Source organism: Cryobacterium breve (genome assembly GCF_004402375.1).
Taxonomy (GTDB): Bacteria; Actinomycetota; Actinomycetes; order Actinomycetales; family Microbacteriaceae; genus Cryobacterium; species Cryobacterium breve.
In genome coordinates this window covers 1-57,671 of record NZ_SOGJ01000034.1, presented here as the reverse complement: position 1 = coordinate 57,671, position 57,671 = coordinate 1, and the positions used below count along the sequence as shown (strand labels likewise).

The window sequence follows — 57,671 nt, the reverse complement described above, 5'->3', positions numbered from 1 at the left end:
GTGCGCCTGGGCGACAAGACGCACCGCGGATGCCGTGGGCTCGGTGTGGGAGAGCACGGCACGCAGCTGGTTGCCCACGTCGGGCGCCGTGCGGGCCCACCCGACCCAGGCCGCCACGATCTCGTCAAGCACGGCCTCGTCGCGGAGGTCCTGGCCGGCAGCGATCGCGTTCACGATCGGCACGGCCATCGAAGTGTCGTCGGTCCACTCACCGGGAGCCCAGTCGAACCCGCCGCCGCCCTTCATCGTCACGACGGCATCCGTGGCCAGCGGCGGGCCGAACTCATAGCCGGCGCCGAGCGCGTCGCCACAGGCCATGCCGAGCAGCACGCCGGCGGCGCGATCCAATTGTGCGGACGTAAGTTTCAAGCGTTTCCCCCGTGCGAGCGTGCAGTCGAACTGTCATGAAGTCAAGCCAGGCACGCCCGTTTCGGACTCCGCCGAGGCTCAGGCCCCCGCATCGAGCCTACGGGCGAAACGGTGTCGACGGCTCCGCCACATTCGAGGGACAGCGGGCACGGATCGGCAGGGGCCGTCACCCCTGCCCGACGGCGACCCGCCGCGCTCAGCCCTGAACGAATTCGACGGAGTTTGTGCCCAAAACGAGCCGAAACAGGCTGGGAAAGCGCTCTCCCTCCAAAATCTTCCTCGAATTGGTGCGATACTCCGCACGGATGGCTAGGGGTTTTCCACCCCGCCCAGGAACACATTCATCAGGGCGGCGACCAGCGGGGGCACCGTCAGCACGGCGGCGGCGGTCGACGCCCCGAGCCCCAGCAGCTTCCACAGGGTGCTGCGCAGGTGCGCCTGGCGCACCTGCGCATCGAGGGCCGCGAAGTCGACCATTGGCTGTTCGGTCGGCGGGAAGACCGCCGTCGGCCAGGTTGCGGGATCATCGATGACGGCGGCGAGATCGGTTAGTTCGGCGGAGCCGAACACCGGGGGCCGTGCGAGCAACCAGCGCCGCAGGCCGGTGTCCCGCACCACCGCCACCCGTTCGGGCGACTTTTTGATCGTGAGAGACTTCGGGTCGACGAGAGCGATGACAGGCTGCGCGGCGGCGAGGCGGGGCATCCGTTCGCGCAGGAGTCGGGTGACGCGGTCGGCCTCGTGCTCTGAATCGCGAATGTGGGAAACCCGGCGGCCGGAGACCATCAGTGTGCGGCCGGCGACCCAGACGCCCTGGCCGCGGTGGTTTTTCGTGTTGAGGGTGAAGAGCCCTCCGGGGCCGATCACGATGTGGTCGATGTCGGCGCCCTTCTTGCCGATCGGAAGGGCGTGGAAGATCCGCCACTCGGGCGGCAGTGTGGCGAGGATCTCGCCCACGGCAATCTCGCCCTTCGCTCCGCGATACCAACTGACGCTGCCGTCACCAAGCGGCGAGACGCCGAAGATCCGGCCAAAACGGGTGCGCTCGGGTGTGCCGTTCTGCTGGCGAAGCAGCTCCTCGATCACCGATTGGGCGGCCTGATGCGCGCCCATGGAAGGTGCCTGATTGGTCATGTTTCCCCTGTTCCCCGTGCAAATCCCCAGCCTGCGAATCTACCGCATGCAGGTGGAGAGCTACCGACCACCCGGCTGGGAACTACGCGACTGCTGCCGTGGCGAGCTGGTCGCGGCCGGCGTCCTTGGCCGCGTAGAGGGCGGCATCGGCGCGGGCAAGCCAACCGACAACGGTCTCGCCGGGCATCAGCTCGGCCACGCCCACGCTGACCGTACAGGCCAGGCGCGGTGCCAGCGCGCCCCAATGGTAGTCGCGCACGGACGCGAGCAGACGGCCGCAGACGAGCTCGGCCTGTTCCAGGGTGGTGTCGGCAAAGACCAGCAGGAACTCCTCCCCGCCCACCCGCACGGCCATGTCGCGCTCCCGGGTGACGGCCCGCAACAGGCTGGCCATGGCATTCAGCACCTGGTCGCCTGTGGCGTGTCCGTGATCATCGTTGACGCGCTTGAAATGGTCCATGTCGATCATTGCCACGCAGAGCGGCTGTCGGCGGTCGCGAGAGAGGCCCATCAACGGCGGCAACTCGCGGTCGAGGGCCCGGCGGTTCGGCAGCCGGGTCAGCGGGTCGGTATTGGCCTGGAGATCCAGTTCGGCGGCACGGCTGCGCAGCCGCTCCGCATCCCGTTGCGACCGCTCCGCCTCGTGACGTGCCTGCTCGATCCCCAGGGTGTTGATCAACATCTGGGACTGGATGCCGGCGGTATCGGTTGTTCGCTTCAGCATCAGGGCGTGCAACTTCTCATGGTGCAGGAGCGCCTGCTCGAACCGGCCGGCCTCCTTATTCATCTCGTACAGCGAGCGGTGCAACAGGATGTGCAGGGCCGGGTCGTCCCCCAGCGCGGCGACCAGCAACTGCGCGTTCATCATCTCGGTCGCGTCATCGAGGCGCCCCTCGGCGCGGGCGACCTCGGCCAGCTGCGCGTCGTTGTTCTCCTCGAGGGAGCGAAAACCGTGCGCCTTCGCCAGGCGCCGGGCTCGACTGGCCTGCTCACGGGCCTCGGCATGCTCGCCGAGCTCGATCAGGATGCTGACCAGGTTGGTGCGGGCGATGCTCTCGTAGAAGCTGTGCCCCTGGGCATGGGCCACGGACACAGCCTCGCGCACGAGCAGCAGTGCCTGCTTGAGGAGAGGCCCGGCGTCAACGCCCCGGGCACGCAGAGTCTGAGCCTGTGTCAGAGAGGTGTCGCCGAGGTTGTTGAGCCCAACGAACCGGGCCGCCGGGTCGTCGATGGTGCGGGACATCGCCAACGCCTGCTGCCCCAGTTCCAGCGCCCGCTCCGACTCGCCCATTCCCTCGTGCACCATCGAGGAGCGGCTCAACGCCCAGAACTCGGCCAATGCGCTGCCGCTCACCCGAGCCGTTTCCAACGCGACCAGAACGTGGCGCAGCGCCTGCTCGTACAGCCCGGTGTCGGAGTACGCCAGCACCAGGGTGCAGTTCACCGTGGACTGCCGGATCAGGTCTCCGCTGCCGTCGAGGTACTCCAACGCCAGCAAGCCCTGTTGAACGGATGCCTCGTAGTCGCCGAGGCGCAGCCGATGCAGTGCCAGCAGTTCCCGCGCATGCGCCTGCTGCCGCTTCGTAGCACCCGGGCGCGCCAAAACCGCCTCGGCCTGCCCGACACCGTCGAGATGGCGCCCGTTCGCGCTCGACTGCTCGCACTCCGCGAGGAGCACGTCAATCGCTGGTTCCAGTATTGATTCCATAGTCGGCACTGTCTTTGGTTCAGGTGCGATGTCCTGGTCTGAGTTCACGATCAGTCCCCCAACTGTTTCTACTCAGCAATGAACCTAGCAGTCGGCCCGCCGCCGGAAGCCGGTTTCGGAGGCTGCCGACGAGGGACCTCCGCCCCAGAACTAGGCGCACGCGCGGGTGCTCACCTTCGAGGCCGGGCACGTACGGAGGGAGCACCTCGTGCCGAGGATCTGGTCATGCAGATCGGTCAGCGCAGGCATCCGTCGGGGCGCAGGTTATGGAAGCCGGCGCAGGTTGGGCAATTGCTTCCATCGGATGTGCCGCAAGGATGTGCCGGGCGGGGCACCCAGTTTGCCGTCCTAGGATGAGCGAATGACCGACCTCACCACATCCCCGCCCACCGAAACCGACACCCAGCGCATCACCATGTTCGGCGCGGAGTGGTGCGGCGACTGCCGCCGCTCGAAGAAGCTGCTCGACACCCTCAAAGTCGACTACGACTACGTCGACCTCCTCCTGGTCGAGGACGGCGCCGACCGGGCGCATGCCATCAGTGGCCGCACCCAGATCCCTGTGATCCTGTTCCCCGACGGCTCTCATGTGGTGGAGCCCAGCGACTCGACCCTGCATTCCAAGCTGACGCAGCTCGGCAGCATCCTCTAAGTTCGCACCGGTCCCCGGCCGCCCGGCGCGGTATCCGCAACCGCCCCGGTCAGGGGAAGTACGACCCGAGCACGCGGGCCGTCGTGAGCGTGAGCCTGTGGCCGGTCTCCTCATACACGGGCATCAGACTCGTGGCGCCGAGGGCGGTGTGCACCACGCCGGCCGAATCGAAGATGGCGACCGGTTCGAGGTCGCGCAGCAGCGCCCAGAACGGCTGGAAGAAGTAAACGCTCCGGTCGCCGGAATCGAACTGTTCGAGGGTCATCGCGACATACTCTTCCCGCGGCTGGACTGTGGAGGGGAAGTCGCCGAAGAACTCGCATCCGGGATTCTCGGGGTCTTCGTCGTGCAACATGGGCGCCGGAACGGCATACCACTCGTACCGGTCGTTGGTCGCGGTGGCCAGTGCGCTGGCGATCACCCGGTAGGCCAGTGCCCGCGGCGAGGTGGCCGGCTTGACTTTCGGAACGCCCAGCCCGGAAGCGACCTCGATGCGTTCGACCACCTCATGCGGGTTGAGCGCAGCCAGCATCTCAATCCAGCTGATGTGCTGCACGACCCCGTTCACGAGGAATTTGCAGCCGCCGACCAGGTCCCACTGCACGCTCATCCCATCCTGCTCGTCGTGCACGATGAGGAGACGCTCGGCCTCGTCGACCTCCACCCCCGAGATGCGCAGATGCGGATGCCGCCGCACCAGTTCACCCGCGATCCACCACATCTGGGCGGTGAGGAAACGGTCCGCCGGCGGGTTGTAGGCCTCGAAGCCGTCATCATCACCGCCGGAATCGGCGGGTATATAGCGCTCGCCGGAATCGTTGGCCTCTGCATCACCTGCGTCACACATAGTGCCGTCCTCCGCTCACGTCGGCTCGTGCGCTCATCATCCCCGGTCTGGGCTTCGCGCGAAACTCCCCATTCGAGGTCGCGCGGGTCAACGGCGCCGCATCGGCTCCTGGGGGCGGCTCCTGCACAGGCGCGGGGTTGCCGGGTACTGCACACTCGGCATCGCCCACCAGACCGTGGCCCAGGCTCACGCCTAGGGTTCCGGCATGTCCATCGTCGAGAGCCGTCCCCCGCGTCCCGCCGACTCCGTGGGCGCGTACCTGCAGGAGATCGGCCGGGTGCCGCTTTTGACCGCACACGAGGAGACCAACCTGGCCACGCGCATCGAGGTCGGGCTGCTCGCGGCGGAGCGCCACGCGCACCTGGCGCGGCGGGCTGATCCCGAGACGACGGATGCGACCCTCGAGGAAGAACTTCACTGGCTCGCGGCCGACGGCATGCGAGCCATGAACCATCTGATCTGCGCCAATCTCCGGCTGGTGGTCTCCGTGGCCCGGCATTTCACCGAACGAGGGCTGGACTTCCTCGACCTCATCCAGGAAGGCAACCTCGGCCTCATCAAAGCGGTGGAGCGCTTCGACCAGACCAGGGGGTTCAAGTTCTCGACCTATGCCACCTGGTGGATCCGCCAGGCGATCCAGCGCGCCGTGGTCGACCAGTCCCGCACCATTCGGTTGCCGACCCACCAGGTCGAGGCGGTCGCCGTGCTCCTCCGGGTGCAGCAGGGAGTGCGGCTGCGGCTCGGCCGCGACGGCACCGCCATGGAGCTCAGTGCCGCCAGCGGATTCACCACCCGGCACGTATTGTGGCTGCTGAACCAGGCCCGACAACCTCGATCGCTCGACGCCCCCGTCTGGGTCAATCTCGGCAACGGCTTGGAGAATGTGCCCTTCGGCGACACCATCCTCGACGGCCAGGCGCTCGATCCGTTCGACGCCGTCAGCCGGATCCTTCTGCGGGACAGTCTCGCGGGCGACCTCGCCAGCCTCTCCGACCGTGAGGCGAACGTGCTGCGAATGCGGTTCGGGCTGGGCGGCGAAGCCCCGAAACCCCGGCGCGAGATCGGCGCCCACTTCGGGGTGTCCGGCGACCGCGTCCGCCAGATCGAGCTGAAGGCGCTGGCGCGGCTGCGGCATCCGTTGGCCGCGGGCTTGCCACCCGGGAGGGAACATCAGCATCCGTCCGGCGAAATACTTGACGGCGAATCTATCGCACGCGTAGCTTCACAGTGTTGTCCCGGACCCGGCAGCCGCGCGGATCGTGCCGACTGAGGAGGTTTGATGTTTGGGAACACGGGTGCAGAACCGCTAGGGGATGCCGGCGACCCCTCAGCCGTTTCGGCCGACACGGCCGCGGAGGGCGGCATCTCCTCGGCGAACAGTGAGACGGTCGGGCACTGGCTTGATCAGCTGCCAGAGCGCTCCTGGGACGAGAGTCCCGACGAGTAGCCACCTTCTTCCTGCGCCCTCCCGCATCCTCTCCTCACGCTCCACGCAGGGCCGGGCTGCGGGCAGGGCTGCGGGCAGGGCTGCGGCTGCAGGCTGGGGGCAAGGCTGCAGGCAGGGCTGCGGGCTGGGCTGGGCCAGGCAGTCCCGCGCGGCCCCACGCGGCCCCGCGCGGCCCGGCGCCCACGCGGGGAATGAATTCCACTAAACATGTGTTTGCATAGAAGTTGGATTAGTCTCCCGTCGGACCAGAGCCGCTCCTGCCACGTATCCGCCCCACGCCCCGCCAGAAAGGGACCCATGACTCCGCAAACCCTAGGTCTGCACCACGTCACCGCGATTGCCGGTGCACCGCAGCGCAACATCGACTTCTACGTGACCGGTCTCGGGCTGCGGCTCGTGAAGAAGACGGTCAACTTCGATGACCCCGGCACCTACCACCTCTATTACGGGGATGACGCGGGTCGACCTGGCTCGCTGCTCACCTTCTTCCCCTGGACGGGCATCTCCAGCGGGCGCCCCGGCTCGGGCCAGTCCACGTCCACCGCGTTCTCGGTACCGGCCGACAGCCTCGGCTGGTGGGCAACCCACTTCAAGAACCTCGGCGTCGAATCCGAGTTCGTACGCCGCTCCGCCGACGAGGAACGTCTCTCCCTGCGCGACCCCGACGGCCTGCAACTCGATCTGGTGGCCTCGTCGAGGGTCGATCCCCGCAATCCGTGGGACTCGGCATCCGTGCCCGCCGAATACGCAGTGCGCGGCCAGCACTCCTCGGTGCTCACGGTCGCCGACCCGACCGGTACCGTCGAGGTACTCACCCGCGACCTCGGTATGCACGTGATTGAGGAGACGACCGACCGCATCCGGGTCGGCGCCGGAGACGGCGCCGCCGGCAACATCGTGGACATCATCGCGGACCCGCACGGGCAGGTCGGACGCACCGCCGGGGGCAGTGTGCACCACATCGCGTTCCGGGTACCGGACAAGACCACGCAGGAGCAGTGGCGCCAGGAACTCCTCGCGCGCGGCTACGGCGTCACGGCGATCCTCGACCGCCAGTACTTCACGTCGATCTACTTTCGCGAGCCGGGCGGCGTTCTGTTCGAAGTCGCGACGGATACCCCCGGCTTCGACATCGACGAGCCGCTGCTGGAGCTGGGCCGCTCGCTCAAGCTGCCGCCGTGGCTCGAGCCGAGCCGCGACCAGATCGAGCACGCGGTCGCGCCCATCACTCTGCCGCCCGAAAATAACCCCGCGCTCGTCATCGGGCTGTAGGCGACCATGCTGGATGAGATGCCCGACCTCGACCTGCCCGACATCGACCGTGCGGACTCCGACCATGCTGCTGCGTCTCTGGCCGATGGCCGGGAACGGTCCGCCCTCGACTGGCCGCACGTTTTCCGGACGGGCGCGCCAGGCGCCTCCGTTGGTTCGGGCGAAGCCGGGTCCGAGGCCGACTCTCCCGTGCTGCTGATGCTGCACGGCACCGGCGGAGACGAACGTGAGATCCTCAACCTCGCCGACGCGCTCGACCCGACCGCCACCGTTCTCGCCCCGCGGGGGCGCGTCACCGAGGGCGGCATGCTGCGCTGGTTCCGCCGCCTCTCCGAGGGCGTGTTCGATGTGGACGACGTGGTGATTCGGGCCGGCGAGCTGGCCGGTTTCATCGCCGCCGCCCGGCAGAGCTATGGCCTGGGCGAGCGCAGCATCATCGCGGTCGGGTTCTCCAACGGGGCCAATATCGCCCTGGCCACTGCACTGCTGCACCCTGGGGTGCTCGACCGGGTCGTCGCTTTTTCAGGCATGTTCCCGCTCGACGGTCGCGCGCTCACGACCGACCTCACCGGCACCGCGGTGCTCCTGCTCAACGGTCGCTCCGACCAGATGGCCCCCCTGGACAGCGCCGACCGCGCCACTCGAACCCTCACCGAGCTCGGCGCCCGAGTCGACCGCGAGCTGCGCGAGGGCGGTCACGGCATCACCGAAACGGATGCCGCCACAGCCCGGTCCTGGTTGGCCCGCCTCGATGAGACCCACGGTTAGGCACCCCCTGATGAAGCAGCTCCCCAATTCCGGCGGCGGCTCCGACCACCACGGCGTCATGCCCGACTTCGAGTACCGAACCCAGCCGCAACGCGTGCTGTTCGGCACCGGTCGGGCCGGTGAGCTGCTCACCACGGTGCTCGCCGAGCTCGGCGACCGCGCCGCAATCCCGCACGCGTCCGCCCCCGGCGCCCCGCGGGTGATGGTGATCGCCACCCGGCGGGAACTGGAGCGGTCGGCGGCGGCCCTTGCCGGCATCCGTGCGGTGTTGATGTTCGACGAGGTCGTGCAGCACGTTTCGGCGGAGTCGGCCGAGCGCGCACAGCGCGCTGCCGAGACGGCCGGCATCGACGTGATCGTCGCCGTGGGCGGCGGGTCCGCGATCGGGCTGGCCAAGATTCTCGCCCGCCGGAGCCAACGACCTCGCGGCCTGCCGATCGTGGCGGTGCCCACCACCTACTCCGGTTCGGAGGCCACCGCCGTGTGGGGGCTTCTCGAGAACGGGGTGAAGACCACCGGATTCGACCCACGGGTGCTCCCTGGCACGGTCATCTACGACGCCGCACTGACGCTGTCCCTGCCTCGCGAGTTGAGCGTGTCCAGCGCCCTGAACGCGCTCGCCCACGGAGTAGACGCGCTCTGGGCTCCGGGGGCGAATCCGGTCAGCGCACTGATTGCCGCCGAAGGCATCCGGCTGGTGGCGCGCGCCCTCCCGCGTATCGCCGCAAGCGACGGAGACATCAGCGAAAGCGATCTGGTGCGTCGGGGCATCCAGGGCGCCCTGTCTGGACGAGTGGATGCCCTCTATGGCGCGTATCTGTCGGCGAGTGCATTCTCCAGCGCCGGGTCAGGACTGCATCACAAGGTGTGTCACGTGCTCGGTGGCGCGTTCGGGCTGCCGCACGCGCAGACGCACGCGATCGTGCTGCCGCATGTGCTGGCCCTCAACGTGCCCGCCGCACCCGTGGCTGAGGCACAGATCGCCCGTGCCCTGGGCACCCGAAGTGCCGTTGCGGGGCTGCTCGCCCTGCGTGACAGCGTGCAGGGGCCGACCGCGCTGCGGGATGTCGGGTTCCGAGAGTCAGACATCCCCCGGGCCGCGGCGCTGATCCTGCCGGCGGTTCCCGCCTCGAATCCACGCACGGTCACCCCCGACGACCTGACCCTGCTGCTGCGGAACGCCTGGGCCGGAACCGCTCCGCTCCAGCCGTAGGCAGCCGGTCCCTCTCAGCCCGCGCCGCCGCGTCCATTTGCCGCGGACACCTGCCGCGCTAGGCTGCCAGCGGAAAAAGGGAGGCACAATGAGCGACACGGAGCGCGGCGACGATGCTGAGCAGCACCCCACCAATCAGGAGAGATCCACGTCGACCAACACCAACACCGACCAACCCCAGGCAGACCGGCCCGGAACAGAGCCGACACCCGAGGATGCCGCCGAACGGCTCTCGGCGGAGTCCGCTCACGAGTCGCGGCTGCGCGTCCTCCGGAGCAAGGCCGCCGTCGCCCGGTCCGAGGTCGATGCCCTGACCGCGTTGCACCTCGACCCTGACACTCTCGAGGATCTACTCGACACCGCCAGCCCGCAGGAGGCGGCTCGCCTCCTCAAATCCGAACACTCGATCAGCGTGCGCGTCGTCGATGCCCGCGCCAGGGCCGAGATCACCGAGGCCGAATACGAGCAGGCCGTGCTCGACAACTTCAACGAGGCCGAACGCTGACGCCACGATCACGACGCACGGGGACTGATGCCGCGCGCCGGCACCCGTCTTCCGGTTTCACCGCTCCCCGCTACGCCGTGTCGTGGTTTCGTTCCGCCTGCGCGATGCGGCCCACCGTCTTGAGGAAGCTGTCCGGGTTGAGCGAGATCGAATCGATCCCCTCGTCCACCAGAAAGGCCGCGAAGTCGGGATAGTTGCTCGGCGCCTGCCCGCAGATGCCGATCTTGATTCCGGCGGCGTGGGCCTTGTGGATGGCCTCGCTGATCATCCGTTTCACGGCGTCGTCGCGTTCGTCGAATAGGGCGGCCAGGTGTTCAGCGTCGCGGTCGATGCCCAACACAAGCTGGGTGAGGTCGTTGGAGCCGATCGAGAAGCCGTCGAACCGGGTGGCGAACCGCTCGGCGAGGATCACATTGGCCGGAATCTCGCACATCATGTAGACCTGCAGCCCGGCCTCGGCGCGCACCAGTCCGTTCTCCGCCATCACGGCGAGCACCTTGTCGGCCTCGGTCACGGTGCGGCAGAACGGCACCATCACGATGACATTGCTGAAGCCGATCTTCTCCCGCACCTGCTTGATCGCCCGGCATTCCAGTGCGAAACCCTCCCGGTAGCGATCGTCATAGTAGCGGGAGGCGCCGCGGAAGCCGAGCATCGGGTTCTCCTCGGAGTGCTCGAAGACCGACCCGCCGATCAGGTGCGCATATTCATTGGTCTTGAAATCGCTCATTCGCACGATCACGGGGTGCGGGTGGTACGGCGCGGTCAGCTTCGCAATGCCTAGAGCGAGCGTCTGCACGAAATATTCCTTGGGGTCCATATATCCGCGGGTGAGCTCTTCGATGCGACGGATGGCGGCCCGGTCGGTGACGCGATCCGGGTGCACGAGCGCCATCGGGTGGATCTTGATCAGGTTGTTGATGATGAATTCCATCCGGGCGAGCCCAACGCCGTCAGCCGGCAACCGCCACCACTCGAAGGCGGCGGCCGGGCTGGCGATGTTGACCATGACTTTGGTGCGGGTTTTCGGCACGGTGCCGAGGTCGATCTCCTCGGTCTCGAAGGCCAGCTCGCCGTCGAAGACGTAGCCCTCGTCGCCCTCGGCACAGGAGATCGTGATCATTTGGCCGTCCGTGAGTGTGTCGGTGGCGGTGCCCGTGCCCACGACGGCCGGCACACCCAGCTCACGGCTGACGATCGCGGCGTGGCTGGTGGGACCGCCGTGGTCGGTGACGATGCCGGCCGCACGGGTCATGATCGGCACCCAGTCGGGGTCGGTCATCTCGGTGACCAGGATGGCGCCGTCGACGAATTTCTCGATGTCGGCCGGGTCCTTGATCACACAGGCCACGCCGCTCGCGATGCTGTCGCCGATCGCGACCCCGGTCACCAGCAGCGGCCCGGTTTCGGTGCGGGTGCTCACCGTGAACCGGGTGCCACTCGCCTGCGAGTGCACGGTCTCCGGGCGCGCCTGCACCAGGAACAGTTCGCGGGTCACGCCGTCTTTGGCCCATTCCATGTCCATCGGCCGGCCGTAGTGGTTCTCCACGATCACGGCCCAGCGGCCCAGCTGGGCGATCTCCGCGTCGGTCAGCACGAACGACTGCCGCTCCCGGTCGGGGGTGTCGATGATGCGGGTGCGGGCGCTGCCGCCCTTGGCGTAGACCATCTTGCTGGCCTTCTCACCGAGGGTCTTCTCGATGATCGGCATGCAGTCTGGCAGGTCGAGCAAGGCCTTGAACACCAGGTACTTGTCGGGATTGACGGTGCCCTGCACCACCGTCTCGCCGAGCCCCCAGGCGGCGCTGATCACGGCCACGCCCGGAAAGCCAGTGTCGGTGTCGATGGAGAACATCACCCCCGAGCCGCCGACGTCGGCTCGGATCATCCGTTGCACGCCGATCGAGAGCGCCACCTCAAGGTGGTCGAAGTGCTTGACCTCGCGGTAGCTGATTGCCCGATCCGTGAACAGCGAGGCGTAGCAGCGGCGGCAGGCATCGAGCAGATCGCGCTCACCTGTCACGTTCAGGAACGTCTCCTGCTGGCCCGCGAAACTGGCGTCGGGCAGGTCTTCGGCGGTGGCGCTGCTGCGCACGGCCACGGGCAGGTTCGGGTGCCCGGCCTTCTCCGACAGTTCCCGATACGAGGCACGGATGCCGTCGGCGATGTCCGCGGGAAACTCGCCACCAAGAAACAGCTCGCGCAGGGCCTCGCCCGTGGCGCGCAGAGACTCACGGCCGGAATGGAACAGTTCCAGTCGGCTCCGGAGGTCGGGTTCGATCTGGTTTGCGGCGATGAACGCGCGGTAGGCGTCGGCTGTTGTCGCGAACCCGTCGGGCACCTGCACGCCATCGCCGCCGAGCGAGCGCACCATCTCACCCAACGACGCATTCTTGCCTCCGACCAGCGGAATGTCTTCCAAACCGATCTCGTTGAACCACACGACGCTGCCTTCGCGCATTGATCTTCCACCCCTTGTCAGTTCTGTAGCCCTGGCTGCTCACCGCAGGCTCTCGCCCTGCCCGAGAAGGCTGCTTCCGGTGGTGGCACCGTACTGCGCGGCGGATGTCCCGGCTAGTCGGGCCGTTCCCAGAACGAATTCGACGGAGATTTTGTCGGAAACGGCCTCGCACAGCCCTGGAAACCGCATTTCCGCGAGAATCTCCGTCGAATCGGTTCCGCGCCTGGCGAGGTCGCCATGATGAGCGCGAACGTCGGCCGCTACGCGGCGGATGTCCGCCAGGAACACAAACGTGGCTTCACCACAGAGGAACGCAGAGGTTCAAGCAGTGCCGGAGCCTGGCCCGAGGTAGGTACCGAAGGAGGTGCCTGAACCGGCGGTGAGGCAAGCATGCGATCGGAGATCGAACCCGAATCAATCCCCGATCGCAATGCCATATCAGGACGAAATCCCTAATCTCGCCCGGCTTCCACCGTTTCAGTCGCGTGCCTACCCAAGGGGACGACGAGACGGAGGCTTGTACACCACGCCTAGAGGCGACGAAGACAGGCCTGGACGGCCGAATCTGCGGTCGGCCTCGGGGGAGGTGAAGTTCATGTGGGACGGTTCCTTTTCATTCGGTAAGCCGGCTAACCCGATGGGTTCCGTGCCTTTGCGACCCCGCCTTACAACGGGTGTGCCTTTTCGACTGACGTGAATTCCGTCACTCTGGCGACCCGTAGGTCACCTAGAAGGAACCTATCAGCCCTGGTCGGCGAGAAACCAGTGAGAAAGTCCCAACTTCCGCAATCCCTGCCCCCAAATCGAGGGGCAGAGCAGGCACACCGAGGACCAGGGCCGAGCGGCACGAACTGGGTTGGCCGCTCGTCGCCCCCAGCCTTCGGCGCGGGCCGGCATCAGCGTTGGGGCGTGGGCGTTGTCCCAGTCGGGGTGCATTCTCTTCCCGGCGGCACCGACCTCTGGTCGTCATCTACGCGCTTGGTCAACAGAGGGTCGCCATGCCGGGCACCCAGGTTCGATCTGTGAAGTTCGTGCACCAGCTGACGGCGGCGATCAGGCTTCCATGTCGTCGTGGGTCACGATGCGGCCGAGCTCGATGCCGCCGTCCGGCAGCTGCCAGAAATGCATGCGTCGGGCCGCCGGGGTGTTCTGCTCAATCGATACCCGCATGCAGCGCGCACCGTCCCAGCGCAGGAGGTGCGGATCTGCGGGTCCAGCACCCTGGCGCAGCGCGTGCAGGTGCCGGCCCTTGAGTGTTTTCACCCGCCCGGTCAACACGTCCACTGATGCCTTGAACGCCTTGGCCAATTGGCCGTCATCGAGGCCGGTCAGGGACTCCGCGAAGCGATCCCCCAGGACGTAGCTGTGCGGCAGCGGCCACTCCGCGCGGTCGGATTCCGGAACCCGGTCGACCCAGGCGAGCAGGATCTCATGCCGCACCCAGCCGGACGGCTCCTCCCAGGCGGCTCGCCGCGACTCGTACTCGCTCACTGCGGCCGGGGTAGGGGCGGTGCGGCGGGATTCGCGCAGCATCCGTCGTTGGGTGCGCTGGTCGTCGCGCAATTCCGCGACCGTGTGTCGCAGGGTGGCGAGCTCCACAAGGGCGTCACGGAGCTGCATCTGCGCGGATCGAGCCTGTTCACGCAGCTTGGCGAGATCGGAATCGGTGGCGCCGGCCTCGACCAACTGGGTTTCCAGCCGCACGATGCGCGCCTTCGCCTCGGCAAGGGACAGCTGGGTGGACTGCAGGGCGGAATGCGGTGCCGGCGGCGGCATGGGAGAGACCCGAAAGGGGATCGCCCCCATGGTGGAGGGCCGGGCAGCGGCGCGAACACGGCCGGGGCCGGGTGCGGGTGTGGGGCGCGGATGGAGGCGATCCGCGGTGGGGCCGGCCGTCGCCACCGCGACGTGGCCGGGTGTTGCGGCGGAATCGGCGCCAGCGGCCGCCCCGACCGTCGATGCGTGGGCGAGCGACGGGGTGCCGACCAACTCGACCACCGCGGCGGCGTCGTCATTTTCTTCCACCAGCGGCAGCAGTGGACGATTCTCCTTCAGCCACGGCGGCCCGTTGCGAACGGCGCACAGTGAAGGCAGCACAGCCTCGTCGTCATCGACGTCGCTCAGACAGAGGTGCAGGGCGCCGCTGGGCAGATGGATGACCCGCGCCGCCACGACATCCCCCTCCGAGAGGAGGGCGTCGACCTTATCGAGAGGGTTCGCCGAGATGTCGGCCCGGGTGATGGTGAACGCCAGATGCGGGTGCAGGGCAAGCACGGCGCGCTGTGCACTGACCTTCTGCACGAGGGCGAGAGTGATGCTTCCGTGCGGGAATCGAGCGGAGATCTGGGCCGCGGTCGGGGGCTTGCTCTCCACGTTGAGACGGTGCGTGGGCGCGTCGAGGGCACCTTGAATGCGCTGCCCGGGCTCCAGAGTCCAGTCCAGGGGAACCGGCGGAAAGGTCAGCTCCTGCCAGATGGTGGCCATGCCGCCGCCGTCCAGCTCGACGAGGGCGCGGGAACCGCCCAGCATAAACCCCTTCACGGTGCCGTCCACCGTGATGACGGATGCCGGAGCGAGCGCAAAGAGTCCGGCCTGATGGGCGTGAGCGAGGGCATCCGTCACCAGCTGGTCGGTGGCGTGCTGTGCGTCGCCGTGCGTGAACCGGAGCCTGGAGCGGGAGAGCTCGGCGAACGTGTCGCCGACCGGGTACGATCGCCCGGCGCTGCCGTAGACCTGAAATTGTGCCGGGAGCAGGTCGCCGAGCTGACGGGTGAGCTCGCCCGTCTCGATCAGGAAGACCCGGGCGACGTCTCCGATCTGGCTGGAGAGCTGGTCGATCCCGATTTCGGGCACGGCCGTGCCGAACGGCGACGACACCACAACCCAGGGACGTTCCCGACCGGAATCGTGCAGGCCGTTCGCGAGTTGTTGCACCGCGACGCTAGTCTCCACGCGGGTATACACACTGACTCCCCTTCCGGCCTTCGTGACGGGCCGTGAACCGAGAGTACGCCTACCGCCTGTGAGAAAGGCCCCGAGCGTTAATGTTCAGGGTGTATGGGAGTTTTTCGGAGGACTACTGGGACGCGAGCAGCCCGGACACCATCGTCGTTGCCGCTGTGACCACCCCGACTGCGGCCAGACCGGCCAGTGTGAACTCAATCGGCAACAACACCCGGCGCTGCAGCCGGGCGGCACGCACCTCGGCCTGAAGAAGGGTGAAGGTTTCCCGAAGGCCCTCACCCGATTCCAGGGGGACGTCGATCCACATGCTCGGGTTGTCGAGAATCTGGACGATGTCAAGGCGCTCGGCCGCACCGAGCATGTCCGGCAGCGCCGTCAGCCAGACGGCCAGTTCATCGGCGTCGAGTACCGTGACCGGGGACGGTTCCGCCTGCACGTCAATGCTGCGTGCCCCAACGAAAACGACCAGCGGGATCACGGGCGTCGACAGGATGCGACGCTGTTCCAACAGCGTCGTGACGCGCTCGGCTTCGAATTTCGCGTGGCGCAGATAGGGCACGGGCCGGGCGTCCAAGAGAATGCTGCGGCGGTCGACGTGCACCCGGCGACCGTGATGCTGCTTCGTGTTGATGGTCACGACGCCACCCGGGCCCACCAGGACGTGGTCGATGTCCCAGCCGTGGCCACCGATCGGGAGCGCATGGAAGACAGCCCACTCCGGCGATAGCGTCGACAGCTTCTCGCCGACGACCATCTCGCCCTGGGCACCCTCATACCAGCCCGCACAGTTCGCCCCGAGTGGGGATCGGCCCATGAGCCGCGCCCACCGGGTACGCGCCGGAACGCCGACCTGCTCGCGCAGCAGCTTTTCGATCATGAACTGTGCCGCAAAGCGCTCGCGCATCATGGTGCCTCCCACGGTCATCCGGGTAGCCCCCTGTGAACGAAGTCTACCGGCACACCTTCCAGCGGTGGCACCCGCACGGGGGTGGCCGTGATGAGCGGCAACTACGATCGATGGATGGTCAACAACATGAGGGTCGTGCAGACCCAGCTCGGTCTGCTTGAAAGCCACATCAACACCATCAAGGAAGATGCAGCCGCACCGCGCGGAGTCGAAGAGGCGCTCGTCGCCATCTGCACTGCGCTTGACGCCCTGACGGACGAGTTCCATCGGCGCCTGCCGACCGAATAGTCTGCGGGGCCCGGTCGTCAGGGCCCTGTCGTCAACCGGCGGCGGTCGCCGCTGTGATGAGTTGCAGCACGCCGAAGCCGGCAGCGATCGCGGCGATCGCGGCGATCACTGCCCAGGTCAGCCAACGTCTGCCGGCCGAGCGCAGGCGGACATCGAGCTCGGTGAACCGCTCCTGCACGGCCTCGGGGGTGGAGTCAGGGAGTGCACGCCAGACCTGCGGGCTGTCCAGGAGGTCGGCCACCTCTTGAACCTCGCCGGCGGTCAGCACCGGGTGGAGCCGGATCAGCCACGGGCACAGATCCAGCGCGTTGAGCACCTTGACCTGCACGGGCTTCGCCTCGATCGTGAGCAGCCCTGGGTCCACGAAGACGAGGACCGGCTGAACGGGGGCGACCAGCGGCATCCGTTCTCGCACCAGGTTGGTGACCCGCTCGGCCTCCGCCTCGGCATTCTGCAGGTAGGACACCGGCTGGGAGTCGACCTGCAGGGTGTTGCGACCGACGCGGATGTCGACGGCGTGGTTCTTCGAGGTGATCGTGAAGATCCCGCCGGGGCCGATCACGAGGTGATCCGTTTCGGAGCGTGTGGAATCGGCCGGAACGGCGTGGAAGACCGTCCAGTCGGGCGGTAGCTTCGCCAGAAAGGAGCCCACCACGATTTCTCCTTCAGCCCCGAGATACCAGGACATACTGTCGGCGCCGAGCGGGGACAGACCGAAGAGCCGCGCGAGCGACGAGCGTCGCGACGAGCTCCCGCGCACCCGCAGCAAATCCGCGAAGACCGACTGCGCCGCGAACCGCTTGTGCATCGTGGCACTGTACAACGTCATCGAGCTCCCCCTGCTGAATCGAATCTAGCGATTTCTCTCACGCACCCGCACCTCCCCGAACTGGGGTGATCGCGGCGTGTCGACTGGCGTCGGGATCCCCGTGGGAGGTCGCCGCGGCCGCCGTTTAGGCCCATGGTGGCAGCGAAAGGGGTCCGCGTCCCCCAGACTGGGGGTGTGAATGCTTTCAGGGTGACCGGTTTCCGCACGTCCACCTGCGTCGTCGCGGCCGTCGCCGCCGTGGTCCTGGTGGGTGCCGGCACCGTCGGGATCACGGCCGCGGCCGGGCTCGGCGGGGGCGAGACCCGGCTGACCGACAGCGAACTCGACCGGGCCAGCCGCGCGGCGCTGGCCGAGGTCGGCCCCGGTACCGTGACGGATGCCGAGCGCGGCCCGGCCGCGTCCCCCTACGAGATCGACACACGGCTCCCGAATGGCGTGGAGGTCGCGGTCGAGCTCGACGATTCGTTCGAGGTCGTCTGGGTGAGCGTTCCCGGCTGGACCGGGGACACGGCATCCGGTCTGGAACCCCGCGTGCTCACCCCGACCGAGCTCGCGAGCGTCGACCGCACGACCGCGGGCCAGGCTGCGCTGGCCGAGGTCGGCAGCGGCACGGTGACGGACTTCCGGCGCAGCACAGCCCTTGACCACGCCTTCGAAGTGGAGGTCACCCTCGACGACGGCACCAAACGGGTGATCGAGCTCACCGAGCGCAGCCTGGTCGTGCGCGTCGACCGCCCGACCGCGGGCTGAGCCGCCGCGTCCGGGCCGAGGATGGCGCCCCGGCGAGCCGGGAGACGAGCCCTGTGTGGGGCGCTCATCGTCGACGACGACTTCTTGATGGGCCGCGCGCAAGATGGACCGGGCTCGAATACCGCTCGCCGGTCCAAATCGTTAGCGGGCACGCCGAATTTAGAATGACAAGCTCTCCAGTGACGAAGTAACGTTGTCGTCTAGGGCTGAAGTGGCCCGCGCAGAACTCGCCGCACGAACGCGCGCACAACACTGACGTTGCACCCACGCACCAGCGGCTACACCTGAGTGAGTTCCCTTGGGTGGCGCCGCGCGCGTCAGTGACAGCATGCGGGCAGCACGCGGGCAACGCAGTGGCAGCGCAGTGGCAGCGCGAAGTCAGCGTTCGACGAGGATTCCGTCTTCGTCGCAGTAGATTATGCGACCGGGGGTGAACGTCACACCGGCAAATTCCACGACGGCATCCGTCACGCCCGCACCGGTCTTCGTGCTCTTCCGCGGGTTGCTGCCGAGGGCCTTGACGCCCAGCGGCATCGTGCCGATGGCCACTCGGTCACGGACCGCGCCGTTGATCACCACGCCGGCCCAGCCGTTCTGCACCGCGAGCTCGGCAATCATGTCGCCCATCAGCGCCGTGTTCAGCGAACCGGCACCGTCGACCACGAGCACCTCGGCGGCGGCGGGTGACGACAGCACCGACTTGAGCAGGGCGTTGTCCTCGAAACAGGTCACGGTGCGAATCGGGCCGCTGAAACGGATGTTCCCACCCAGGTTCTGAAACTGAAGCGCAACGGATTGAAGCTCTTCTCCGCGCTGGTCGTACAGGTCGGCGGTCAACAGCATTGGTGTCCTCCATGGTTGGGGTTGGGGTTGGGGTTGGGGTGGGTTCGGGGTTGGGGTTGGGGTGGGTTCGGGGTTGGGGTTGGGGTGGGTTCGGGGTTGGGGTTGGGGTCGGGGGTCGTGCAGGTCCTGGCTCCTCAGGCTAGTCCCGCAGCGGCGGGTGGCGGCGGAGCAACGGATGCCGCAGCCACGACCGCCCAGCGGCGGTTACTCGACCGCGTCCACCGTGAAGAGCGCGGCCTGCTCCGGAGCGAGCAACGGCGCGGGCAGCCCGACAAGAGCCAGCACCGCCCCGGTCAACGTCACCGAACCGCCGACACCCAAACCGGCACCGGCACCAACTCCAAGTCCAGGAGCAGGAGCAGAGGCACCGCCGCCGCCGGGCGAGCTCTGTTCCGCAAGCCAGGCCGGCGACGCATCCTGGATCGTGCGCGGGGCTGCACCGAGCACCAGGGGCGCCACGCGGTAGCGCCGTTCGGGCGCGAGGCCGGGGAACCGCATCCGTTCCGGCACGGCGGCACGCGGGGCGGCCAGGGCCACCTGGGCGAACAGGGCCGAGTTCTGGTCGGGGGCGACGACGCCATGCAGCTCGAGAGCAGGGTCACTCGGGTCGGCCCGCACCACAACGCCGGAGTGCAGCAGTGGCCGCAGTTGCTTGTACCGGGCGATCCAGGTGGCGATCATGACCAGCTCGTCCTTGTTCGCGCGCGTCAGGTTCCACTCGATGCCGGCGCTGCCGAACAGAGCGGTAGCCAGCCTGAAGCTGAGTTCCGAGGTGCGCCCGGTGGTGTGCGCGGTGCCCGCACCGAGGTGGCCGCCGAGGTACTCCGGCGGCACGAGCACGCTCGTGTACCGCTGGATCTGCTGCCGCTCGAGCGGGTCGTTGGTATCGCTGGTCCACACCCGGTCAACGCGCTCGAGAATGCCGAGGTCGATCCGGGCTCCCCCGGACGCGCAGGACTCGATCTCGACACCCGGATGCGCGGCGCGCACGGCATCGAGCAGGCGGTAGAGCGCCGCAGTCTGCCGGTGGGCGGAACCGGCCAGCAGGTCGCGATTGTGGTCCCACTTCAGGTAGGCGATGGGGTACTCGGTCAGCAGGGCGGTGAGACTCGCGAGCACCCACGCGAAGGCTTCCTGGTTGCCGAGGTCGAGCACCCGCTGGAACCGCCAGGTCAGCGCCGGAGAGACCGCACCGGCATCTGCATCTGCATCTGCATCTGCATCTGCATCTGCAGCACCGAGCACCCATTCCGGGTGTGCGCGGGCTACGTCCGAGTCGAGGCTGACCATCTCGGGCTCAACCCAGAGGCCGAACTCCATGCCCGCCGCGTGCACATGCTCAATCAGAGGGTGCAGGCCGCCGGGCCAGGTCACGGGGTCGACGAACCAGTCGCCGAGGGCCCTCCGGTCGTCGGTGCGACCGGTGAACCAGCCGTCGTCGAGCACGAAGCGTTCCACGCCGACCGCGGCCGCCGCGTCTGCCAGGCGGGCCAGGGTGGGCAGATCGTGGTCGAAGTACACGGCCTCCCAGGTGTTCAGCACGACCGGACGGGGCCCGGCAATCGTCGACCAGGACCGGATCCACGGATGCAGCCGCGCCGACAGCCCGTCCAGTCCGGCAGCCGAGTACACGGCCACGGTCCACGGGGTGGTGTGGCTCGCACCGGCAGCCACGCTCAACTCGCCGGGGGCCAGCAGTTCGCCGCTGCCGAGCACCGAGCAACCCAGCGCGCTGTTCTCGGCCCAGGCGCGCTTGTCGCCGCTCCAAGCCAGGTGGGTGGCCCACATCTCTCCGGTTCGGAAGCCGAACCCGGGCGTGCCGGCCACCATCAGATAGGAATCGTCGTGGCCGGGGCGGCCATGGCGGGACTCGCGGCTCCACACGCCCTGGCCGAGGGTGCTGCGCTGCGGCCGGCGCTCATGGGTCCACAGTCCGGTGAAATCGAGCAGTTCCCGGGCCCGGTCGGGCACCGGCAAGATCACGTCGAGCGAGCCCAGCTCGAAGGCCGCAAGATGCGGGTCGACACCGGTGTTGGTGAGGGTGTGGCGCAGTCGCAGCACACCCTCCACCGACAGTTCGAGGTCGGTGCGCACGGATACCCGGGCCGGAGCATCCGTCAGGTAGATCGTCAGGGTCTGGGTGCCGGGCAGCGCCCGGCCGGTGGCCGACGGGCTGCCCGTCCGCAGCTCGGCCAGGCGCAGGTCGAGGGCCGCGGCACCACGGCCGGGCCGGAACCCACTCACCCCCGGACGCCCGCTCCACCCCTGGGCGAGAGTCGGGAGCAGGGAGAGCCGCAGGGGCACGTCGATGGAGCTGGGGGAGATCGCCGGCACGGATGCGTCGGCCAGCGTGGCCAGCAGCTCACCGGACAGGTCGCCCAGGTCGGCACCCCAGTGCACGATGACGGGCACGCCCGTGCCGCGGGCATCCAGCACAAGGCTGGTGCCCGCGGCACGAAGGTAAGGAATCGACACGGGGTCGGTCGGCGACGGGGCCGGGACTGGGTGCATCAATTCCGTTACTGCTCACTTCTCATCGTTCACTGCGGTGATGTTGCGGTACTGCCGTGACGCTGATGCTACTTGTTGACCGGGATCGACTGGGCCTCGAGAGCATCGATCGTGCTCTGCTGGGCGCTGGTGAGAGCGTCGGTCAGTGTTCCGTTGCCGGTGACAGCTCCCTTGAAACCGTCAGACGTGTCGTTGTAGACCTGCGTCATGGTCGGGCCCCAGATGAAGTCCGGCGACACATGATCGGATGCCTCGGCGAACACGTCGTAAATGGCCTGGCCGCCGTAGAACTCGACGCCTTCCTTGAGGGCCGGCAGTTCGAGGCCGCTCTTGGCGGCCGGGTACAGGTTGGCCGACTTGTTGAGCATCGTGAGCGCCTCGTCGGAGGTGTTCAGCCACAGCGCGAACTGGGCCGCCTCGTAGGGGTGCTTGGAACCCTTGAAGACCGCCGTGGACGAGCCACCCCAGTTTCCGGCGGCGTTGTCGCCGGCAGCCCACTGCGGGGACAGGGCGACAGACCAGTTGCCGGAGGTGTCCGGAGCGCCGCTGGCGATGGAGTTCGCACCCCAGGCCGCGGAGTTCCAGGTCCAGTTGGATCCGGTGTTGTACGCGTTGTTCCACTCGTCCGTCCACGGCGGGTTGGTGGAGACGAGGTCACGGTCGATCAGGTCCTGCCAGTAGTCGGCAACCTTGACGGACTCGGGGCTGGCCAGGTCGATGGTCCAGTTCTCACCGTCGTTCTCGAACCAGCTTCCACCGGCCTGCCAGACGAATCCGGCGAACTGGTTGATGTCGCTCTGCGAGAAGTTGGTGATGTAACCGCCGGTGGCGCGCACGGCCTCGGCGGCCACCGCGAACTCTTCCCACGTGGTGGGGATAGCGATGTTGTTGGCCGCGAACAGGTCGGCGCGGTAGAACATGGCCATGGGACCGGCGTCCTGCGGCACCGCGTAGACAGCGTCTTCTTCACCGAAGTTGACCTGTCCCCAGGTCCAGTCCACGAAGTCTGCCTTGGCGTCGAGGACACCCTCACAGGCTGCGAGGTCCATCAGGCCGTCCTGCACGCGGAAGTTCGGGAGGGCGTCGTATTCGATCTGACCGAGGTCGGGCGCGTTGCCGGCCTTGAGCTGGTTGAAGAAGTTCTGGTAGGTGCCGCCGTTGCCGTTCGGCCCGGTCTGCACCTTCACCTGAACGTCGGGGTTCTCCTCGTTCCACACTGCGGCCACGTCTTCCATCCCGGGGATCCAGGTGGTGAACGTGAGGTCGACCTTGCCCTCGGAGGGCTCACATGCGGCAGCGTCGCCACCAGACGTGGTCGAACCCGATGCGCAGCCGGTCAGCACGACCGTGGCTGCCGTGAGCAAGGCGACGGCGGCTGCTCTCTTCTTGATTTGCATTGTTCTTCTTTTCTCTTGGTGGGGAAAGGAACCGACCGGAACATCCGGCCGGGGTGGTGCAGCTTGGGTGGCTTCGGAGTCGGCTATTTCACGGAGCCGGCACTGAGGCCGTTGCGCCAGAAGCGCTGGAGCAGCAGGAAGATGATGATCAACGGAATGATCGACAACAGCGCGCCGATCAGCACGTAGTCACGCAGCACGGGGATCTGGTTGACCTGCGAGTTCCAGGCGTAGAGGCCGAGCGTGACCGGGAAGAGGGTTTCGTCGCGCAGCATGATCAGCGGCAGGAAGAAGTTGTTCCAGATGGCGACGAACTGGAAGAGGAAGACGGTGACCAGGGCAGGCACCATCATCCGTACCGAGACCGTAAAGAAGGTGCGCAGCTCGCCGGCTCCGTCGAGCCGGGCGGCCTCGATCAATTCATCGGGCACGCTGGCTGAAGCGTAGATCCGGGCGAGATAGACGCCGAACGGGCTGACCAGGCTGGGCAGGAACACCGACCAGAACGTGTTCGTGAGGCTGATCTGGCTGAAGATGAGGAACAGCGGCAACGCCAGCGCCGTCGCGGGCACGAGCACACCGCCGAGCACGACATTGAAGATCAGCTCGCGGCCCGGGAAGTTGTACTTGGCCAGGGCGTACCCGCACATGCCGGCGATGATGGTGCCAACGAGGGCGCCGCCACCGGCGTACACGGCGCTGTTCAGCATCCACTTGAGGTAGACGCCGTCGCGGTAGGCGATCAGGTTGCCCATGTTCTCGAACAGGGAGAAGTCAGCGAACCAAAGCGGGTTGGTGCTGTTGAACTGGGAGCGGTTCTTGGACGCCGCGACCAGCAGCCACCAGATCGGCACCAGGAAGTACAGCGTGAAGACGCCCATCACGATCATGGCACTGACCCGGGCGAACGGGCTTTCGCGCTGGGCGCGCGGCGCCTTGCCCTCGGTCGAGCGGAGACCGCGGGCCGGCTTGGCGGGGACGGTGGGGGTCAGGGTGCTCATTTGGCTTCCTTCCGCTGGGTGAACTTCAGGAACGTGAAGGAGAGGATGAACGTGGCCAGGGCCAGCACCACGGAGAATGCGGCGGCCAGGTTGAAGTTCGGGATCGACGAGGTGGAGTACACCGTCAGGTTCGGGGTGAACGTGCTGGTCACGGCCGAGCTGAAGCTGCGGAACACCTGCGGTTCGGCGAGCAGTTGCAGGGTACCGATGATCGAGAAGATCGCGGTCAGGATGATGGCCGGCATGATCAGCGGGATCTTCACCGACCAGGCGATGCGCAGCTGCCCGGCGCCGTCGAGGCGGGCGGCCTCGTAGAGTTCAGCCGGGATCGCCAGCAGCGCCGAGTAGATGATGAGCATGTTGTAGCCCACGAACACCCAGGTGACGACGTTGGCGATGGCCCAGAGCACGAGGTCGGCCGAGAGGAAGTTGATGTTCTCGGTGACGGCGCTGAACGGCGACAGGTTGGGTGAGTAGAGGTAGCCCCACATGATCGCGGCGATGACGCCCGGCACCGCGTAGGGAACGAAGAAGGCCAGCCGGAAGAACTTCTTGCCGCGCACGAGCGGCGAGTCCAGCAGCAGCGCGAACAACAGCGCGAGGCCGAGCATGATCGGCACCTGCACGGCGCCGAAGGTGAGCACTCGGCCGATGGATGTCCAGAACGGGCCGTTCTGGAACACCAGGATGTACTGGGTCAGACCGCCGAACACCTCGGTGGCCTGACCGAACGTGCCCTCACGCTCGATCACGAGCAGCGACTGGTAGATCGCGTAGCCGATCGGCACCAGGTAGAACAGGGCGAACAGCGTGCCGAACGGGAGCACGAACGCGAGGATCGCGCCTGTGTGCTGCACGCGCGGCTTCTGGCCCACGGCCTTGGCCGGCTTCGCGGCCCGGGGCCTCTTACGGGCAGCGCTGCCCGGGGCATCCGTCAGGGGAACGGCAGGTGCGCTCATGATGCGGGGTCCTCTCTAATCACGCGGACGGCTCTGGCCGGCACGCGCACAATTCGATCGACGGATTCGTCGGTGACGAGTTCGTGGCCGGAGGCCGCAAGCTCGACGTCGTCCGGACCGTGGTTGATGATGAACAGGTAGCTGTGGGTGGTGCCCATCCGGCGCACGACTTCGATGGTTCCGGCACTTTCCGGGCCTAATGCCGTGACCCGAGCCTCCTGGGCGATCGTGCGGAGCAGGTCGCGCAGGGCACCGGCCTCCAGCGCGGTGGCGACGTACCAGGCGGTGCCGCCGACGTGGCGGTTGCGGGTGACGGCAGGTACGCCGGGCAACGGCCCGTCGACGTAACTCGCGACCACCTCGGCGGTGTCAACGCGCAGACGTTCCGCCCACAGGGTCGCGGCGGCGCCGGAGTCGAGCGCGAGTACGTGGCCGGGAAGCAGCGGGGAGAACTCCTCCACCGTGATGCCGAGGATCTCGCGGAACGCGCCTGGGTAGCCGCCCGTGCGCACCCGGTCGTCTTCGTCGACGATGCCGCTGAAGAAGGTGATCAGGGCGTGACCGCCCGAGGCGACGTAGGCATTGAGGTTTTCTGCCTGAGCGTCCGAGACCAGGTACAGCGCCGGGGCGACGACGAGGCGGTATCCCGAGAGGTCGGCATCCGGGCTCACGATGTCGACCGTCACCCCGAGCTCGTGCAGGGCCGTGTAGGCGGCGTGCATCTGGTCCAGGTAGCGCACCGACTGGGACGGACGGGATTCGCCGTCGCCGGACCACCAGGATTCCCAGCTGAAGAGGATGGCGACATCCGCCACCACCCGACTGCCGGTTACCTCGGCGAGACGGCCGAGGGTCGCGCCCAAGGCCACGACCTCCCGCCAGAGAACGGTGTCAGTGCCGGCGTGAGGCACCAGAGCGGAGTGGAACTTCTCCGAGCCCTGCAGGGAGGCGCGCCACTGGAAGAAACAGATGCCGTCGGCGCCGCGGGCGACGTGGGCGAGGGAGTTACGGGTCATCTCGCCGGGTGCCTTGGCCAGGTTGTGCGGCTGCCAGTTGACGGCGCCGGCCGCCTGCTCCATCAGGAGCCAGGGCGCGCCGCCCGCCAGCCCACGGGTGAGATCGGCGGCGAAGGCCAGCTCGGTGGTGGGATCGGCGAGGCGGTGGTCGAGGTAGTGGTCATTGGCGACGATGTCCATATCGCCGGCCCAGGACCAGTAGTCCAGGTTTCGGATGTGCGCGGTGACCATGAAGTTGGTGGTGACGGCCACGGTCGAGTGGCGGCGCAGCACGGCCGTCTCCCGGCGGAAATAGTCGAGCAGCTCTGCGGAGCTGAAGCGGTGGAAGTCGAGCACCTGGCCGGGGTTTCGGCTGGAGAGGGTGCGCCGTGGGGTGAGGATCTCGGCCCACTGACCATAGCGCTGGCTCCAGAAGGAGGTGCCCCAGGCTTCGTTGAGGGCCTCGATTGTGCCGTACCGAGCCTGCAGCCAGAGGCGGAAGGCCGCGGCCGTGTCGTCGCAGTAGCAGAGCGCATTATGGCAACCCAGCTCGTTGGAGACGTGCCACAGGGCGATGGCCGGGTGGTGGCCGTAGCGCATCGCGACCTGCTCGACCAGAGCGAGCGCGTGCTCGCGGAACACGGCCGAGCTCGGGCACCAGGCCTGGCGGCCGCCCGGGAAACGGCTGGTTCCGTCGTCGGTCACCGGGAGGATCTCGGGGTGGAGCGTGCTCAGCCATGGCGGCGGCGACGAGGTCCCGGTGCCAAGGTTGACCCGGATACCATTGGCGTGCAGCAGCTCGATAACCGTGTCGAGTGTCGTGAAGTCGTATTCGCCAGGACGCGGTTCGATGTGCGACCAGCCGAAGATGTTGATGGCCACCAGGTCGACGCCGGCCTCGCGCATGAGACGCACGTCGTCTGCCCAGACCTCCGGACCCCACTGCTCCGGGTTGTAGTCACAGCCATAGGCGAAGCCCTCGTGCACGAACGGGGTGGCCGAAGCCGTTCCGTCCGAAGTGGCTGCTCGCGAGTTCATGTGCTCCCTGACTATGGCTTCCCGGTTTCGCCGCTCGGCGACAATCGGGAGGTTGACGACTCTGTGAACGTGCACAGAGTCGAGAGCGAAACGCGCCGTCGGGTTTTCTGTGAACGTACACAGAATACGGATGGCACGGCCGCCGTGTCAAGCACGCCTGTCGCGTGGGAGCGTTACAGTTATCAAATGGTGACAATTCCGGCTCGACGCAAACGCGCGACGATCCACGACGTCGCGGTGGAGGCCGGAGTGTCCCGCGGCACGGTCAGCCGGGTCGTGAACGACGAGCCCTACGTCTCCTCATCGGCCCGCATCGCCATCGAGGCTGCCATCGAAAAGGTCGGCTATGTGCCGAACAACGCGGCGCGCAGCCTGGTCATGCAGCGCTCGGAGGCGGTGGGCTTCATCGTGCACGAGCCGCACTCCCTTTTTCTGGACGATCCCAACATCGGCGGCATCCTACTCGGCGCGAACACCGTCCTGTCCCGCGCCGACTACCAGATGGTCAGCCTCGTCATCGACTCCCAGCGCGACACCGACCGCGTCGCCCGCTATCTCAGCGGCGGCTTCGTCGACGGAGTCGTCATCGTGTCCGCCCGCCACGAAGACCCGATCACCAAGGTGATCGGGAAGCTGCGCCTGCCGGCCGCCTTCGTGGGACATCCGCCCGACCTTCAGGAGCTCCCCTTCGTGGGCATCGACAACCGGGCGTCGGCCCGCGCCATCACCGAGCGCCTCATGCAGACCGGCCGGAGGCGCATCGGCATGGTCGCCGCCGCGCTCGACCGCGACTCCGGCGCCGACCGTCTGGCCGGCTTCACGGATGCCCTCGGCGACCGCTTCGACCCGGCTCTCGTCACCCGCGTGCCGCTCTACACCTTCAACGACGGGGCGATGGGCATGCGCGAGCTGCTCCAGCGCGACCCGCTGATCGACGGCGTGTTCGCGGCTTCGGATGCCGTCGCGGCCGGAGCCCTCGAGGCACTTCGCGACGCCGGGCGCAGCGTGCCCGGTGACGTCGGCATCGTCGGCTTCGACGACAGCTCCTGGGCGCTGCGCACCCAGCCGCACCTGTCCACCGTGCACCAGCCTGCCTTCGGCCTCGGCGCGGCGGCGGCCGAGTGCGTGCTCAGCCAGCTGCGCGGCGAGGAACAGCCGACCGGCGGCATCCTGCTCGAGACTCCGATCGTCTGGCGGGACTCCGCCTGAGCCGAGTCGTGGCGGATTCGGCCGACGGGTGCGTGCCGACGGGTGCGTGCCGACGGGTGCGTGCGGGCCGCGGGCAGGGCACACTGAATGCATGATTCGCAAACAGGCGCTCGTGCGCGGGATGGTGCAGGGCGTCGGGTTCCGCTATTACACCCAATCCGAGGCGCGCCGCGTCGGACTGGCGGGATTCGTGCGCAACCGCACGGATGGCACGGTCGAGGTGGAGATGGAGGGCGATGCGGCATCCGTCTGGGCCATGCTGGCGTGGCTGCAGCACGGGCCGCCATCGGCCCATGTGGAGGCGGTCGAGGTCACCACGATTCCGCCGCTGAACGAGACCGGGTTCCGGATCGGCTACTGAGCGGGAACCCGACTTGCTGGCGTAGCGTGGGAGCATGTGCGCGCGAGCTGTCGATCCCGCTCGGACGGACCCCTCGGAGCGCGTCCCCGCGGCGACGACGATCACGGTCGCGCGCAACCTGCCGGCGGCCGCCACCCGACCGGCGCTGACCAGGGCGGCGCTGACCAGGGCGGTGCACCCGTCCCCGGCGCGCCGGGTGCGTCGCGGGTTCGGCGTTGGACGCGTCCTGCTCGCCGCGCTCGGTGTGGTTGCCCTGCTCGGCTATTTCGACTACGTGCTCGGCTTCGCCACGTTCCAGATCTACAACTTCTACAGCTACTTCACGGTGCAAAGCGGCATGGCCGCGGTCGTGGCGTTCGTCACCGGAGCGATCGTCGCGTTCCGGTATACGACCGACCCACCCTGGCTGGACTGGTTTCGGATGCTGGTGACGACGTATATCACCGTCTCGGGGATCGTGTTCCTGACCATCGTCATCCAGTCCTCGACCCGGGACTACACGATCGAGGTGCCCTGGTCGAGCCAACTGTTGCACTTCTGGATTCCCGCCATCGCAGTCCTGGACTGGCTGACGGATGCCAGCAAAGCCCGCCTGCCTTGGAAAATTCTGGCCTGGGGACTCGTGGTGCCCGGCATCTGGGGTGTGTTCACGCTCGTCCGCGGGTCGATCGTGGGCTGGTACCCGTACTTCTTCCTCGACCCGGTGCAGGTCAGTGGCCCACCCGAAACCGCGCTCTACTGCCTGGTCGCGCTGGCGCTCTTCACCGCGATAGCGTCCGTTCTCACGGCGACCTCGCGGTTGCCCCGGCGGGCGTGGGGGCGCGGCCCTACAGCGGAATGAACGAGTATTCGCTGGTCAGATGCTCGCCCTGGCAAGCTCCGCAGTAGAGCACACCGGATGCCTGCATGGCAAGAACCCGCGGTGTGCACTGAACCACCTTCGGTCCGCAGCAAGGCGAGATGACCATGAAGGAGCCCGGGGCGGTGGGCTGGTGACCGCTCAGGCCGCGGATGTGGTGGGTGCCTTCACAGGGCAGGTCAGGGTCGAAGTCGAGGAGGACGACGGATTCGAGGTCGAGCAGGGTATCCATGGGGCAGTCAGCAATCACACGGTCAAGCACAAGAGTGGAACAGTCGCGGGCGGGATGGTGCACCCGAGTGGCGACCACACTGGATGGCCGACGGCACGAAACCGGTCGAAACCGGGGGAACACACCCTCCAGGAATCCGTCGGCAACGCCAGTCGGGGTAACGACTGGACCTTGGGACGCTGCACCACGACGGGCTGCGTCTGCATGAAGATCAACCCCGATTGGGGGTCAAAAGACACCGACTGGACGTTGGCAGGAGCGTACACCACGATTCTCCGAAATGCGCTGGGTCGACTTCGGCAGGATCCCTGACGGGAGGTGTGGTCGCTGGGCCTGTTCCGGCCTATTCGAGGTTCCGTCCCTGACGTCTACTCTGGCGTCGGGGTGGCCGTCGGCACGCCGGAGTAGAACGGTTCGAGGCTGGTCAGAGCGGCGGCCAGGAATTCGTCGTCGTCGACCTCCGCGAGGCGCAGTGCCGCCTCCGCGGCAACCAAGCCGACGAGGACCGGTTCGCCGGTGAGTGGAACCATGTTGATCCAGACCCGGAAGTCGTCGTCGACGCCGACCGTTGACCAGAGCGGGGCCCCCGTGTCCCAGAAGGGCTCCTCGAACTGAAGCCAGATCTTGTCGAGCGTGCCCATGCCGAGCGCAGCGATGGCGCCGCGATGTGCGAACGGCAGCGGCGGGTCGAACTCCATCACCTTGGTCTTCAGAACGCCCAGCGGCACCGTGACGACGACCCGGTCGGCGGAGAGCGATTCGCCGTTGCCGAGCCGCAGGCTGGTGCCGGATTCGCTGTAGGCGATCTTGGTGACCACGCTCGAGGCGAGCACGTCGATGCCCGTGCTGAGGTCGTCGAGCAGGGTGGCATAGCCGCCCAGGACGATTCGGTCCTCGCCGGCTCCGGCTTCGCCGGATCCCGTGAGGTACTCGGCAGCCGAGTACCAGGACGACTGCTCCGCGACGGGAGCGCCGGTGTTCGGGTCGAGCACGACCATGGTCTGGTAGTCGAGCCAGTCGGCGTCGGAGACGCCCGTGTCGGCATCCGTTGTCGAAAGCTTGGAGGCCCCGGAATCGGCGAGGGCCTGGGCGATGGACATGTCGGCGGGCTGCTCGGCGGCCCAGGCCAAGGCGGTTGCGAACGCCGTGGCGCCGGTGCCCGGGTCCTCCACGACCGTGCCGGCCGCGGTGCGGGCCTCGGGCGACCCGGAGAACGGTGCTGTGGCGACGCCGCGGTCGGTGAGGTCGTCGTCGAGGGTGGTTTCTCCGACGCGCCGAACGAGGGCCGCGCCGAGCTCGATCGGAAACGGCCAGTCCTTGTCGGTGACGGTGTCGATGCGACCGCCGATGCGGTCACGGGCCTCCACCACGAACACGTCGAAACCGGCGTCCTGAAGGTCGCGGGCCGCGGCGAGTCCAGCCATTCCGGCACCGATCACGGCGATGCGCTCCCCCGCGCCTGCGGCCGCGAGCACGTCGCGGGCGGCGCGCTGCCCGGAATCTCTGGCTCCCTGCACGGTGCCGAACGCGTCGGTGGAGGTTGCCTCGCCGGCGAAGAACAGGCGGTCGTCCACCGGCCGGCTGAGCGCGTCGCGCTGCTCGGGCGTTGCGCCCACGGCGGGAAAGCTGAATGAGCCGCGCGCGAACGGGTCGGCCGACCACGACGTGCGGCGCATGGCCTCGGGCTTCGGCACGAGCGAGGGTGCCGCGGTCGGGTTGGGCGGGACGGATGACGTGGGCCGGGGAGTCGGTGCCACGCACGCGGTGAGCGCGACCAGGGTGAGGCCGGAGACCGAGCCGAGCAGGAAGGTACGACGTTTCATTGCTGTGTCCGCGTCACGTGTGGCGCTGACGCTCTCCTCTCCGAGCGGGGCCGGGCAGTACGTCCAAACTACCGCAGAGGCAGGTGAAGTGGCTGGTCGGGGGTAGGTGCGCTGAAGCGCGCACATAACTTCGGAGATTTTCGCGACACGCGGCAACCGGTGCCTCAAAACCCGGCGTGTCGCGACAATCTCCTGGTTTACGTTCGCCGGCGGGGAACTGGCGGTCGATCCGGCGGTCTCGCGAGCGGCCGGCGACCACGCATCAGTCGAGCGGATGCTGCAGGAAGCCGTCGACGAGCAACTCCCGCACGCGCGGGAGCAGGTCCGCGGCGAGTTCGCTCTCGTCGACGGCGAGCAACTGGGCCAGCGCGGCGACGATCGAGCCAACGTCGAGGTCCCCGTCGGAGGCACCCACCAGCGCGGCGAGGCCGGTGTCCAGGGGGATCGACCGACCGAAGCCGGTGCCCTGGTGCAGCGTCATCAGGGTGGGGTCCTCCTGGCCGGGCCAGTAGTGCCGTTCCTCGGTGACATCGGATGCGACGGCGAGCCGCGCGCGGGCGAGTCGGGAGTCATCCGTCGCCGCTTGCCAGTCGTGGGCGGCGAGGCAGGCGGCGAGGTGGCTGCCCATGCCCCCCGGGTTATGGCCGAGGGCACCGGGGACACGTTCGAGGCGGCGGAGTGTGGGGGTGCCGGCGGCCGGGCGACGCAGCAGCATGTAGCCGAAGCCGACCTGGCTCACGCCGCGCGCCTCGAAGTCGTCGAGCCACGCACCGGAGAGGCGGTCGAAATCGGCGGTGTCGGCGCGGGTGCCGCCATCACGGATCCAGGTCTCGGCGTAAAGCGCGGGGGCCTGCACCTCGCGTTCGATGATCCAGGCGTCTAGTGAGATGGTATCCGCGGCCGTGGCGCCCGCGCCCCCGGCCCCGGCCGCGAAAGAATTCGACGGAGATTTTGCTCCCAGAGGGGTCGCAGATGTCGAATTCGGAGTGTTTCGGGCAACATCTCCGTCGAATTCGTCAGGGCTCATGAGGACGGATGCCGGTGCGGAAACCGGTGCGTCGAGCCAACCGGCCAGGCGCTCGAACGCGTCCTGGCCGGCGTGATATTCCCAATTACCGAGCAGCTGGGCGACGCCGCCGGGCGTGAGGTGGTCGGCCGCACCGCGCACCACCGCCTCGACAAGGGCGTCGCCGACCATGCCGCCGTCACGGTATTCATAGGCCGGAACTCCCGGCACGCGTGGGGTGATCACGAACGGCGGGTTGGAGATGATGTGGTCGAAGCGCTCCCCTGCGACCGGTTCGAACAGACTACCGAGCCGGAACTCGATATTGCCGATCTTGTTCAGCTGGGCGTTCAGCGCGGCGAGTTCGAGGGCCCGCGCCGAGATATCGGTGGCAACCACCCGGTCGGCGTGCCGGGACGCATGCATCGCCTGGATCCCGCAGCCGGTGCCCAGGTCGAGGGCGCTGGTCACCGAGGTCGGGATCAGCAGCCCACTCAGCGTGAGGGATGCCCCGCCAACGCCGAGCACGTGGCTTTCGCCGAGCGGGTGGCCCAGTGCGAGCTCGCCAAGGTCGGACAGAATCCACCAGCTTCCGGCGCCGTGCGCGTCGACGAAGCTGTACGGCCGCAGTTCGAGAAGTGGGCGCACGGCACCGGCGGCGTGCGGTTCGAGGAAGGCGACGACGGATGCCACGAGACCGAGCTCCTCGGCCCCGGCGGCGCCCAGTACGGGGAGGGCGGCGTCGAGATCAGCACGGTCCACGGGCAGGCCGAGCACGAACAGTCGGGCCAGCGTGGCGCAAGGATCGGCGTGCCCGAGCGTCTCCCGCAGGCCCTCCAGTGCACGCAGGGCCGGGACCCGCTGATTACGGCGCAGAGCGGCATCCGCTTCGATCCCCCACAGACCGGTGAGGGCCGGGACCGAAAAATTGGCGGCGGCGAGGTCAGAGCGGAGGAGGTCGATCAGTGCAGAGGTCACCCGTCTATTCAACTGCACCCCGTCGACGGTGCCGGCCCGCAGGGTCAGCGGCGCTCCTCGGCCACGCTGTTGCCACCGTCGACGACGATGGTCTGACCGGTGACGTACGACGCTCCCGGCGAGGCCAGCCAGGCGATCACGGAGGCCACCTCTGCCGCGGTCCCGCTGCGCCCGACGGGCACGAGCGCACCCTCGACCGCCTCGCTCTCCAGTTGAGAACCGGTCTCGATCCAGCCCGGCGCGACCGCGTTGGCGGTGATGCCGAGCCAGGCCTCGTCCACGGCGAGCGCCCGGGTGAGCCCAGCCAGACCAGCCTTCGCGGCCGCATAGGTCAGGTCCCCGCGCGACGCCATCACCGGCCCCGACACGCTCGACACCGTGACGATGCGCCCCCACGTCGCCGCGTGCATGAAGCCGATCACGGTGCGAGTGGCGTGGAACGCGGTCGACAGGTTGATCGCGAGGCCGCGGTCCCACTCGTCAGGGGAGGTGGTGCTCGCGTCGCCGCGCAGCATCTCGGCGTCGCCGACCGCGACCATGCCCGCGTTGTTCACCAGAATCGTGGGGGCCAGTCCCGCGTCGGCGAGTGCGTCGGCGAGCACCAGGGCGCCGGCCGCCGAATCGAGGGTGCAGACGATGCCGGAGGCCGCGATGCCCAGCTCCGTCAGCTCGGCCGCCCGCTCGTGCACACGTTCGGTCGTGGCGGTGAGCACGACGTCCGCACCGAGCTCACCCAGCATCCGCGCCGCGGCGAATCCGATCCCGGAGGCGCTGCCGGCCCCGGTGACCAGGGCGGTGCGGCCGGCGAGATTCCACGCGCCGGGCAGGACGAGAGCGCGTGGGACCGGAGCCCCGCCAGGAACAGGGAGCCCGACGGCATCCGGGGCACCAACGGAATCCGGGCCACCGACAGTTGGGGCACCGACGGCAAGAGGGACACCGACAACCTCAGGCAGAGTCATGGCGCCATGTTAGCGGCTACCGGGCCACGTCCATCGGGATGGCGGCGAACTCCCGCACGACCAGGCGAGGGGCGATCAACCGGTGCCGAGGTTCGTCCGACTCGGGGGCACCGTGCACCTTGCCGCCGAACTCGCCGGTCAGCAGTTCGAGCACGCCGGCGGCGACCTCGTCAACGGCCTGATCGATGCTGGAGAGCCCGATCGCGGCGGCGACAGGCGTGTTGTCGTAGCCGGTGACCGGCACACGCTCGGGGTTGGCGATCATCGCCCCAAGGGCGAGGGAGTCGCTTGCGCAGAGCACCGCGTCGACCTGGCCGGCCTGCTGCCGCAGCCGCTGCATGGCTGCTGTGCCCTGGCTGACACCGTCGGTGGTGACGACCTCGAGCCGGGCAAGGTCAGAGGCAGAGACATCGCCGCGCAGGGTCATCGCGTCGTACCAGCCCCGTCGGCGTTCGTCGCCGGTGCCCGACGGGCTGGGCCAGCCGATGTAGGCGATGCGCCGGGCTCCGGCCTCCTGTTGTGCCCGGGTGGCATCCTGCAGGCCGGACCAGCCGTCCACATCCACCCACAGGTGCTGCGGGTCGTTCATGTCGTCGACTCCCCACGGACGCCCGAAGGTGACGAAGGAGATGCCGTTCTCGATCAGCCAGCGGGTGCGCGGGTCGCCGGCGAACGTCGACGTGAGCACGAAACCGTCGACATCCGCGCCGTCGTTCAGGCGCCGGAACTGGGTGATCTCGTCTTCGGGGCTTGTGGCCGTGAAGAGCAGCACACGCAGCCCCTGCGCGTCGGCCTGCTCGGTCAAGGCGTGCAGAAACCGGTCGAGCACCGAACCGGAGATGCCGTCGATCATGGGGTCGAGGCGGATGCCGATGGTTGAGCTGCGCCGCGTTCGCAGCCGGCGGGCGGAGGCGTGCGGCCGGTATCCGAGCTCCTTGATGGCAGCCTCCACCCGCTCGCGGGTGTCGGCGCGAACGATGCCGGGCGAGTTCATCACATTCGAGACCGTCTGGCGGGAGACGCCGGCCGCGAGCGCGACATCCGTCACCGTGGGAAACCCACCCATAGCCGCTCCTGCCCCAAGCCTTTGCCGGACGCGCCTGCCCCCGAGGGTTGATCGATCAAATACCGTTCCCCAGAGAGTACCGCGTCCCGCCGGATCGGCGGGACTGTCGGGGTGACTGGAGATCGGCGTGCCGGTCAGGGCATTTCCCGCTCGTCTCCCCCACCTACCCGAATCCCCGGAAACACAGGCATTTGATCGATCAAAAGAAAAGTTTGATCGATCAAATATATTCAGCTATCGTGACCTCTACACAAGCAAACGCGCATCGATGCGCGACACAAGGAGAAACAAGATGCAACGACGCAACTCTCGCTGGTTGATCGGAACCGGGCTCGCCGTGGCCGGCGCCCTCACTCTCAGCGCCTGCAGTTCCGGATCCGGATTCGGCGACACCGCCGATGCGGGCGGAGAGCTCACCAGCGATTCCTCGCAGGGACTCAACATCCTGATCGGCTCCAGCGGCGACGCCGAGACCGCATCCGTCAACTCTGCCGTGGCAGCCTGGTCCGAGAAAACCGGCACCGACGCCAAGGTCAGCGTGGCCAGTGACCTCAACCAGCAGCTCGCCCAGGGCTTTGCGGCCCAGAAGCCGGCTGACGTCTTCTACCTCTCGACGGATGCCCTCGCCGGCTATGCCTCGAACGGCTCGCTCCTGGCCTACGGCGACGAGCTCGCCAACAAGGACGACTTCTACCCGAGCCTGGTGAGCTCCTTCACCTACGACGGCGAGTTCTACTGCGCACCGAAGGACTTCTCGACCCTGGGTCTGGTCATCAACACCGATCTCTGGGCTCAGGCTGGGCTCACCGATGCCGACATCCCCACCACCTGGGATGAGCTCGCCGCCGTCAGCAAGACCCTCACCACCGACACCCAGGTCGGACTCGCCCTCGGCGGCGAGTACGCCCGCCTCGGCGCATTCATGGCCCAGGCCGGCGGCAGCCTGATGAGCGAGGACAACACCGAGGCCACCGCGAACAGCGCGGAGAGCGTCGCGGGCCTCGAATACGCCAAGATGCTCCTGAACGACGGGGTGATGAGTTACGCCAGCGAAATCGGTGCCGGCTGGGGCGGCGAGGCGTTCGGCAAGCAGCTCTCGGCCATGACCATTGAGGGCAACTGGATCACGGGCGCGATGAAGAGCGACTTCCCCGAGGTCAACTACACGGTCGCCGAGCTGCCGGCAGGGCCTGAGGGCCAAGGCACACTGCAGTTCACCAACTGCTGGGGCATCGCCGCCGACAGCCCCAACCAGGCTGCCGCCCTCCAGCTGGTGGAAGAGCTCACCAGCAAGGACGCCCAGCTCACCTTCTCCGAAGAGTTCGGTCCGATGCCCTCGATCCAGTCGGCCGCCGCCGAGTGGAAGAACGCCAACCCCACCCTCGTGGCGTTCCTGGATGGCGCCGACTACGCACAGGGCGTACCCAATGTGAAGGGTGCCGCTGACGTCACGAGCGACCTGAACGCGCAGCTCGAGTCGCTGAAGACCGGGGACGCGCAAGCGATCCTCGACTCCGTGCAGCAGAACCTCGAAGCCCTGCTGAAGTAGTCCATCATGTCGACGCCTGCACGCACGCCTCGCCGCTCCGGCATCCGGGGCGGCGAGGCCGCCTCGGGGTGGCTCTTCACGGCCCCGATGATCATCCTGCTCGGCATGTTCCTGGTCATCCCGGTACTGATGGCCCTCTGGGTCAGCTTCTCCGACTGGAACGGCCGCGGCAGCCCCTTCAGCGGCACGGTATCGTTCGTGGGCCTCGACAACTACTCCGCACTGGTCGGCGGCGGCGGCCTGGCCGAACAGGACTTCGGAACGGCGCTGCGCAACAATGCCTGGTACGTGCTCCTGGTCGTGCCGATCCAGACCATGCTGTCGCTGCTGCTGGCCGTGCTGGTCAACCGGCAGATCCTGCGCGGCCGCGGCTTCTTCCGCACCGCGTTCTACTTTCCGTCGGTGACCAGCTCGGTTGCCATCACCGTGCTCTGGCTGTTCCTGTTCAGCGCCAGCGGCGCCGTCAACAAACTGCTCGCCTTCATCGGCATCAACGGCCCGAACTGGTTCAACGACCCCAGCGGTGTTCTGCACAACTTCCTCGGCCTGATCGGTGTCGAGACCGGCCCGGCGGCGCTCACCGGCAACACGTTCCTCGGCATCTCCTTCTGGGAGTGGCTCGCCGGGCCATCCGTGGCCATGAGCGCCTTCATTCTGATGGCCGTGTTCACCACCAGCGGCACGTTCATGCTGCTGTTCATCGCCGCGCTGCAAAACCTCAGCGGCGACGTCGTCGAGGCCGCCATGATGGACGGCGCCAACGGCTGGCAGCGGTTCTGGCGGGTCACCCTCCCCCAGCTGCGGCCGACCCTCTTCACCGTGCTCACACTCGGACTGATCGGTGCCTGGCAGGTCTTCGACCAGATCTACACCGGCACCCAGGGTGGGCCAGGCAAGACCACGCTCACACCGGCCTATCTCTCCTATCAGGCCGCCTTCACCAATCAGGCCTGGGGCCAGGGCGCCGCAATCGCATTCATCCTGTTCGTGATCATCGTGGTCTTCACCCTGTTCCAGCGTTGGCTGCTGGCCGAACGCCAGGTCTCCGCCCGCCGGATGCGTCCGTATCAGCCCCAACCGACATCCGGAGGTTCGAAATGAGCACCCCGACGAAGACCAGAGTGCGCTCGGCCTCTCCCTCCCGACGGCTGCGCGCCCTGAGTCGGGAGCAGCTGCCTACCCCCGCGATCGCCGGCCGGTCGCTGCTCTACGCGATCCTGGTCGTGCTCGCGATCATCTACATCGCCCCGTTCCTGGTTCAGGTTGCCACCTCCTTCAAAACGGATGGCGACGCCGCCAGCAATCCCATGTCGCTGGTGCCGCAGACCTGGTCCACGGCCGCGTACGAGAAGCTGTTTCTCAACTCTGACTTCCCGGTCTGGTTCCAGAACTCCGCCATCGTCACGGTCTTCGTCACCCTCGGTCGCGTGTTCTTCAACTCCCTGGCCGGTTACGCCCTCGCCCGGTTGCACTTCCGGGGCCGCAATGTGATCTTCGCGCTGCTCATCGCCGTGATGAGCGTGCCCGGCGTCGTGCTCCTGATCCCGAAGTTTTTGGTGATCAACCAGCTCGGCATCTACGACACCTACGTGGGCATGATCGTGCCGCTACTCACCGACGCCGCCGGCGTGTTCATCATGAAGAACTTCTTCGAGTCGATTCCGGCCAGTGTGGAGGAGCAGGCCCGCATCGACGGGGCCGGCACCTTCCGGGTGTTCTGGTCGATCGTGCTGCCGATGGCCCGTCCGGCTCTGGTGACCATCATCATCCTGTCGTTCCAAGGCAGCTGGAACGAGCTGTCGCACTTCATCGTCGCCACGCAGTCACCCGAGTTGACGACCCTGACCAAGGGCGTGGCATCGCTGGCGTCTGGTCAGCTCAGCCAGGGCACGCAGTACCCACTCAAGCTGGCCGCGGCGGCGATCATGACCATCCCGGTCGCGGTGATGTTCTTCATCTTCCAGAAACGGATCATGAACACCACCGACGGTGCGGTGAAGGAATAGCCCTTCTCCCCTCCCCCGTTCTCCCTTCACTCGCCCCGCAGATCCGCACCACAACACCTCTGGAGTCGTACCTCGCTCATGTTCTCTCACCCTGTCCAGCCTCTGCTCCATGATTCCGCCATCGTTCTGGCGGCCCCCACCCAGGCGTGGTCGCGGTCCGACGGGCGCATGGAACTCCCGATCCACGGGCTCTACCACGCCGATACCCGGATTCTGTCCGGGTGGAGCCTGCTGGTCGGAGGCCAGGCCGGCGAAGCAATCGGCCTGGCTCACAGCGGCGCCGGGGCGGCCACCTTCACCTCGCTGCTGCGCCACCTCGACGACCGTACCGCCGATCCGCGGCTGCGGCTTGAAGTCACCCGCACGGTCACCGCTGGGCAGATGACCGAGCGGATCGAGATCATCTCCGGACTCGAAATGCCTCTCGACACGACCGTGTCCGTGCGGCTGACGCCCGATTTCGCCGATATGCAGACCGTGAAGGCCGGCCTCGCTGGCGCAGCCGAGCGCACCGCTTTCGGGGACGCGGACCTGCCCGAGGCACCGGATGTCGACGTTTCGGAGGCGAGTGGGGGCATCCGGCTGTCGACCGGCACCGTGTCGGCGCTGGTACGCGCCAGCGGCGACGGGGTGCTGGTGGGCTCGTCGGAGGTCACCGGCACCGCGGTCACCGGCGGTGTGGCGGCCGGCACCGAGGGCACCGGCGGTGTGGCTTCAGGCGCTGTGGTCACCGGCACCTGGTCGGTGACGGTGCCCCCGAAGGGCAGTGTGACCGTGGAGTGGACCGTGGATATCGCGCACTCGGCCACCGTGGTGCAGGGAGCAACCGGGTTGCCGGAGTGGTCCGGGGTGTCGGTGCGCTCCGGCGACGCGCGACTCGGCCGCTGGGTGCAGCGGGCGCTGGACGACCTGACCGGCCTGCGGATGGCCACCCGGGAAAGTCCGGACGAGCCGTTCCTGGCCGCCGGCGCACCCTGGTTCTTCACCCTGTTCGGCAGGGACTCGCTGTGGGCGGCGCGTTTCCTGCTGCCGCTCGGCACCGACATCGCCGGTTCCACGCTGCGCCTGCTGGCCCAGCTGCAGGGCACGAAAAGCGATACCGAGACGGCGGAGCAGCCGGGCAAGATCATGCACGAGCTGCGCCCCGACGTGTTCTCGATGCCGGGCGAGAGCCTGTCGCTGCCGCCGCTCTACTACGGCACCGTCGACGCCACCCCCCTCTGGATCTGCCTGTTGCGCGACGCCTATCGGTGGGGTCTGGCCGCGGCCGAGGTCGAGGCCCTGCTGCCAGCCCTCGAAGCGGCCCTCGGCTGGATGCGCGACTTCGGCGACAGCGACGGCGATGGTTTCCTCGAATACGTCGACATCACTGGCCACGGCCTCGCGAACCAGGGTTGGAAGGACTCCGGCGACTCGATCCAGTGGCGCGACGGCAGCCTCGCCGACGGGCCGATCGCCCTCTGCGAGGTTCAGGCCTACGCCTACGAGGCGTATATCGGCGGCGCCGACCTACTCGATGCCTTTGACCGTCCCGGAGGCGCCGCCTGGCGGGCCCGGGCGGAAGCGCTCCAGACCCGGTTCCGGGAGGCGTTCTGGATCGACTCGCCGGCCGGCCGTTACCCGGCCGTCGCCCTCGACGCCTTCAAGCGCCCGGTCGACACCGTGACCAGCAACATCGGTCACCTGCTCGGCACCGGGCTGCTCTCCGCGGAGGAATCGGCCCTCGTTGCCGCCCGGCTCGTGTCCCCGGAGTTGAACTCCGGCTACGGCCTGCGCACGATGTCGACGGATTCGGCCGGCTACTGGCCGCTGAGCTACCACGGTGGCTCGGTCTGGACCCACGACACTGCCATCGCCATCGCCGGACTTGGGCGCGCCGGATTCGGCGCCGAGGCTGGCCTCCTGATCGAAGGGCTGCTCGCGGCGGCCGAATCGTTCGACTACCGCCTGCCGGAACTGCACTCCGGCGACGCGTCCAGCGCGGTCGCGGCCGCGGTGCCCTACCCGGCCGCCTGCCGTCCGCAGGCCTGGTCGGCCGCCGCCGCAGTGTCCGTGCTGGGCACCGTTCTCGGCCTGGTTCCCGACCCGGTCACCGGACACGTCACCTCAACCCCGATCACCCCCGCCGTCGTGGGTGACGTCACCGTGCATGGCCTCCACACCACGCTGGTCTCGGCTCCGGTGGGCTAGTTCCGCGGCCCAGGGCGGTCAGCCCGGCTCCTGGCCGGCCGACCGACCGGCTGGCCGACCGCGTGTGTGGCTAACTCAGGAGATTCGGGGAAGAGCAGCTGCGCCACCGCAGAGTTCCGCGTATTCCTGCGGAGTTCATCAGGGCTGCCGCAGCGTCCGCTCGCTTCTCCTGAATTAGCCCCACTCTGGCTGCCCCACCGGGCCGGGCCGGGTTGGGTCGGCCGGGTCGGGTTGGCCGGGTCGGCCGGGTCGGCCGGGTCGGCCGGGCCGGGTTGGGTCGGCCGGGTCGGCCGGGTTGGCCGGGTTGGGTTGGGACGGGTCGGGTCGGTCAGCCGATACCACGATGCATAGCTCCTGCAAATTCTGGTTCGGGCTTGAAACCACCCCCGGTATCCCACGTGGAACCGTGCCGCCGCTGCGTCAAATTGCGGAGGTATACATACGGATCGTTCTGCACTCCGGAATCGGGAACAACAACAACAACAACACCAACAACACCAACAACACCAACAACACCAACAACACCAACACCAACACCAACACCAACACCACCCTCGGCCGCCGCGCGCACCTCTCGGGGCCAACTCAGGAGATTCCGGGAAGCAGTGACCGCGTCACCGCAATGTTTCGCACGTATACGAGGGAGTTCCGCTAGAGCAGCCGTACCATCCGAAGGAGTCTCCTGAGTTAGCCCCCTGATGACCGAGCGGAGCGACCCGAGCGGAGCGACCCGAGCGCGCAGACCGAGCGCGCAGACCGAGCGGAGCGGAGCGACCCGAGCGGAGCGACCCGAGCGGAGCGACCCGAGCGCGCAGACCGAGCGCGCAGACCGGGCGCGGGCTGGCAGCGGACTAGAGCCAGCGCATGGTGAAGGCACGGGCGAGAACGGCGCTGGCCGGCGGCACCGCGAGCGTGCGAACGAGGCCGTTCCGCAAACGCAGGCGAAGGCCCTGCACAGGGCCGCCCATCGCCATGTTGAAGCCGGCCTGCCGGGCGGCCATCCGAGCGCTGCGCCGGCGGCGGCGATCGTAATGTCCGAGAACGGAGGCAGCGGCAGCCGGGTCTCGCAGCGCCTGCTGCAGCGCCGGGGCCAGCTGCAGGGCGTCAAGCCAGCCGAGGTTCATGCCCTGCCCGCCGATCGGGCTGATCTGATGAGCCGCGTCCCCGATGAGCACAACCCGCCCGGCCACCAGACGCGCGGCGAGGCGCTGCTGCACCGAGAAAGCGCTGGCTCCTGCGGTCGTCGGAGGCAGGTACACGCCGGTACGGGCACGGATGAGCATGGCCAGGTCCTCGGACGTGGCATCCGTCATCAGGGTCGGGGTCATGGCCACCCAGCGGCGCCGTCCTCGGGGCAGCGGGAACGACTCGACCACGCCACCCCGCTCGAAGAAGAGCACGGCCTCCCCGGGGTACTCCCCAGTGTCGGGATAGTCGCACATCAGATATGTCTCGCCACCGGTGCGGGCGGCAGAGCGGATGCCGAGAAGGTCACGCACCAGACTGCGCGCGCCGTCGGCCGCCACGACGTAGCGGGCCTCGAGAGTCTGCGCGGTCGTCCCGCCGGTGCGAACCGTGTCGACCGACACTCGGTCCCCCAGGTCGCAGACCCCGGTCACGGTGACACCTCCGCGCAACCGTCCGGGCGCGAGCTCCGCGAACCGAGCACGCAGCACCGCCTCGGTCTCGGACTGCGGCAACGAGATCACACTCTGCGTGCGGTCGGCGGACTCGGTGAAAGCCATCCGGCCCAGGGTGCGCCCGTCCGAGCGCACCACACCGCCGCGGATGCGCACCGCCCGGCCGATCACCTGCCCTGCGACACCCAATTGTTCCAGCGCCCGTAACGACGGTGGGTGGATGCCGATGGCCCGGGACCTCAAGGACGGCTCGACACGCTGCTCGAGCACCTCCACGTCGACGCCGCGAACGGCCAGCAGCCCAGCGAGCAGGATGCCGACCGGCCCTCCGCCGACCACGATCACGTCCGGCATCTTCTCCTGTGCCTGCGACTGCGCCTGCGACTGCGCCTGCCCCTGTGGCTGTGACCGCTCCTGTGCCTGCGACTGCGCCTGCTCCTGCTCCTGCTCCTGTGACTGTGACTGTGACTGTGACCGCTCCTGTGTCTGCTCTCGACCCTGCCGCCGCCGAGCCTGCTCACCGCTGTGGCTCGACAGTGCCCGTTCCGGTCGAGAATGCCCGCCCGGCGAGTCTCTCTCGACCGAAACGGACACACTCGCTGACCCGGTCTCCGCGGAGTCCTTCTTCGTCGGAACGGACCCAGCCGACGCCACCCAGCGCAGCACGAGGCGTGACGGATGCTCGCGCGTCACCTGCCACCCGGGCGGCACGACCGCGCGAAGCTCGGGTGCCGTGAAACTGCGGCGAATGGAGGTGAGCCCGTCGTCGCGGATGAACGACCCGCGAAACAGCGGCCACGTGCCAAGACCGAACCCAAGGTACGCGAACCGGCTGCGCTCGATGTCAGCGTGCAGCACCCGGCCGGCGGACTTCAGCCCCAAGCCGGCCAGCAGCTCCGAATCGGCGAGCAGTCCGCCGAGCTGCTCGCCGGTCAGGTGGTGCAGCACATGGTTGGAGACCACGAAATCGAATCGGAGCCCTTCGGCGATCAGATCAGAGCTGAGCGCCCGCCGGAACGTGAGTCTGGGCATCGGCGGCAGGCTCGTCGAATAGGCGTGCGCGCGGGCATCCGGGTCGATGGCCGTGACCTGCAGTCGCAGGCCGTCGCGGGCAGCCCAGCGGGCGAGCGCGCGGGCCACATCGCCGCCGCCACACCCGACGTCGAGCAGTGTACTGTCCCGGGTCGGCGACAGCACCGGCCGGATCTCGCGCCGGTACATCCCCCGCCAGCCGGACACCGCGGCGTTCACGAATCGGAAGTTCGCATACGTCCCGGCAAGCTTGTCGGGATCGCAATCGGGATCGTCCATGAACTCGACGGCATCGCTCGCGCGGCGACGCAGCGAGGGGATGCGCAGCGAGGGGATGCGCACGCCCGCTACCCTGCGGTGACGGTCATCAGACCCGATTCGACCGTGAGTCCCGGGCCGAACGCCATCGCGCAGACCCGCTCGCCGGCATCCGTTGCCGGGGCGTCGAGGATGGCCTTGAGCACGAAGAGGATCGTCGCGCTGCTCATGTTGCCGTAGTTGCGGAGCGTCTCCCGCGAGGGCACGAGCTGCGCCTCGCTGAGCCCGAGCTTCGCCTCGGTCTTATCCAGGATGCTGCGCCCGCCCGGGTGGATCGCCCAATGCGCGATCGCGCTGGCCGGTGTGGCCCCCGATATGGCTCCCGGTGTTTCGTCCGAAACAGCGACGGGAACCGGCGCGATCAGGGTCGTCACCGACCCCGCCGACACGGGTACACCCATCGACACCGAAGAAGAATGAGGCACGGGCACGGGCACCGGCACCGGGGCCGGGGCCAGCACGGCGCTGAGCGTTGCGTCGCGGGCGAAGAGGGGCGCGAGCGCGCCCTCGATGTGCTGGTCGATGATGTGCGGAACGTAAGTGCTGAGGATCATCTCGAACCCCTCGTCGCCGATCTTCCACGCCATGTCCCCCTCACCGATAGGCGTGATCATGGTGTCGAAGAGGTCGAGCTCGAGTGCCTTCTCGCCCGCCACCGGGGAGCGCGAACTCACGATTCCGGCCGCCGCGCCGTCCGAGAACAGTGAGGACGCGACGATGGTGTCGGGGTCGTCCGAGGTGCGCAGGTGCAGGGAGCAGAGCTCGGCGCTGACGACGAGCACCACGGCGTTCGGGTCGGCTTCCACGAACTGCTTGGCCGTGCGCAACGCCGGCATCGATGCGTAGCAGCCCATGAAACCCAGGTGGTAGCGCTGGGTGGAGGGGTTGAGTCCCAGCTCGCGCACGAGCATGTAGTCCGGTCCGGGCGCGTAGAAACCGGTGCAGGACACGGTCACCACATGGGTGACGTCCGACGCCTCGATTCCGGGGCACGCCTCGAGGGCCCGCCGCCCCGCTTCCACAAACAACTTCGTCGCCTCGACGATATAGAGCTCGTTGCGCACCCGCGTGCTCGGCCGCAGCAGTTGCTGCGTCGTCCCGTCAAAGAATTGCGGATCGGGCGACGACGCCCCGTCGAGGGTGAGCTCGTCGATCACACTGTGCCTGGTGTCGATTCCGGACAGGTTGAACGACGCCGACACCAACCGTTGGGCCAGCCGGCTGAGCCCGGTCTGCGCCGCGAACACGTCGCGCACCTGATCCTGGATCAGTACTGTCGGGGGAACCACGGTCTGAAGCGCTCTGAGAGTGACGGACATAGCCACCAGTGTTACACGCCGCCCTGAACGGGCGCACCCCCGGATTTGGCCTCAGATCAGGGCAGCCGCGCGAACAGACGGATGCCCGTGAGACCGATTCCGAGCCCCGCGGCGACGATCGCGGTGACGCCCCCGATATAGGCAATGAGGGTGCTCGGCGTGTCGCCGAACGCCCTGAACCAGGTCACCAAGAATGCGGCCACCGCGACCACAGCGACGGGAATGAAGATGCGCAGTTGGAGGCGGTCGACCCCGGAGGGACGGATGGTGCGCCCCTCGCCGAGTGTTCCCCTGCACCACGGGCCACGGGTCAGGACGAGGCCTGCGACGCAGCCCCAGATGGCGACGACGAGGAGTGCCGCGATCACATCGCTCGGCCGGTGCCAGCCGTTGGCCAGCGTGGCCACGCCCGCCACGATCGCGAAGCCGGAGCCGCCCAGGGCGGCCAGCCCACGTGTGCGTGGGCTCACGACCAGGAACACGGCGAGAGCGGATGCCGCAGCGACCGTCGTATGCCCTGAAGGGAATGAATTGCCGTCGTAGCCCTCAATGCCGAGGTCGGGACGCGTCAGGATGGCCATCTTCAGAAGTTGCGTGCTGACAACGGCACCCAGCGCGGCTCCGAAGGCCACAATCAGGGTCTTCCCGTTGCGGCGCACCACCGTCACGACGCCCGTGAGCAGCAAGCCGATCACGACGGACACGAGCGGGACGGCGTCCAGAAGCTCCTGGGCCCAGGGTGTGACGCTGCGCCGACCGAACTCGGCCCCGTCGAAGGCGAGTTGGTCCATGGCCTGGCCGGTGAGGGTGCGCACGAAAAAGACGTAGAGCCCGGCGAACAGGGCGATGCCCGCAAACGCCCCCGCGAGGTAGCGAACGGGGCTGATCGTCGGAGAGGTGCGCACGATCAAGCTTCGCACGGTGCTGAGGCCCCGAGACCCCGTTCGGGGCCGGCGCAGCGTGAAAGATGAATGAAAAGGAGAGCGATCAGGCTCGGGCCGCCCCAAAACCGCACCGCAGGAGCAACAAGTCAGGGCTGCCCCATCCATGCAGCCGCTGCAGGCCGCGGAGGGCGGCGGAGGGCGGCGCGAAGAAGGTCGAGTCCCGAGACCGCGACCGGCCTGCGCGCGGAAACGAGTCTCCGGGCCCTTCGTGCTGTTCGCCAGCCATTCACCCCCGGTTCAGCCCATACTGGTGAAATAATCGGAGTAGAGTCAGCGAACTCACCGAAGAGTGCTTAGCCCCAACGAATGGAAGCTCCGTGAACATTCGAACGGCCGAATACCCCAGGCCGGATCATTTTCTGCTCCACCTCAGCGACACGCACCTGCTCGCGAATGGCAGGCGCCTCTATGACCGAGTCGACAGCACCGCACACCTGACGCAACTCTTCGCGGAGGTCGAAGCCTCAGCAGGTCGGCCGGACGCCATCATCATCACCGGCGATCTGGCGGACAAAGGCGAACCGGATGCCTACCGCGCGCTCCAGGGTATCGTCGAGCCGGCCGCCGCACGGCTGGGAGCACGGGTCTTCTGGGTGATGGGCAATCACGACGACCGCGCGTCCTTCCGCAGCACACTGCTCAATGAACCGGCATCCACCGAGCCGATCGACCGCGTCGACTTCATCGGCGGCCTGCGCCTGATCACCCTGGACACATCCGTTCCCGGCCATCACCACGGCGCCGTGACCGAGGCGCAGTTGACCTGGCTCGCCGAGCAGTTGAGTGTTCCGGCGCCCGACGGCACCATCCTCGCCATGCACCACCCGCCCGTGCCCAGCGTGCTCGATCTGGCCGTGTCGGTCGAGTTGCGGGACCAGGGCCGCCTGGCCCACGTGCTACGCGGCACGGATGTCCGCAGCATCTTGGCCGGGCACCTGCACTACTCGTCGATGGCCACGTTCGCCGGCATTCCGGTGTCGGTTGCATCGGCCACCTGCTACACGCAAGACCTCAATGTTCCGGTCGGCGGCACCCGCGGCCGCGACGGCGCCCGCACATTTAATCTGGTGCATGTTTTCGCCGACACCGTGCTGCACTCGGTTGTGCCGCTGGGCGAGTACCCGGCGCTGGAATACGTCGAGGCCGCCGAGAGCGCGCGGCGCTTGGCGGCCGACGGCATCCGAATCATGCCCGCGGGTACTCTGCCAGGGTTCCGTGAATCCCCGATGACCACACCGATCCGGGTTCGCCGCTAGCCAGCGCAGGGTGCCCGGCCTGGGCTGAACCGGAGGACTGGTCGGTCGCGGCCTGGCTCGCGCGCTCCCACGGGGCGACGATCGGGAAGTACCGCTCGAGAAAATCGGTCACGGCCGCGCGGCGCACGTCGTCGGAGATCTCAGGGTTGCTGCCGTCATTGAGACAGAACATGTCTTGATCGCGGCGTTTGCGCAGAGCGTTCATCTGGCGCAGCGCCAGCTTCAGGGTTGTCTCGATGTAGAGCGAGCGCGCCTGGGTCTGCGCCACCGCGCGCCCTGTCATCAGCGCGTAATAGTGGTACAGGGAGTTCGTCACCGAGATATCGGTCGCGGAACGGAACTGACTGGCCGCGGTGCGGGCGAAATCAGCGGGGAACTCCGCCTCGAGTTCCTCCATGACGCTCTTGCGCAGCGGCGCCGCCGTGTGCTCGAGGTGCCGGGTGGTGACCTTGCCGAACCGCTCGCGCAGCAGCGCCCGGTTGACTCGGGCACCGTTCTCGAACCCGCTGCGGGTGGTGTTGTTCTCGCCAAGGCCGATCCGGGTGGACGCCTCAATGAATTTGGTCACGCCGCCCGGCGAAAAGAACAGCTCCGGACCGACCGGACGGCCGAAGAACATATCGTCATTGGAATACAAAAAGTGCTCGGCCAGCCCGGGGATGCGGTGCAACTGGCTCTCCACGGCGTGCGAGTTGTGCGTGGGCAGAACGCTCAGGTCGGGGAAGAAGTCCTCACTGCGCATGATGGTGACGCGCGGGTGCTCGGCCAGCCACTCCGGGGCCGGCGAATCCGTGGCGATGAAGATGCGGCGCACCCAGGGAGCGAACATGTAGACGCTGCGGAGCGCATACTTGAGCTCGTCGATCTGGCGGAAACGGGCATCCGAGTCGTCGCCGTCGCCGACGACGTAGGCCTTCATGCGCTTGGCCCGTTCACGCTGGAAGTCGCTCGATGAACCGTCGACCCAGGAGAAGACCATGTCGATGTCGAAACTCACGTCGCTGGCCAAGTCATCGAACATGTGCTGCAGGGTGCGCCAGGTGCGACCGAAGAGCTCGATCGTGGTCTCGCGGGCCTCAGAGCGGGGCAGCCGCGCCCGCATCAGGGAGTTCTCGACCGGCGCGACGATCTCGTCGTCGCCGAAATGCCAGAGCTCGAATTGGAACGCCGTTTCGGCACCGTAGCGCAGGCGGCCGATCGGTTCGATGCGCGGTCGATAGACCCGGAAGACGGATGATTTGCGCAGCGTCGACAGGGCGCCGTCGGCCAGCAGCAGGGCCGGAGTCAGACTGCCGTCGAGGGGTTTTGCGTAGAAGGGCTCGTTCGCGAATTCCTCGGCAAGCACCCGGGTGAGGTTCTTGCGGCAGGTGCGGTCGACCGCGATCACCGGGCGGTCGTTGTCCCCGCGCACGAGCAGGAAGTCGATGCCGGCCCGTTCGAGGGCGTCACGCATCGCGAGGAGGTCCTTGACCATCGACTCGTGCGGAGTGAAATGTCCGTTGATCAAGTTGATCTCACCCTTGCGCACGACCACGTCCTCGCGGTCGAAACGGCGGGTGCGCGGGTCGGGTGAGAGCAGCACGAGCTCGGGCTCACTGCTCAGGGACAGTGCGGGCAGGGTGCCCGCAGGGTCGGTCGCAACGCGGCGCTCGGTGTCTGTGCGGTCGAACGTGACCATGGTCCTCCTCGAGAAGAATTGGGAACACTCATTCACGAGGCAACCACACGCAATGCCAGGGAGAGTGCGTCCGTTGATGCGGGACGGCAACGCCTGTTCAGAGACCGGGATCGAAGCAGTCGGTGGAACGCGGTGGCGCGTGCTCATTCTATGTGGAGCGCACACCTCCGCGGACTCCCGCCCGGCGCAGCGCCGACCCGCGGCGTCCGTTGTGCGGCATTGATGCCGAGGAGGCCGATGGTCAGTGCCAGCAACAGCGTGACCAACTCGTGTGCGATGTTGGGCACGGCGAGCCGTCGGCTTGAGATTACTGCGGCGGGAAGTCGCCCTGGCGATTATTGAACGGGTGTCACCGCCCAGGCAGATCAGCGGGGTCGGTGACGGGCAGTTGGCAGGCGAAGTCACGGCAGAGGTACGCCGTCGGCCGGCCCTGATGCGCGGCCCGGTCCCGGAACAGCTCGAAACCGGCGCCGGCGAAGGCGCGCGCCTGGCTCTCGGTGACGGATGCGACGAGCCCGGTTCCGCGGCGGCGAACCACGTCGAGCAGGCTCGCGGTTTCTCCGGCGGCAGCCTCATCGGGTGATGAAGCGTCGGGCACGACGACCAGGAGCTGTTCGACGGGGCCGTTCAGCGCACCCGACAGTCGCAGCGCCGCTCCGAACGCCAACGGTCGTTCGAGGGCTCGGTTGCCGAGCACGGCCATCGCGGCGACAGCGGCGGCCCGATAACGGTCCTCGCCGGTCAGCAGGTAGAGCAGATTCGCCGCGTCGGCGGCGGCGCTGATCCCGGACGGATAGGCACCCTCCGACGGGTCGACATCCTGGGCGAGTCCCTGCCCGGCAAGCACCGGATCGGGCCCGTCCGGGGCGCTGAACGGCATCCCGCTGGGACTGTCGGCGGCGGGCGGTACCGTTCCGGCATCCGTTCGACCCAGCGTGCCGTCGATGAGTCGACGCGCGGTCGTCGCGTAGCGCACCTCGCCCGTTGCCAGGGCCAGCTCGAGGAGACCTCGTGCCCACATCCCGTAGTCCTCCAGGGTGGCCTGCGCGGTCGATGCGCGCCCCGCGATGGATGCCCGAACCAGGCTCCCGTCGCGGCGCACGTGCTGTGCGAGGAGGTAGTCGGCCGCAGCCGCCGCGGTAGCCGTGAATCCGGGATTGCCGAAGGCGAAGCCGGCCCGGGCCAGTGCGGCGATGGCCAGGCCGTTCCAGCCGGTGAGCACCTTCTCGTCGAGGGCCGGCGGGGTTTCCTGCAGTCGGGCGTCGGCGTCCAGACCGTAGTAGGCCCCCTCCACCCGGCGCCCACCCACCGTGCTCTCGGAGTCCTGCGCGCTGGCGAAACCGCCACCGGGCAGGCGCAGCACGGTCGTCAGGAAGCGGGCGACGCCTTCGGCGACGGTGCGCGCCCACTGCTGCCCGGTGATCTGCCAGGCCTGCGTGTAGAGGTCGAGAAGCTGGGCATTGTCGTAGAGCATGCGCTCGTAGTGCGGGTCGGTCCAGTCCTGGTTCACGGCGTAGCGGAAGAACCCACCCTCGACCGGGTCACGAAGGGGCGAGGCTCCGACGCCCTTCAGCGTGCGCAGCGCGAGGGACTGCCCTTCTCCCGCCGCTGACCCTTCTCCCACCCAGCCGAGCAGGAAGCCGAGCACCGGAGCCACGGGAAATTTGGGCGCGCCGCCGAATCCGCCGAAGCGGGGGTCTTCCATGCCCACGAGTTCGGCCTGGGCCCGGGCGAGCGCGTGCGGGCCTGGCAGCGATCCACCGACGACCGGCACAGCGGCGGCCGCGAGGGCCTTGGCCACGAGGGATGCGCTCTCGGTGACCTCGACGCGGCGGGTGGTCCAGGCATCCGTCACCGCTTCGAGCACCTGCCGGAACGACGGATGCCCTGGCAACGGCGACGGCGGAAAGTACGTTCCCGCGTAGAAGGCGGCACCCTCAGGGGTGACGAACACGTTCAGCGGCCAGCCGAGCCCGCCCACGAACGCGCTGGCCGCGGCCAGGTAGGTGGCGTCGACCTCGGGGTGTTCCTCCCGGTCGACCTTGACGCTCACGAAGTGCCGGTTCAGGTAGTCGGCGAGCTCGGGGTCGCTGAAGCTCTCCCTGGCCATGACGTGGCACCAGTGGCAGGTCGAATAGCCGATCGAGACGAGCACGGGCACATCGCGCAGCCGGGCTTCGACGAAGGCCTCCGCGCACCATCCGTACCAGTCCACGGGGTTGGCGGCATGCGAGCGCAGATACGGGCTGATGGCGTCGGCGAGGCGGTTGGGCATGCCTCCATTGTGCCCTCCCGTTCAGGAACGGGTGGCGGCCTGGTCGGCGGCCGGGGATGCTGTCGCCGGGCGGCGTTGCACGCGCATCCAGATGAAGAAGCCGACGAGGGTGAACGCCCCGTAGAAGATGTACAGCACAGCGGATGCGTAGTATCCGGCGCTCAGCAGCAGCGGAACCCCGACGAGGTCGACGGCCACCCAGATCAGCCAGAACTCGGTCCAGCCCTTCGCCATCCCGTAGGTCGCCAGCAGCGAGCCGGTGAAGATCCAGGCGTCGGCCCAGACCGGTTCGAACGAGCCGAGCGCCCGGAAGACGGGCGTGAGGATCAGGGTTCCAGCCACGAGCCCGAGGCCGAGCAGGATCCGGACGCGGTTCCCAGCCCAGTGCGGCGCCACGGCGGCCTGCGCGACCCCGCGGCGATGCTGGGACCACTGGATCCAGCCGAAGATGGACACGACGATGAACATGATCTGCCGACCCGCCTGCCCGAGCAGGTTGACCGGATTGGGGGTTCCGAAGACGGCACCGAGGAACACCGTGAACAGCAGCACGTTCCCGACGATTCCCACCGGCCAGGCCCACACCTTGCGGCGCATGCCGCCGACCGCGCTCAGGATGCCGAAGGCGTTGCCGATGATCTCGCGCCAGAGAATCGTCTGGGTTCCGATCTGCAGCTGTGCGTCGAAAAGCCACTCGATCGGGTTCATCCGTCAACTTCCTCGCTGGGCGCTTCCCGCCCAACCCAACCTAACGCGCCGGTCGGCGGTTCAGTTGACGTCGTCGGGGTGCGCGCTCACGCGGCCGACGCGCTCGAGCGCGGTGATCGTGGCGAGCTCGGTGTGGCTCAGCTCGAAGTCGAACACGTCGAAGTTCTCGGCCATGCGCTCGCGACGGTTTGACTTGGGGAAGACGATGTTGCCCATCTGCAGGTGCCAGCGGATGACGACCTGCGCGGGCGTCTTACCGTGCGCCTCGGCGGCGACGGCGACGACGGGCTCCTCGAAGAGCGGGTACTTGCCCTGTCCGAGCGGCCCCCACGCCTCGATCCGGATGCCATGGGCACGGGCGAACGCTGTCACCTCGGGCTGCTGATGCGCCGGGTGCAACTCGATCTGGTTGACGGCGGGCACGACATCCGTCTCCGCCAGCAGGCGCGCCAAGTGCGGAGCCAGGAAGTTGGACACGCCGATCGAGCGGGCCCGGCCCGACTCACGGATCTGTTCGAGCGCCTTCATGCTCTCGACGTAACGGTCCTTCGCGGGTGCCGGCCAGTGGATCAGGTAGAGGTCGACGTAGTCGAGCCCGAGCTTCTCGAGACTCTCGTCGAACGCGTCGAATGCCGACGCGGTGCCCTGCCGGTCGTTCCACAGCTTGGTGGTCACGAACAGGTCGGGGCGCGCGATCCCGGATGCCCCGAGCGCGGCCCCGACACCGGCCTCATTCCCATAGATGGCGGCCGTGTCGATATGCCGGTAGCCCGTTTCGAGGGCGTCGCTGACGATGCGGGTGGTCTCTTCCGGTTCGACCTTGAAGACACCGAACCCGAGCTGCGGGATGGTGTGGCCGTCGTTGAGAGTGAGAGTGGGAACGGAAATGGTCATCAGCCCACCCTAGGTCGGGCCGCCGACGCGAGCGGGCGCGGCATCCGTCGTTCACCGCATGGTCACACGGAGGTCATACGATAGAAGGCTCATGATCCCCGTCGAAATCTCCTTTCCGCCCGAGCTTCCGGTCAGCCAGCGCCGAGAGGACATCGCCCGCGCCATCCGCGACAACCAGGTGGTCATCGTCGCCGGCGCGACGGGATCCGGCAAGACCACGCAGCTGCCGAAGATCTGCCTCGAGCTGGGCCGGGAGAACATCGGCCACACCCAGCCCCGTCGTCTCGCCGCGCGCACGATCGCGGAGCGCATCGCCGAGGAACTCGGTCAGGAAGTGGGCCAGACGGTCGGCTACCAGGTGCGTTTCACCGACCAGGTCGGCCCCGACACCCGCATCAAGCTGATGACCGACGGCATCCTGCTCAACGAGATGCACCGCGACCGAATGCTGCGCAAGTACGACACCATCATTATTGACGAGGCGCACGAGCGCAGCCTCAACATCGATTTCCTGCTCGGCTATCTGCGGCAGCTCCTGCCCCAGCGCCCCGACCTCAAGCTCATCATCACCTCCGCCACGATCGACCCGCAGAGCTTCGCCGAGCACTTCGCCACGCCCGACGGCACACCGGCCCCGATCATCGAGGTCTCCGGGCGCACCTACCCGGTCGAGATCCGCTACCGCCCGCTGGTCGTCGAGGCGATGGACGGCGACGACGACGACACGACGGATGCCGCGCCTACCGTCGACCGGGATTACATCGAGGGGATCTCCGCCGCGCTCGATGAACTCGAAAGGGAGTCCAGCGGCGACGTTCTGGTCTTCCTCAGCGGCGAGACCGAGATCCGGGATGCCGCGGACGCGCTGCAGGGCAAGTACGCCTCTTCGGCGCGCACCAGCCCCACCGAGATCCTTCCCCTTTACGGGCGACTCTCGTCCGCCGACCAGCACAAGGTGTTCCAGCCGTCGAAGGTCGCCGGCGTGCGGCGCCGCATCGTGCTGGCCACGAACGTGGCGGAGACCAGCCTGACCGTGCCGGGCATCCGTTACGTCATCGATGCCGGAACTGCGCGGATCAGCCGGTACAGCGTCCGTTCGAAGGTGCAGCGGCTGCCGATCGAGGCCATCTCGCAGGCGTCCGCGAACCAGCGCTCGGGACGAAGCGGGCGCACCAGCGACGGCATCGCCATCCGCCTCTATTCGGAGGACGACTTCGGCCGCCGCCCCGAGTACACCGAGCCGGAGGTGCTGCGCACCAACCTGGCCGCGGTCATCCTGCAGATGATCTCGCTCGGCCTCGGCGACATCGCGGCGTTCCCATTCCTCACCCCGCCCGACTCGCGCGGCATCAAAGACGGCCTCGACCTGCTCGCCGAGCTCGGCGCGGTCGTACCCGACACGGCCGGCCACGGCGCCGGCAACAAGTCGGGCGGCAGGTCCGGCAACTCCCAACCCGGTATCTCCCAGCTGACCCGCATCGGCCAGCAGCTCGCGAAGCTGCCCATCGACCCTCGGTTCGGGCGGATGGTGATCGAGTCGAAGACGCAGGCGGTGAGCCGCGAGGTGATGGTGATCGTCTCCGGACTCACCATCCAGGACCCGCGCGAACGGCCGCTCGAGCGCCGCGCGCAGGCCGACCAGCAGCACGCCCGGTTCACCGACCCGACGAGCGACTTCCTGAGCCTGCTGAACCTCTGGAACTACCTCGAGCTGCAGCAGAAGGAGCTCGGTTCCAGCGCGTTCCGCCGACTCTGCAAGAACGAGTTCCTCAATTACCTGCGCGTGCGCGAATGGCAGGACGTGTACAAGCAACTGCGTCAGATGGCCAAGCCGCTCGGACTCCACATCGGCGATCCCAGTGTGAACCCCGACGGCATCCACCGTTCCCTCCTGGCCGGTCTGCTCTCCCACATCGGGCTCAAGGACATCGCCAAGAAGGATTACATCGGCGCTCGGCAGCAACGGTTCGTGATCTTCCCTGGCTCGGCGCTGGCCAAGAAGCAGCCGAACGCAGTGATGAGCGCCGAATTGGTCGAAACCAGTCGCCTCTTCGCTCGGATGAACGCGGTCGTCGACCCGGCGTGGGCCGAGCCGCTCGCCGGAGACCTCTGCAAGCGCAGCTACTCCGAACCGCACTGGGAGAAGAAGCAGGGAGCCGTCGTCGCCTATGAGCGGGTCACCCTCTACGGGGTGCCGATCGTGCCGCGTCGTCGGATCCAGTTCGCTCGAGTCGACCCGGCCTACGCCCGCGACCTGTTCATCCGGCACGCTCTCGTCGAGGGTGAGTGGGACCTCGACCGCATCGACCAGCGCGTCACGGCCTTCGACCGGGCCAACACGAGCCTGCGCAAGGAGCTCGCGGAACTCGAAGAGCGCACGCGGCGCCGCGACATCCTGTTCGACGACGAGGCCGTGTTCGAGTTCTATCAGAAGTTGATTCCCGCCGACGTATGCTCAACGCGCACATTCGAGACCTGGTGGCGGCAGGCGCGCGCGCAAACGCCCGACCTGCTCACGATGACCGCCGAGGCGCTGGTCCCCGAGAACGCACCGGAGATCGACGAGGCCGTTTTCCCGCCGATCTGGCGCCAGGGTGACCAGAAGTTCGCGCTCAGCTACCGGTTCGAGCCCGGCGCCGATGACGACGGCGTGGCCGTGCAGATCCCGTTGGCCTTGCTCGCGCGGCTCTCCCCCACCGGGTTCGATTGGCAGGTTCCGGGACTCCGGGCCGACCTGGTCACGGCGTTGATCAAGTCGCTGCCCAAGAGCATCCGTCGAAACGTGGTGCCCGCGGGCGACTGGGCGACGCGGCTGCTGAACGAGCTTCCGGCGGCGCCGGGCGAGGTGTCGGTCGGAGCATCGGGCACGGGCGGGGTGTCGGTGGCGGTCTCCACAGGCCGGGCCTCCGATCGGTCGGTGTTCGACCGTGACGACATTCCGTTCACCGAGACCCTTGCTGCCCTGATCCAGAAGCTCACCTATGTGCCGGTTACCGCGAACGACTTCGAGCTGGGCCGGGTGCCGGCCCACCTCCGCATGACGTTCCGGGTCGTCGACGAACGCGGGCGGCCGATCGCCTCCGGCAAGGATCTGCCCGACCTGCAGCGACGCCTCGGCAACCAGGCCCGCGAAAGCGTCGCCGCGGCATCCGCCGCCACCCCCACCAATGCGATCGAGCGTTCCGGACTCATCACCTGGGATTTCCCCGAGCTGCCCCGTTTCCTCGACACGAAGCAGGGGGACAACACCATCCGCGGTTACCCGACGCTGGTCGACGAGGGCACCTCGGTGGCCATCCGCATGATGAGCACGGAGGCCGAGCAGGCCCGCACCCTGCCCGGCGGGGTGCGGCGGCTGCTTCTGCTCGCGACGCCGTCCCCGGTCGCGTACGTGCAGCAGCACCTCACCGGGGCCGAGAAGCTCAGCCTGGCCACCAGCCCGTACCGCACCACCCAGGCGCTGTTCGACGACTGCCTCGCGGCGAGCGTCGACGACGTTCTGTTCCGGGTGAAGCCGGGCGGGCAGGTTTTCATGCGTGCGGAGTTCGACACCGTCCGGGACCGTGTTTCCGGCGTGGTGATGGATTCAATGTTTGACACGGTCGGCCTTGTCGCGCGCATTCTCGCCGCGGCCCGCGTCGCCGACAAGGCGCTCAAGGCCTCCACCAGCATGGCCCTGCTGCCTGCCCTGACGGATGCCCGCGCGCAGCTCGCCGGGCTGGTCTATCCCGGTTTCGTGAGCGCCACGGGCCTCGCCCAGCTGCGCCACCTGCCGCGCTACCTCGCGGGCATCACCGCCCGCATCGTGAAACTCGGCGACAACCCGAGCCGCGACCGGGTTTGGATGAACGAGAGCCAGTCGGCCACCGGCCGGTTCGTGGACGCCGGCGGCACGATCCCGCTGCCGGCGAACGCGGCCGTCAACCTCGTGCGCGCCCGCTGGCTGATCGAGGAGCTGAGAATCAGTCTCTTCGCCCAAGAGCTCAAGGCCGCGGAGCCCGTCTCCCTGCAGCGCATCCACAAGGCCCTGACCGGCTGACGGGCGCCTCGACGGCCAGTAGTCGCTATCTACGAATTTACGTTCACAATAGATGATCAACCATGGTGGATATGTTCTATTTGAGGTAGACTCATGTTGTGACGAACCTCCTGGAAATCCTTGATGCGGATGCCGCGCCCGGTCCGTGTGCTGCGACGCGGGTGGTTGCCGAGTTGCGGGCCTTCGCGGCGGGGCTCGGGGAATCTCTGCGGTGTTCGGGGGTGCGTGGTTTCGACGATGACGGGCTGTTGCTGGTGACGGCGGCGGTAGAGGTGCTCGGCCGGCGGGTGGACGCGTTGCGGGTGGCGGTGGCGGCGGAGGTCGCTGATCGGTCGCGTCCCGAGCTCGGCAGTGGGCAGTTGTCGGCGAGGAAGGGGTGCCGCAACGCCGGGGAATTGCTCGAGCGGGTGACGTTGGTTTCGGGGCCGACCGCGGGGCGGCGGATGCGGTTGGGCAAGCAGCTGCGCAC

At 67.9% G+C, this 57,671-nt stretch carries 45 protein-coding genes, 1 pseudogene and 1 riboswitch (1 of these 47 running past the window's edge); of the genes and pseudogenes, 20 read left to right on the top strand and 26 right to left on the bottom strand.

Going from position 1 to position 57,671, the window contains the following annotated elements; genetic code table 11:
* From E3O65_RS17305 to E3O65_RS14790, 3 genes are all read right to left on the bottom strand, one after another.
* Window positions 1-369, bottom strand: the start of a protein-coding gene (locus tag E3O65_RS17305) for an ADP-ribosylglycohydrolase family protein (RefSeq protein WP_241985756.1). It extends 1,311 nt beyond the left edge of the window; the window shows 369 of its 1,680 coding nt (coding positions 1-369); it begins with the start codon at window positions 367-369; its stop codon lies off the left edge, out of view.
* 309 nt (window positions 370-678) lie between these two features.
* The gene (locus E3O65_RS14795; RefSeq protein ID WP_134364494.1) at window positions 679-1,503 is read right to left on the bottom strand and encodes a nuclease-related domain-containing protein; all 825 of its coding nucleotides are present in this window, start codon (window positions 1,501-1,503) and stop codon (window positions 679-681) included.
* A gap of 82 nt (window positions 1,504-1,585) precedes the next feature.
* On the bottom strand, window positions 1,586-3,211 hold the full coding sequence (locus E3O65_RS14790) for a tetratricopeptide repeat-containing diguanylate cyclase (RefSeq protein ID WP_134364493.1): 1,626 nt from the start codon (window positions 3,209-3,211) through the stop codon (window positions 1,586-1,588).
* A gap of 361 nt (window positions 3,212-3,572) precedes the next feature.
* On the opposite strand from E3O65_RS14790, the gene E3O65_RS14785 reads away from it, so the two are divergent.
* A complete protein-coding gene (locus tag E3O65_RS14785; protein WP_134364492.1) occupies window positions 3,573-3,863 on the top strand; it encodes a glutaredoxin family protein in 291 nt (96 codons plus the stop codon).
* A 49-nt stretch (window positions 3,864-3,912) separates the two neighbouring features.
* On the opposite strand, the gene E3O65_RS14780 is transcribed toward E3O65_RS14785, so the two are convergent.
* The gene (locus E3O65_RS14780; RefSeq protein WP_134364491.1) at window positions 3,913-4,710 is read right to left on the bottom strand and encodes a TY-Chap2 family putative peptide chaperone; all 798 of its coding nucleotides are present in this window, start codon (window positions 4,708-4,710) and stop codon (window positions 3,913-3,915) included.
* A gap of 205 nt (window positions 4,711-4,915) precedes the next feature.
* On the opposite strand from E3O65_RS14780, the gene E3O65_RS14775 reads away from it, so the two are divergent.
* The 6 genes from E3O65_RS14775 to E3O65_RS14755 all read left to right on the top strand — a co-directional run bounded on the left by E3O65_RS14775 (window position 4,916) and on the right by E3O65_RS14755 (window position 9,915).
* A complete protein-coding gene (locus tag E3O65_RS14775) occupies window positions 4,916-5,980 on the top strand; it encodes a sigma-70 family RNA polymerase sigma factor (protein WP_134364490.1) in 1,065 nt (354 codons plus the stop codon).
* Between the two features lie 9 nt (window positions 5,981-5,989).
* Window positions 5,990-6,157: a hypothetical protein gene (locus E3O65_RS16790; protein ID WP_166785775.1), complete on the top strand. Its 168-nt coding sequence runs from the start codon at window positions 5,990-5,992 to the stop codon at window positions 6,155-6,157.
* 297 nt (window positions 6,158-6,454) lie between these two features.
* Window positions 6,455-7,429, top strand: coding sequence for a ring-cleaving dioxygenase (locus tag E3O65_RS14770; RefSeq protein WP_134364489.1), 975 nt, complete (start codon window positions 6,455-6,457; stop codon window positions 7,427-7,429).
* Between the two features lie 6 nt (window positions 7,430-7,435).
* On the top strand, window positions 7,436-8,197 hold the full coding sequence (locus tag E3O65_RS14765; RefSeq protein ID WP_241988667.1) for an alpha/beta hydrolase: 762 nt from the start codon (window positions 7,436-7,438) through the stop codon (window positions 8,195-8,197).
* 10 nt (window positions 8,198-8,207) lie between these two features.
* Complete coding sequence (locus tag E3O65_RS14760) at window positions 8,208-9,410, top strand: maleylacetate reductase (protein ID WP_241985757.1); 1,203 nt, start codon at window positions 8,208-8,210, stop codon at window positions 9,408-9,410.
* A gap of 88 nt (window positions 9,411-9,498) precedes the next feature.
* A complete protein-coding gene (locus E3O65_RS14755) occupies window positions 9,499-9,915 on the top strand; it encodes a hypothetical protein (protein ID WP_134364487.1) in 417 nt (138 codons plus the stop codon).
* Between the two features lie 70 nt (window positions 9,916-9,985).
* Here E3O65_RS14755 and ppsA read toward each other — a convergent pair whose 3' ends face one another.
* The 3 genes from ppsA to E3O65_RS14740 all read right to left on the bottom strand — a co-directional run bounded on the left by ppsA (window position 9,986) and on the right by E3O65_RS14740 (window position 16,265).
* The gene (gene ppsA, locus E3O65_RS14750; RefSeq protein WP_134364486.1) at window positions 9,986-12,376 is read right to left on the bottom strand and encodes a phosphoenolpyruvate synthase; all 2,391 of its coding nucleotides are present in this window, start codon (window positions 12,374-12,376) and stop codon (window positions 9,986-9,988) included.
* A 616-nt stretch (window positions 12,377-12,992) separates the two neighbouring features.
* Window positions 12,993-13,067: riboswitch (cyclic di-GMP riboswitch) on the bottom strand.
* Between the two features lie 362 nt (window positions 13,068-13,429).
* Entirely contained in the window at window positions 13,430-15,328 is a 1,899-nt protein-coding gene (locus tag E3O65_RS14745; protein WP_134364485.1) for a hypothetical protein, read from the bottom strand.
* Window positions 15,329-15,452: 124 nt separating this feature from the next.
* Window positions 15,453-16,265, bottom strand: a complete 813-nt coding sequence (locus tag E3O65_RS14740; protein ID WP_166785773.1) for a nuclease-related domain-containing protein — start codon at window positions 16,263-16,265, stop codon at window positions 15,453-15,455.
* A 96-nt stretch (window positions 16,266-16,361) separates the two neighbouring features.
* Here E3O65_RS14740 and E3O65_RS16785 point away from each other — a divergent pair, with 96 nt between their 5' ends.
* Window positions 16,362-16,535, top strand: a complete 174-nt coding sequence (locus E3O65_RS16785; protein ID WP_166785772.1) for a hypothetical protein — start codon at window positions 16,362-16,364, stop codon at window positions 16,533-16,535.
* Between the two features lie 31 nt (window positions 16,536-16,566).
* On the opposite strand, the gene E3O65_RS14735 is transcribed toward E3O65_RS16785, so the two are convergent.
* Entirely contained in the window at window positions 16,567-17,364 is a 798-nt protein-coding gene (locus E3O65_RS14735) for a nuclease-related domain-containing protein (RefSeq protein WP_134364483.1), read from the bottom strand.
* Window positions 17,365-17,538: 174 nt separating this feature from the next.
* Between E3O65_RS14735 and E3O65_RS14730 the strand changes: the two genes are divergently transcribed.
* A complete protein-coding gene (locus tag E3O65_RS14730) occupies window positions 17,539-18,114 on the top strand; it encodes a PepSY domain-containing protein (RefSeq protein ID WP_134364482.1) in 576 nt (191 codons plus the stop codon).
* 378 nt (window positions 18,115-18,492) lie between these two features.
* Here E3O65_RS14730 and rraA read toward each other — a convergent pair whose 3' ends face one another.
* The 6 genes from rraA to E3O65_RS14700 form a co-directional block, all read right to left on the bottom strand.
* Window positions 18,493-18,957: a ribonuclease E activity regulator RraA gene (gene rraA / locus E3O65_RS14725; RefSeq protein WP_134364481.1), complete on the bottom strand. Its 465-nt coding sequence runs from the start codon at window positions 18,955-18,957 to the stop codon at window positions 18,493-18,495.
* A 204-nt stretch (window positions 18,958-19,161) separates the two neighbouring features.
* Window positions 19,162-21,432 (bottom strand): alpha-galactosidase, encoded by a 2,271-nt coding sequence (locus tag E3O65_RS14720; RefSeq protein ID WP_134364480.1) that lies wholly within the window; start codon window positions 21,430-21,432, stop codon window positions 19,162-19,164.
* Window positions 21,433-21,536: 104 nt separating this feature from the next.
* Entirely contained in the window at window positions 21,537-22,865 is a 1,329-nt protein-coding gene (locus E3O65_RS14715; protein ID WP_134364479.1) for a sugar ABC transporter substrate-binding protein, read from the bottom strand.
* An 83-nt stretch (window positions 22,866-22,948) separates the two neighbouring features.
* Window positions 22,949-23,866 (bottom strand): carbohydrate ABC transporter permease, encoded by a 918-nt coding sequence (locus E3O65_RS14710; protein ID WP_134364478.1) that lies wholly within the window; start codon window positions 23,864-23,866, stop codon window positions 22,949-22,951.
* Window positions 23,863-24,825 (bottom strand): carbohydrate ABC transporter permease, encoded by a 963-nt coding sequence (locus tag E3O65_RS14705; RefSeq protein ID WP_134364477.1) that lies wholly within the window; start codon window positions 24,823-24,825, stop codon window positions 23,863-23,865. Before E3O65_RS14705 ends, E3O65_RS14710 begins: the two co-directional genes overlap by 4 nt.
* Complete coding sequence (locus E3O65_RS14700) at window positions 24,822-26,858, bottom strand: beta-galactosidase (RefSeq protein ID WP_134364476.1); 2,037 nt, start codon at window positions 26,856-26,858, stop codon at window positions 24,822-24,824. Before E3O65_RS14700 ends, E3O65_RS14705 begins: the two co-directional genes overlap by 4 nt.
* Window positions 26,859-27,044: 186 nt before the next feature.
* On the opposite strand from E3O65_RS14700, the gene E3O65_RS14695 reads away from it, so the two are divergent.
* The 3 genes from E3O65_RS14695 (at window position 27,045) to E3O65_RS14685 (ending at window position 29,269) form a co-directional block, all read left to right on the top strand.
* Window positions 27,045-28,067, top strand: coding sequence for a LacI family DNA-binding transcriptional regulator (locus E3O65_RS14695; protein ID WP_134364475.1), 1,023 nt, complete (start codon window positions 27,045-27,047; stop codon window positions 28,065-28,067).
* A 91-nt stretch (window positions 28,068-28,158) separates the two neighbouring features.
* The gene (locus E3O65_RS14690) at window positions 28,159-28,428 is read left to right on the top strand and encodes an acylphosphatase (RefSeq protein ID WP_134364474.1); all 270 of its coding nucleotides are present in this window, start codon (window positions 28,159-28,161) and stop codon (window positions 28,426-28,428) included.
* 34 nt (window positions 28,429-28,462) lie between these two features.
* Window positions 28,463-29,269 carry a Pr6Pr family membrane protein gene (locus tag E3O65_RS14685; RefSeq protein WP_134364473.1) on the top strand — a complete coding sequence of 269 codons (807 nt, stop codon included), beginning with the start codon at window positions 28,463-28,465 and terminating at the stop codon, window positions 29,267-29,269.
* Here the strand turns inward: E3O65_RS14685 and E3O65_RS14680 are convergent.
* The 5 genes from E3O65_RS14680 to E3O65_RS14655 all read right to left on the bottom strand — a co-directional run bounded on the left by E3O65_RS14680 (window position 29,256) and on the right by E3O65_RS14655 (window position 35,354).
* Window positions 29,256-29,519, bottom strand: coding sequence for a hypothetical protein (locus E3O65_RS14680; protein ID WP_134364472.1), 264 nt, complete (start codon window positions 29,517-29,519; stop codon window positions 29,256-29,258). The genes E3O65_RS14685 and E3O65_RS14680 overlap by 14 nt on opposite strands.
* A 368-nt stretch (window positions 29,520-29,887) precedes the next feature.
* Window positions 29,888-31,342, bottom strand: coding sequence for a flavin monoamine oxidase family protein (locus tag E3O65_RS14675; RefSeq protein WP_166785771.1), 1,455 nt, complete (start codon window positions 31,340-31,342; stop codon window positions 29,888-29,890).
* A 262-nt stretch (window positions 31,343-31,604) separates the two neighbouring features.
* On the bottom strand, window positions 31,605-33,326 hold the full coding sequence (locus E3O65_RS17300) for a DUF7059 domain-containing protein (protein WP_241985758.1): 1,722 nt from the start codon (window positions 33,324-33,326) through the stop codon (window positions 31,605-31,607).
* Between the two features lie 44 nt (window positions 33,327-33,370).
* Window positions 33,371-34,288: an SDR family oxidoreductase gene (locus E3O65_RS14660; protein WP_134364470.1), complete on the bottom strand. Its 918-nt coding sequence runs from the start codon at window positions 34,286-34,288 to the stop codon at window positions 33,371-33,373.
* A gap of 16 nt (window positions 34,289-34,304) precedes the next feature.
* Complete coding sequence (locus E3O65_RS14655) at window positions 34,305-35,354, bottom strand: LacI family DNA-binding transcriptional regulator (protein ID WP_134364469.1); 1,050 nt, start codon at window positions 35,352-35,354, stop codon at window positions 34,305-34,307.
* A gap of 292 nt (window positions 35,355-35,646) precedes the next feature.
* On the opposite strand from E3O65_RS14655, the gene E3O65_RS14650 reads away from it, so the two are divergent.
* The 5 genes from E3O65_RS14650 (at window position 35,647) to E3O65_RS14630 (ending at window position 41,754) form a co-directional block, all read left to right on the top strand.
* Window positions 35,647-36,903 carry a sugar ABC transporter substrate-binding protein gene (locus E3O65_RS14650; protein WP_134364468.1) on the top strand — a complete coding sequence of 419 codons (1,257 nt, stop codon included), beginning with the start codon at window positions 35,647-35,649 and terminating at the stop codon, window positions 36,901-36,903.
* 6 nt (window positions 36,904-36,909) lie between these two features.
* A complete protein-coding gene (locus tag E3O65_RS14645) occupies window positions 36,910-38,004 on the top strand; it encodes a carbohydrate ABC transporter permease (protein ID WP_134364467.1) in 1,095 nt (364 codons plus the stop codon).
* Window positions 38,001-38,909 carry a carbohydrate ABC transporter permease gene (locus E3O65_RS14640; RefSeq protein ID WP_134364466.1) on the top strand — a complete coding sequence of 303 codons (909 nt, stop codon included), beginning with the start codon at window positions 38,001-38,003 and terminating at the stop codon, window positions 38,907-38,909. The genes E3O65_RS14645 and E3O65_RS14640 overlap by 4 nt, the downstream gene beginning before the upstream one ends.
* Before the next feature lie 78 nt (window positions 38,910-38,987).
* Window positions 38,988-41,099: a glycogen debranching N-terminal domain-containing protein gene (locus E3O65_RS14635; RefSeq protein ID WP_134364465.1), complete on the top strand. Its 2,112-nt coding sequence runs from the start codon at window positions 38,988-38,990 to the stop codon at window positions 41,097-41,099.
* Window positions 41,100-41,442: 343 nt separating this feature from the next.
* A complete protein-coding gene (locus tag E3O65_RS14630) occupies window positions 41,443-41,754 on the top strand; it encodes a hypothetical protein (RefSeq protein ID WP_166785768.1) in 312 nt (103 codons plus the stop codon).
* Window positions 41,755-41,950: 196 nt separating this feature from the next.
* On the opposite strand, the gene E3O65_RS17495 is transcribed toward E3O65_RS14630, so the two are convergent.
* From E3O65_RS17495 to E3O65_RS14610, 3 genes are read right to left on the bottom strand one after another with little or no spacing between them, the layout of a single operon-like run.
* Window positions 41,951-44,113 (bottom strand): FAD-dependent monooxygenase, encoded by a 2,163-nt coding sequence (locus tag E3O65_RS17495; RefSeq protein ID WP_198411692.1) that lies wholly within the window; start codon window positions 44,111-44,113, stop codon window positions 41,951-41,953.
* A gap of 5 nt (window positions 44,114-44,118) precedes the next feature.
* A complete protein-coding gene (locus tag E3O65_RS14615) occupies window positions 44,119-45,408 on the bottom strand; it encodes a type III polyketide synthase (protein WP_134364463.1) in 1,290 nt (429 codons plus the stop codon).
* A gap of 56 nt (window positions 45,409-45,464) precedes the next feature.
* The gene (locus E3O65_RS14610) at window positions 45,465-46,313 is read right to left on the bottom strand and encodes a phosphatase PAP2 family protein (RefSeq protein WP_166785770.1); all 849 of its coding nucleotides are present in this window, start codon (window positions 46,311-46,313) and stop codon (window positions 45,465-45,467) included.
* A gap of 356 nt (window positions 46,314-46,669) precedes the next feature.
* On the opposite strand from E3O65_RS14610, the gene E3O65_RS14605 reads away from it, so the two are divergent.
* On the top strand, window positions 46,670-47,608 hold the full coding sequence (locus tag E3O65_RS14605) for a phosphodiesterase (protein WP_134364461.1): 939 nt from the start codon (window positions 46,670-46,672) through the stop codon (window positions 47,606-47,608).
* On the opposite strand, the gene E3O65_RS14600 is transcribed toward E3O65_RS14605, so the two are convergent.
* The 4 genes from E3O65_RS14600 to E3O65_RS14585 form a co-directional block, all read right to left on the bottom strand.
* The gene (locus E3O65_RS14600) at window positions 47,538-49,286 is read right to left on the bottom strand and encodes a stealth family protein (protein ID WP_134364460.1); all 1,749 of its coding nucleotides are present in this window, start codon (window positions 49,284-49,286) and stop codon (window positions 47,538-47,540) included. The two genes, E3O65_RS14605 and E3O65_RS14600, sit on opposite strands and share 71 nt — an antisense overlap.
* A gap of 349 nt (window positions 49,287-49,635) precedes the next feature.
* On the bottom strand, window positions 49,636-51,561 hold the full coding sequence (locus E3O65_RS14595) for a thioredoxin domain-containing protein (protein WP_134364459.1): 1,926 nt from the start codon (window positions 51,559-51,561) through the stop codon (window positions 49,636-49,638).
* A gap of 21 nt (window positions 51,562-51,582) precedes the next feature.
* The gene (pnuC, locus tag E3O65_RS14590; protein WP_134364458.1) at window positions 51,583-52,269 is read right to left on the bottom strand and encodes a nicotinamide riboside transporter PnuC; all 687 of its coding nucleotides are present in this window, start codon (window positions 52,267-52,269) and stop codon (window positions 51,583-51,585) included.
* 60 nt (window positions 52,270-52,329) lie between these two features.
* On the bottom strand, window positions 52,330-53,163 hold the full coding sequence (locus E3O65_RS14585) for an aldo/keto reductase (protein ID WP_134364457.1): 834 nt from the start codon (window positions 53,161-53,163) through the stop codon (window positions 52,330-52,332).
* Window positions 53,164-53,254: 91 nt separating this feature from the next.
* Here E3O65_RS14585 and hrpA point away from each other — a divergent pair, with 91 nt between their 5' ends.
* Together hrpA and E3O65_RS16780 are read left to right on the top strand one after the other, a co-directional pair.
* Window positions 53,255-57,202 (top strand): ATP-dependent RNA helicase HrpA, encoded by a 3,948-nt coding sequence (hrpA, locus tag E3O65_RS14580; RefSeq protein WP_166785769.1) that lies wholly within the window; start codon window positions 53,255-53,257, stop codon window positions 57,200-57,202.
* Window positions 57,203-57,300: 98 nt separating this feature from the next.
* Window positions 57,301-57,671: pseudogene (locus E3O65_RS16780) on the top strand (hypothetical protein); the annotation flags it as partial.

Bases quoted from the DNA above. Each gene is read 5' to 3' on its own strand.
- E3O65_RS14775 (WP_134364490.1), top strand. From the start codon at position 4,916: ATGTCCATCGTCGAGAGCCGTCCCCCGCGTCCCGCCGACTCCGTGGGC.
- E3O65_RS14640 (WP_134364466.1), top strand. From the start codon at position 38,001: ATGAGCACCCCGACGAAGACCAGAGTGCGCTCGGCCTCTCCCTCCCGA.
- E3O65_RS14655 (WP_134364469.1), bottom strand. From the start codon at position 35,354: ATGGGTGGGTTTCCCACGGTGACGGATGTCGCGCTCGCGGCCGGCGTC.
- E3O65_RS14710 (WP_134364478.1), bottom strand. From the start codon at position 23,866: ATGAGCACCCTGACCCCCACCGTCCCCGCCAAGCCGGCCCGCGGTCTC.
- E3O65_RS14675 (WP_166785771.1), bottom strand. From the start codon at position 31,342: ATGAAACGTCGTACCTTCCTGCTCGGCTCGGTCTCCGGCCTCACCCTG.
- E3O65_RS14785 (WP_134364492.1), top strand. From the start codon at position 3,573: ATGACCGACCTCACCACATCCCCGCCCACCGAAACCGACACCCAGCGC.
- E3O65_RS14780 (WP_134364491.1), bottom strand. From the start codon at position 4,710: ATGTGTGACGCAGGTGATGCAGAGGCCAACGATTCCGGCGAGCGCTAT.
- E3O65_RS14685 (WP_134364473.1), top strand. From the start codon at position 28,463: ATGTGCGCGCGAGCTGTCGATCCCGCTCGGACGGACCCCTCGGAGCGC.
- E3O65_RS14755 (WP_134364487.1), top strand. From the start codon at position 9,499: ATGAGCGACACGGAGCGCGGCGACGATGCTGAGCAGCACCCCACCAAT.
- E3O65_RS14700 (WP_134364476.1), bottom strand. From the start codon at position 26,858: ATGAACTCGCGAGCAGCCACTTCGGACGGAACGGCTTCGGCCACCCCG.
- E3O65_RS14690 (WP_134364474.1), top strand. From the start codon at position 28,159: ATGATTCGCAAACAGGCGCTCGTGCGCGGGATGGTGCAGGGCGTCGGG.
- E3O65_RS14760 (WP_241985757.1), top strand. From the start codon at position 8,208: ATGAAGCAGCTCCCCAATTCCGGCGGCGGCTCCGACCACCACGGCGTC.
- E3O65_RS14660 (WP_134364470.1), bottom strand. From the start codon at position 34,288: ATGACTCTGCCTGAGGTTGTCGGTGTCCCTCTTGCCGTCGGTGCCCCA.
- E3O65_RS14630 (WP_166785768.1), top strand. From the start codon at position 41,443: ATGCATAGCTCCTGCAAATTCTGGTTCGGGCTTGAAACCACCCCCGGT.
- E3O65_RS14600 (WP_134364460.1), bottom strand. From the start codon at position 49,286: ATGGTCACGTTCGACCGCACAGACACCGAGCGCCGCGTTGCGACCGAC.
- E3O65_RS14765 (WP_241988667.1), top strand. From the start codon at position 7,436: ATGCTGGATGAGATGCCCGACCTCGACCTGCCCGACATCGACCGTGCG.
- E3O65_RS14645 (WP_134364467.1), top strand. From the start codon at position 36,910: ATGTCGACGCCTGCACGCACGCCTCGCCGCTCCGGCATCCGGGGCGGC.
- rraA (WP_134364481.1), bottom strand. From the start codon at position 18,957: ATGCTGTTGACCGCCGACCTGTACGACCAGCGCGGAGAAGAGCTTCAA.
- E3O65_RS14595 (WP_134364459.1), bottom strand. From the start codon at position 51,561: ATGCCCAACCGCCTCGCCGACGCCATCAGCCCGTATCTGCGCTCGCAT.
- E3O65_RS14795 (WP_134364494.1), bottom strand. From the start codon at position 1,503: ATGACCAATCAGGCACCTTCCATGGGCGCGCATCAGGCCGCCCAATCG.
- E3O65_RS14680 (WP_134364472.1), bottom strand. From the start codon at position 29,519: ATGGATACCCTGCTCGACCTCGAATCCGTCGTCCTCCTCGACTTCGAC.
- E3O65_RS14635 (WP_134364465.1), top strand. From the start codon at position 38,988: ATGTTCTCTCACCCTGTCCAGCCTCTGCTCCATGATTCCGCCATCGTT.
- E3O65_RS14735 (WP_134364483.1), bottom strand. From the start codon at position 17,364: ATGACGTTGTACAGTGCCACGATGCACAAGCGGTTCGCGGCGCAGTCG.
- E3O65_RS14585 (WP_134364457.1), bottom strand. From the start codon at position 53,163: ATGACCATTTCCGTTCCCACTCTCACTCTCAACGACGGCCACACCATC.
- E3O65_RS14790 (WP_134364493.1), bottom strand. From the start codon at position 3,211: ATGGAATCAATACTGGAACCAGCGATTGACGTGCTCCTCGCGGAGTGC.
- E3O65_RS14740 (WP_166785773.1), bottom strand. From the start codon at position 16,265: ATGACCGTGGGAGGCACCATGATGCGCGAGCGCTTTGCGGCACAGTTC.
- E3O65_RS14705 (WP_134364477.1), bottom strand. From the start codon at position 24,825: ATGAGCGCACCTGCCGTTCCCCTGACGGATGCCCCGGGCAGCGCTGCC.
- hrpA (WP_166785769.1), top strand. From the start codon at position 53,255: ATGATCCCCGTCGAAATCTCCTTTCCGCCCGAGCTTCCGGTCAGCCAG.
- pnuC (WP_134364458.1), bottom strand. From the start codon at position 52,269: ATGAACCCGATCGAGTGGCTTTTCGACGCACAGCTGCAGATCGGAACC.
- E3O65_RS14770 (WP_134364489.1), top strand. From the start codon at position 6,455: ATGACTCCGCAAACCCTAGGTCTGCACCACGTCACCGCGATTGCCGGT.
- E3O65_RS16790 (WP_166785775.1), top strand. From the start codon at position 5,990: ATGTTTGGGAACACGGGTGCAGAACCGCTAGGGGATGCCGGCGACCCC.
- ppsA (WP_134364486.1), bottom strand. From the start codon at position 12,376: ATGCGCGAAGGCAGCGTCGTGTGGTTCAACGAGATCGGTTTGGAAGAC.
- E3O65_RS14650 (WP_134364468.1), top strand. From the start codon at position 35,647: ATGCAACGACGCAACTCTCGCTGGTTGATCGGAACCGGGCTCGCCGTG.
- E3O65_RS16785 (WP_166785772.1), top strand. From the start codon at position 16,362: ATGGTCAACAACATGAGGGTCGTGCAGACCCAGCTCGGTCTGCTTGAA.
- E3O65_RS14615 (WP_134364463.1), bottom strand. From the start codon at position 45,408: ATGTCCGTCACTCTCAGAGCGCTTCAGACCGTGGTTCCCCCGACAGTA.
- E3O65_RS14715 (WP_134364479.1), bottom strand. From the start codon at position 22,865: ATGCAAATCAAGAAGAGAGCAGCCGCCGTCGCCTTGCTCACGGCAGCC.
- E3O65_RS14695 (WP_134364475.1), top strand. From the start codon at position 27,045: ATGGTGACAATTCCGGCTCGACGCAAACGCGCGACGATCCACGACGTC.